Source organism: Pedobacter sp. BG31 (assembly GCF_042464845.1).
In the GTDB taxonomy this organism is placed as follows: Bacteria; Bacteroidota; Bacteroidia; order Sphingobacteriales; family Sphingobacteriaceae; genus Pedobacter; species Pedobacter suwonensis.
The window spans coordinates 1-57,671 of sequence record NZ_JBHNZK010000014.1; the positions used below are offsets into that span (position 1 = coordinate 1).

44 protein-coding genes, 1 tRNA gene and 1 pseudogene are annotated in these 57,671 nt (G+C 40.3%); 28 read left to right on the plus strand and 18 right to left on the minus strand.

The window, feature by feature from the left end; all coding sequences use genetic code 11:
* The 3 genes from ACFE6N_RS16075 to ACFE6N_RS16085 all read right to left on the minus strand — a co-directional run.
* Positions 1 to 1,738, minus strand: a 1,738-nt coding sequence (locus tag ACFE6N_RS16075; RefSeq protein WP_378938088.1) for a TonB-dependent receptor plug domain-containing protein, incomplete at its 3' end; no start/stop codon positions are given.
* Positions 1,735 to 3,105: a TlpA family protein disulfide reductase gene (locus ACFE6N_RS16080; RefSeq protein WP_378938090.1), complete on the minus strand. Its 1,371-nt coding sequence runs from the start codon at positions 3,103 to 3,105 to the stop codon at positions 1,735 to 1,737. The genes ACFE6N_RS16075 and ACFE6N_RS16080, both read right to left, overlap by 4 nt.
* A 327-nt stretch (positions 3,106 to 3,432) precedes the next feature.
* On the minus strand, positions 3,433 to 3,732 hold the full coding sequence (locus ACFE6N_RS16085) for a hypothetical protein (protein ID WP_378938092.1): 300 nt from the start codon (positions 3,730 to 3,732) through the stop codon (positions 3,433 to 3,435).
* Positions 3,733 to 4,522: 790 nt separating this feature from the next.
* On the opposite strand from ACFE6N_RS16085, the gene ACFE6N_RS16090 reads away from it, so the two are divergent.
* The 4 genes from ACFE6N_RS16090 to ACFE6N_RS16105 all read left to right on the plus strand — a co-directional run bounded on the left by ACFE6N_RS16090 (position 4,523) and on the right by ACFE6N_RS16105 (position 9,026).
* Positions 4,523 to 4,756 carry a helix-turn-helix domain-containing protein gene (locus ACFE6N_RS16090; protein ID WP_378938094.1) on the plus strand — a complete coding sequence of 78 codons (234 nt, stop codon included), beginning with the start codon at positions 4,523 to 4,525 and terminating at the stop codon, positions 4,754 to 4,756.
* Positions 4,757 to 5,100: 344 nt separating this feature from the next.
* Positions 5,101 to 7,005 (plus strand): OST-HTH/LOTUS domain-containing protein, encoded by a 1,905-nt coding sequence (locus ACFE6N_RS16095; protein WP_378938096.1) that lies wholly within the window; start codon positions 5,101 to 5,103, stop codon positions 7,003 to 7,005.
* 231 nt (positions 7,006 to 7,236) lie between these two features.
* Positions 7,237 to 8,682, plus strand: coding sequence for an AAA family ATPase (locus tag ACFE6N_RS16100; RefSeq protein WP_378938098.1), 1,446 nt, complete (start codon positions 7,237 to 7,239; stop codon positions 8,680 to 8,682).
* Between the two features lie 143 nt (positions 8,683 to 8,825).
* A complete protein-coding gene (locus ACFE6N_RS16105; RefSeq protein ID WP_378938100.1) occupies positions 8,826 to 9,026 on the plus strand; it encodes a hypothetical protein in 201 nt (66 codons plus the stop codon).
* 193 nt (positions 9,027 to 9,219) lie between these two features.
* On the opposite strand, the gene ACFE6N_RS16110 is transcribed toward ACFE6N_RS16105, so the two are convergent.
* From ACFE6N_RS16110 to ACFE6N_RS16120, 3 genes are all read right to left on the minus strand, one after another.
* On the minus strand, positions 9,220 to 10,071 hold the full coding sequence (locus ACFE6N_RS16110) for a hypothetical protein (RefSeq protein WP_378938102.1): 852 nt from the start codon (positions 10,069 to 10,071) through the stop codon (positions 9,220 to 9,222).
* 837 nt (positions 10,072 to 10,908) lie between these two features.
* Positions 10,909 to 11,514: a hypothetical protein gene (locus tag ACFE6N_RS16115; RefSeq protein WP_378938104.1), complete on the minus strand. Its 606-nt coding sequence runs from the start codon at positions 11,512 to 11,514 to the stop codon at positions 10,909 to 10,911.
* A 172-nt stretch (positions 11,515 to 11,686) separates the two neighbouring features.
* Positions 11,687 to 11,947, minus strand: a complete 261-nt coding sequence (locus tag ACFE6N_RS16120; RefSeq protein ID WP_378938106.1) for an AAA family ATPase — start codon at positions 11,945 to 11,947, stop codon at positions 11,687 to 11,689.
* Between the two features lie 179 nt (positions 11,948 to 12,126).
* Between ACFE6N_RS16120 and ACFE6N_RS16125 the strand changes: the two genes are divergently transcribed.
* From ACFE6N_RS16125 to ACFE6N_RS16155, 7 genes are all read left to right on the plus strand, one after another.
* Positions 12,127 to 12,366, plus strand: coding sequence for a PmeII family type II restriction endonuclease (locus ACFE6N_RS16125; protein WP_378938108.1), 240 nt, complete (start codon positions 12,127 to 12,129; stop codon positions 12,364 to 12,366).
* Between the two features lie 145 nt (positions 12,367 to 12,511).
* Positions 12,512 to 12,871 carry a hypothetical protein gene (locus tag ACFE6N_RS16130; RefSeq protein WP_378938110.1) on the plus strand — a complete coding sequence of 120 codons (360 nt, stop codon included), beginning with the start codon at positions 12,512 to 12,514 and terminating at the stop codon, positions 12,869 to 12,871.
* On the plus strand, positions 12,868 to 13,470 hold the full coding sequence (locus ACFE6N_RS16135; protein ID WP_378938112.1) for a hypothetical protein: 603 nt from the start codon (positions 12,868 to 12,870) through the stop codon (positions 13,468 to 13,470). Before ACFE6N_RS16130 ends, ACFE6N_RS16135 begins: the two co-directional genes overlap by 4 nt.
* Before the next feature lie 164 nt (positions 13,471 to 13,634).
* A complete protein-coding gene (locus ACFE6N_RS16140) occupies positions 13,635 to 14,786 on the plus strand; it encodes an AbiH family protein (protein WP_378938114.1) in 1,152 nt (383 codons plus the stop codon).
* A 787-nt stretch (positions 14,787 to 15,573) separates the two neighbouring features.
* Positions 15,574 to 16,587: a beta family protein gene (locus tag ACFE6N_RS16145; RefSeq protein ID WP_378938116.1), complete on the plus strand. Its 1,014-nt coding sequence runs from the start codon at positions 15,574 to 15,576 to the stop codon at positions 16,585 to 16,587.
* A gap of 86 nt (positions 16,588 to 16,673) precedes the next feature.
* Complete coding sequence (locus tag ACFE6N_RS16150; RefSeq protein WP_378938118.1) at positions 16,674 to 17,228, plus strand: sce7726 family protein; 555 nt, start codon at positions 16,674 to 16,676, stop codon at positions 17,226 to 17,228.
* Between the two features lie 172 nt (positions 17,229 to 17,400).
* Positions 17,401 to 18,471, plus strand: coding sequence for an HNH endonuclease domain-containing protein (locus ACFE6N_RS16155; protein WP_378938120.1), 1,071 nt, complete (start codon positions 17,401 to 17,403; stop codon positions 18,469 to 18,471).
* 216 nt (positions 18,472 to 18,687) lie between these two features.
* Here ACFE6N_RS16155 and ACFE6N_RS16160 read toward each other — a convergent pair whose 3' ends face one another.
* Both ACFE6N_RS16160 and ACFE6N_RS16165 read right to left on the minus strand, forming a co-directional pair.
* Entirely contained in the window at positions 18,688 to 19,425 is a 738-nt protein-coding gene (locus tag ACFE6N_RS16160) for an immunity 49 family protein (RefSeq protein ID WP_378938122.1), read from the minus strand.
* Positions 19,426 to 19,484: 59 nt separating this feature from the next.
* Positions 19,485 to 20,240: an Imm49 family immunity protein gene (locus ACFE6N_RS16165; protein WP_378938124.1), complete on the minus strand. Its 756-nt coding sequence runs from the start codon at positions 20,238 to 20,240 to the stop codon at positions 19,485 to 19,487.
* Positions 20,241 to 21,474: 1,234 nt separating this feature from the next.
* Here ACFE6N_RS16165 and ACFE6N_RS16170 point away from each other — a divergent pair.
* Positions 21,475 to 22,365 (plus strand): IS110 family transposase, encoded by an 891-nt coding sequence (locus ACFE6N_RS16170; protein WP_378938126.1) that lies wholly within the window; start codon positions 21,475 to 21,477, stop codon positions 22,363 to 22,365.
* Between the two features lie 34 nt (positions 22,366 to 22,399).
* Here the strand turns inward: ACFE6N_RS16170 and ACFE6N_RS16175 are convergent.
* Positions 22,400 to 22,777 (minus strand): annotated as a pseudogene (locus tag ACFE6N_RS16175) (group II intron reverse transcriptase/maturase); the annotation flags it as partial.
* Positions 22,778 to 23,367: 590 nt separating this feature from the next.
* Positions 23,368 to 24,714: a hypothetical protein gene (locus ACFE6N_RS16180; RefSeq protein WP_378938128.1), complete on the minus strand. Its 1,347-nt coding sequence runs from the start codon at positions 24,712 to 24,714 to the stop codon at positions 23,368 to 23,370.
* Positions 24,715 to 25,136: 422 nt separating this feature from the next.
* Here ACFE6N_RS16180 and ACFE6N_RS16185 point away from each other — a divergent pair, with 422 nt between their 5' ends.
* Positions 25,137 to 25,292 carry a GNAT family N-acetyltransferase gene (locus tag ACFE6N_RS16185; RefSeq protein ID WP_378938314.1) on the plus strand — a complete coding sequence of 52 codons (156 nt, stop codon included), beginning with the start codon at positions 25,137 to 25,139 and terminating at the stop codon, positions 25,290 to 25,292.
* A gap of 228 nt (positions 25,293 to 25,520) precedes the next feature.
* Positions 25,521 to 26,747 carry a glycoside hydrolase family 76 protein gene (locus ACFE6N_RS16190; RefSeq protein WP_378938130.1) on the plus strand — a complete coding sequence of 409 codons (1,227 nt, stop codon included), beginning with the start codon at positions 25,521 to 25,523 and terminating at the stop codon, positions 26,745 to 26,747.
* Positions 26,748 to 26,931: 184 nt separating this feature from the next.
* Here the strand turns inward: ACFE6N_RS16190 and ACFE6N_RS16195 are convergent, their stop codons facing one another.
* Positions 26,932 to 27,378, minus strand: a complete 447-nt coding sequence (locus ACFE6N_RS16195) for a hypothetical protein (RefSeq protein ID WP_378938132.1) — start codon at positions 27,376 to 27,378, stop codon at positions 26,932 to 26,934.
* A 1,144-nt stretch (positions 27,379 to 28,522) separates the two neighbouring features.
* Between ACFE6N_RS16195 and uvrA the strand changes: the two genes are divergently transcribed.
* The 9 genes from uvrA to ACFE6N_RS16240 all read left to right on the plus strand — a co-directional run bounded on the left by uvrA (position 28,523) and on the right by ACFE6N_RS16240 (position 38,065).
* Positions 28,523 to 31,027, plus strand: coding sequence for an excinuclease ABC subunit UvrA (uvrA, locus tag ACFE6N_RS16200; protein WP_378938134.1), 2,505 nt, complete (start codon positions 28,523 to 28,525; stop codon positions 31,025 to 31,027).
* Positions 31,028 to 31,107: 80 nt separating this feature from the next.
* Complete coding sequence (locus ACFE6N_RS16205) at positions 31,108 to 31,287, plus strand: hypothetical protein (protein WP_378938136.1); 180 nt, start codon at positions 31,108 to 31,110, stop codon at positions 31,285 to 31,287.
* Between the two features lie 205 nt (positions 31,288 to 31,492).
* Positions 31,493 to 32,926: a DNA/RNA non-specific endonuclease gene (locus tag ACFE6N_RS16210; RefSeq protein WP_378938138.1), complete on the plus strand. Its 1,434-nt coding sequence runs from the start codon at positions 31,493 to 31,495 to the stop codon at positions 32,924 to 32,926.
* A gap of 371 nt (positions 32,927 to 33,297) precedes the next feature.
* Positions 33,298 to 33,810: a (2Fe-2S)-binding protein gene (locus tag ACFE6N_RS16215; protein ID WP_378938140.1), complete on the plus strand. Its 513-nt coding sequence runs from the start codon at positions 33,298 to 33,300 to the stop codon at positions 33,808 to 33,810.
* Complete coding sequence (locus tag ACFE6N_RS16220; RefSeq protein WP_378938142.1) at positions 33,800 to 34,822, plus strand: FAD binding domain-containing protein; 1,023 nt, start codon at positions 33,800 to 33,802, stop codon at positions 34,820 to 34,822. Before ACFE6N_RS16215 ends, ACFE6N_RS16220 begins: the two co-directional genes overlap by 11 nt.
* A gap of 22 nt (positions 34,823 to 34,844) precedes the next feature.
* Positions 34,845 to 37,082 carry a xanthine dehydrogenase family protein molybdopterin-binding subunit gene (locus tag ACFE6N_RS16225; RefSeq protein WP_378938144.1) on the plus strand — a complete coding sequence of 746 codons (2,238 nt, stop codon included), beginning with the start codon at positions 34,845 to 34,847 and terminating at the stop codon, positions 37,080 to 37,082.
* 169 nt (positions 37,083 to 37,251) lie between these two features.
* Entirely contained in the window at positions 37,252 to 37,494 is a 243-nt protein-coding gene (locus ACFE6N_RS16230; RefSeq protein ID WP_378938146.1) for a hypothetical protein, read from the plus strand.
* A 75-nt stretch (positions 37,495 to 37,569) separates the two neighbouring features.
* On the plus strand, positions 37,570 to 37,710 hold the full coding sequence (locus tag ACFE6N_RS16235) for a hypothetical protein (RefSeq protein WP_378938148.1): 141 nt from the start codon (positions 37,570 to 37,572) through the stop codon (positions 37,708 to 37,710).
* 61 nt (positions 37,711 to 37,771) lie between these two features.
* Positions 37,772 to 38,065: a hypothetical protein gene (locus tag ACFE6N_RS16240; RefSeq protein WP_378938150.1), complete on the plus strand. Its 294-nt coding sequence runs from the start codon at positions 37,772 to 37,774 to the stop codon at positions 38,063 to 38,065.
* Positions 38,066 to 38,360: 295 nt separating this feature from the next.
* On the opposite strand, the gene ACFE6N_RS16245 is transcribed toward ACFE6N_RS16240, so the two are convergent.
* A tRNA-Pro gene (locus tag ACFE6N_RS16245) sits at positions 38,361 to 38,434 on the minus strand.
* Positions 38,435 to 39,156: 722 nt separating this feature from the next.
* Positions 39,157 to 39,513 (minus strand): hypothetical protein, encoded by a 357-nt coding sequence (locus ACFE6N_RS16250; RefSeq protein ID WP_378938152.1) that lies wholly within the window; start codon positions 39,511 to 39,513, stop codon positions 39,157 to 39,159.
* Positions 39,514 to 39,944: 431 nt separating this feature from the next.
* Between ACFE6N_RS16250 and ACFE6N_RS16255 the strand changes: the two genes are divergently transcribed.
* Positions 39,945 to 40,553 carry a hypothetical protein gene (locus ACFE6N_RS16255; RefSeq protein ID WP_378938154.1) on the plus strand — a complete coding sequence of 203 codons (609 nt, stop codon included), beginning with the start codon at positions 39,945 to 39,947 and terminating at the stop codon, positions 40,551 to 40,553.
* Here ACFE6N_RS16255 and ACFE6N_RS16260 read toward each other — a convergent pair.
* The 3 genes from ACFE6N_RS16260 to ACFE6N_RS16270 all read right to left on the minus strand — a co-directional run bounded on the left by ACFE6N_RS16260 (position 40,550) and on the right by ACFE6N_RS16270 (position 48,229).
* Entirely contained in the window at positions 40,550 to 41,413 is an 864-nt protein-coding gene (locus ACFE6N_RS16260; protein ID WP_378938156.1) for a hypothetical protein, read from the minus strand. The two genes, ACFE6N_RS16255 and ACFE6N_RS16260, sit on opposite strands and share 4 nt — an antisense overlap.
* Positions 41,414 to 41,509: 96 nt before the next feature.
* Positions 41,510 to 44,911 (minus strand): DUF6443 domain-containing protein, encoded by a 3,402-nt coding sequence (locus ACFE6N_RS16265; protein ID WP_378938158.1) that lies wholly within the window; start codon positions 44,909 to 44,911, stop codon positions 41,510 to 41,512.
* A gap of 6 nt (positions 44,912 to 44,917) precedes the next feature.
* A complete protein-coding gene (locus ACFE6N_RS16270) occupies positions 44,918 to 48,229 on the minus strand; it encodes a hypothetical protein (protein ID WP_378938160.1) in 3,312 nt (1,103 codons plus the stop codon).
* 1,115 nt (positions 48,230 to 49,344) lie between these two features.
* On the opposite strand from ACFE6N_RS16270, the gene ACFE6N_RS16275 reads away from it, so the two are divergent.
* Positions 49,345 to 49,491 carry an SDR family NAD(P)-dependent oxidoreductase gene (locus tag ACFE6N_RS16275; protein ID WP_378938162.1) on the plus strand — a complete coding sequence of 49 codons (147 nt, stop codon included), beginning with the start codon at positions 49,345 to 49,347 and terminating at the stop codon, positions 49,489 to 49,491.
* A gap of 656 nt (positions 49,492 to 50,147) precedes the next feature.
* Complete coding sequence (locus ACFE6N_RS16280) at positions 50,148 to 51,302, plus strand: hypothetical protein (RefSeq protein WP_378938164.1); 1,155 nt, start codon at positions 50,148 to 50,150, stop codon at positions 51,300 to 51,302.
* Positions 51,303 to 51,672: 370 nt separating this feature from the next.
* Here the strand turns inward: ACFE6N_RS16280 and ACFE6N_RS16285 are convergent, their stop codons facing one another.
* Positions 51,673 to 52,722 carry a glycoside hydrolase family 130 protein gene (locus tag ACFE6N_RS16285; protein ID WP_378938166.1) on the minus strand — a complete coding sequence of 350 codons (1,050 nt, stop codon included), beginning with the start codon at positions 52,720 to 52,722 and terminating at the stop codon, positions 51,673 to 51,675.
* 68 nt (positions 52,723 to 52,790) lie between these two features.
* Positions 52,791 to 52,976 carry a CsbD family protein gene (locus ACFE6N_RS16290; protein ID WP_090501239.1) on the minus strand — a complete coding sequence of 62 codons (186 nt, stop codon included), beginning with the start codon at positions 52,974 to 52,976 and terminating at the stop codon, positions 52,791 to 52,793.
* Positions 52,977 to 53,175: 199 nt separating this feature from the next.
* Between ACFE6N_RS16290 and ACFE6N_RS16295 the strand changes: the two genes are divergently transcribed.
* Both ACFE6N_RS16295 and ACFE6N_RS16300 read left to right on the plus strand, forming a co-directional pair.
* Entirely contained in the window at positions 53,176 to 56,265 is a 3,090-nt protein-coding gene (locus ACFE6N_RS16295; protein WP_378938169.1) for a SusC/RagA family TonB-linked outer membrane protein, read from the plus strand.
* A gap of 15 nt (positions 56,266 to 56,280) precedes the next feature.
* A complete protein-coding gene (locus ACFE6N_RS16300) occupies positions 56,281 to 57,660 on the plus strand; it encodes a RagB/SusD family nutrient uptake outer membrane protein (RefSeq protein ID WP_378938171.1) in 1,380 nt (459 codons plus the stop codon).
* The last annotated feature ends 11 nt before the right edge of the window (positions 57,661 to 57,671 follow it).

A 57,671-nucleotide genomic window follows, 5' to 3' on the forward strand; every position in this document is an offset into this window, starting at 1 on the left:
ATGCACCTGTTGATCGGGCCTTCCTCCATTCTACCCCCACCAAAGCATCTATCCGGTGCGCAGCCCAAACCCGGTGATAATCAAGCTGTGCCCGGTACTGCTCCGAAAGTAACCGCCCCTCGTTCCTGTCCATAATGGCACCTACGGGGATTGGATAAGTAACAGCCCCACCCGTGCCCACCTGCGCAAAACTGTTAATCAGGTTGCGGGTATAATAACTCCCTAAGCCCTGTAAAATCTCCCTGTTGGTACGCTGCTCTTCGATATTGTATTTAAGCGATAGCTTAAAGCCCAGCGGCAGTTTATAACCCAAATCGAAACTGGCCATCAGGTCGGTCAACCGGGTTACATTATCGGTGTACTGATTATCCAGCAGCGGGTAATACGACCAGTCTAACAGTTGGGTTACCGCTGGCGAAGCCAGATAAGCCGCCCTGTAGTTCTTGATAATGGGCAATGGGTTTCCATTGGCATCGGCAAAGGCCGCATATGGGTAAAGTGAGGTGGTACTGGTAATGCCACCAATGCCGGGCTGCCCTGCTGTAACTTTGCCGCCCGTATAACTGAACAGGGTATTTAAATTCAGGTTGCGCAGCAGCGTAAAATTATTGCTCAGCCTCTGGTTCTGCCTCGCATTGGCCCCATCCAGGTTATCTATATTTTTGTTATAACCTGAAGAAATGAGCCAGGCATGTTTTTCACCCCCGCCCGATAGCGAGAGTGCATACTGTTGGTTTACCCCGGTTTTGTATACATAACTTTCAAAATCATCATACACATCATGTGCGGCGAAACCTGCCTTGGCCTGTTCCAAATCAGCAGTTGAAAGTTTGCCCGCCGCATTCAAAATCAACAGCTCTACAAACGGCGTTAAAGCCGGTTTCTGGCTGGAGTTGATCTGGCTGGTATAATAACCCTTGCCAAATAAAAACTGCTCTACATCAAGCGCATCGGCTGATGAAATGCGTTGCTCGTAATGCAGGTTAGGCTTTTGTGCAAAACCGATGCTACCAGAAAAATTTACCGACAGGGGCGTATTCTTTTTGCCTTTTTTGGTGGTAATTACAATCACGCCGTTCCCGGCGCGGGTACCCCAAATAGAAGCTGCCGCGGCATCCTTTAAAACGGTAATGCTTTCTACATCTTCAGGGTTGATATTGACCAGATCGCCCGCATAAGGAAAATCATCTACCACAACCAGCGGATCGCGCGGGCCACGGATGGTACTGGTACCCCGGATAGAAAACTTGCCCGAGGCCGAGGTAGTCCGATCGAAGGTGAGCCCGTTACCAATGGCCTCTAACCTATCGAGTATGTTTTTGCCCACCTGCTGGTCTAACCTGGCCTTATCCAGTTTGTCGAAAGATCCGGTGGCCCGCGTCCTATCCAGCAACTGGTAACCCGTGCTTACCGTAACCTCGTTTAGCTGGTTATCTGCAGGCTGTAAACTCACCTCAAATGGCCCGGTTAACGGCACCGTTACACTAACCGCATAGGTTTTAAAACCCACCGCGGTGGCCACAAAACGGTAAGTACCCGCAGGCAGCTTTACAACAAAGATTCCTTTTGCATCTGTTTGGGTTTTATGCATCAGCCCATCGGCTCCTGTAAGTTCGATGTTCGATAGCACTGCCGTACTATCGGCAGCACTTAAAATTTTGCCGCTAAAGCTTTCCTGCCCAAAGGCGATGAGCGGGCCAAAGCAGATCAATAAGATTAGTATATGTATATTCCTCATTTTAATGGTTTAGTGGTTTGGTTTGGCTGGTCGCTGATCAGCATCATGGTTATTTTTTGCTTCGCCGGCCGCAGGCGCAGACCATATGGTAAAAGCCCGGCATTCACCTCCTGCAGGTTGCCCGTTAAGGGGATGCTGATGGACAGGCGTTGGCTGATCCCCGTTTTGTTAATCACAGGCAGCCTGTTCCAGCCCAGGTTTTCTATATGATCTACAAGTGCCACAAACGGAACATTTTTTAAGTTCAAGGCCCCCTGCCGGCCAGTGCCCTGATCTAAAATTCTGCCACCACCATTGTTCATAGCAGTACGTGCGGTACCGTACCGTTCCAGCACCAGGCAATCGATTTTTTCGGTTTTTAATGTGCCTACGTAAGGCGAATAGGTATTCAGGTCGGCCAGCATCATGGGGTATAATCGGGCCGATAAACGCTCTGGCACTACAAACTCATAGTTGTAGCTATCGCGTAAAAAACCTGCTGAATCGGCACCTGTATACCGGAGCTGTTGATCTGAAAAGCGCTGGCCCGCTGCGCGTTGCAATACCCTGCCGATGCTACTGTACAGGCTAAAAAAGTTGGTATTGGTAAAGGCACGTCCTAACAACAGGCCCGATTTAGCTTTCCTCAACTGGGTACCGCTGGCCAGGCCAGATACCCGCCCTTTGGTTAACAGGCTGTACTTTTGCAAACCCTTGGTAGGGAAATCGGCCGAGCTGAATAAAGGCAAAGCCGGATCGATATTTTTTTTATTAACAAAGCTATTCCCCACTCCCGCCATGGCCTGCAACAGTTTCAGTTCCTCCAGTTCTTCCTCTCCTGTTATGGCCAATACTTTACCATCTTTACCAATCCATACATAGTGGGGTATGGTACGGTGCGGGAAGGTGTTGTTCAGCAGGGTATCGGCCACAATAGCGGTAAAGGCTTCGTTATGCTCGTCTTTTCTTTTTTGCAGAAACGCAGTTGCTCTGGCTAGCGGTTCGTTATTCACCAGAATGATCTGCAGATCGTTTTGGTATTTTTGTTGCAGCACCTGCATTTTGGGGAAACTGGTGATGCAGGGCACACAATAGGTGGCCCAAAAATCGAGCAAAATCAGTTTGCCGCGGTAGCGGTTTAAAGTAACTGAAGTATTTTTGCCTTCATCGGGTTTGTCGCCCGAAAAAGCAAAATGGCTGCTCTGCCAGATGGCTTCAGGAACGGCCCCGCCAACGGCAATCCCGCTGGCCGGCCTGGCTCCCTGCGCTGCAGCCCTATTTGCGGTTAGGGCCATAAACAGCAAAAAATGCAAGAATATTTTTAGCAGGCGCAGGTAATAACTGGGGCATATTTTCCCCAATACCATAGCCAAAGTGGTTCGGTTCATAAAATTTTGGTTAGTTGATAGCGCTTAATGCTGACCTTTAGATCAATAAAAAAAAGCAAATGCAGGGGACCGGATTACTACATCATTAAAAAACCTCAAGCCTGAATTCTATTGATAATGTGCTTTACTTTGGATTCAATTGGCACCTTGCATGAACGGTCGTCACCCTGATCCGATAGCTATCGGATTTGTTTCAGGGCCTTTAAGGCTAGCCAATTTGTCTTACTAAAGTATATTAATTGAATTCAGGGTAAAGCCCCCTGCACCGCCAAAACCTATACGGGATTTTTTGGCTTTAAGGCATAAAGCCGATCGAAAGGATAACAGCTACTGATCTCCATGGCCCACTCCTTCCTGCTCCGTTAAATAATAAGACACCAAAAAATTGAGGTTACAATTAAAACCCCAGGCCTTATTTCCATAAAAAGTACAGAAACAGGTAAAATCATCAGGTACTGGCTTCGCGCCTTGTGGGTGCTGAGACACCTTTGCAACCTGGCTTTTCTCCGCCACAACCTGTTGATGCCCGCCAGCACTTGCCAGCCAGATGCTCCATACGGCAAACGGGCTGTACAAAAAGGCCCAGCAGAGGAAAAAAAGCGGCAGGTAACGGTTATTGGTGGTCATGGTGATATGGTTGGTTAGGTAGATTGGATAGGCATTAACAGCAGAGCGCTCCCTTTATTTCATTAAAAAAAAGGCAAAAACCAGCCCCTCCGCCTAAAAACAGGCAGATACGGACACACCGTATTGCAAATGAGGAAAAAGATACTTACCTTGGGAATGCGAATAACCACAGTAATGCACCCTTGCCTAACAAGCAATAAAGGGCTGGCACCAGGCTAAATTAACCCACCGGGAATAAGTGCGCGCTCTCACACCAACCCCCTTTTTTTATCGGGCTATTTTACACCTGTAATTCCGGCACTGGCATTACGATGGAGAACAGATCACGTTCTTTAATAATAGTTGTAGGGAATAATCTTTTATCACTTCCTTGAAGTGATAACGATTGATGGCGGTTAATTTGTTCGTTTTCATAAACGGTAGTTTTATGTAAAACGATGTAAACTCAACAAAAGCAGAGGGAAACCAGATTGGAAAAACCAATAGGGCGAACTCCAATGCTTTTGATAGAGGTACCGTCAAGAACCAGCTCAAGCCGAGGCCTGAGTTTCACAAAAGACTGACATGAAGTCCGCCCTATTGAATATAAGATATCACGAAGATAGCAAAATCCAATAGATACGGCGAACTCACGGTCGGCTCATGTGAAATTTTGACGGTTTTCTATCATGAGTGACATCGTAAAAAGCAGATTAAAAACCCACTCCTATTTGTCGCTATAAATAACTGATAGCAAATATAATAATAAAAAATAAATGTTGCAATAGTCCAACAAAATATTTTAATAAAATTGGAAAAGCACGAGAAAATATTCAGCCTTGTTGGCTCAAATATTAAAGCATATAGAAAGAAAGCAGGTTTAACACAACAAGAGTTAGCAGATAAGTTTGCTGGTGACCGTTCAAAAATAAGCCTTATAGAAAATGGGAAAGAAAATTTTATGTTTTCAACCCTATTGGATATTGCTGATGGTTTAAATGTGGATGTAAAAAAATTCTTTATGCCAATAAAGAAAACTGAATAAATCTTTACACGGCGATGGAAGCAAGATAACAAGCCCGCCTAATGAAAGATATTAGTTATTTTATAATAAAAACGGTAAATACTTCTACATAATTCTGATAACCGACCACTGTCAGCTTCTTGTTATCCAAGAGAAAATTATTTTTTATTGATTTATCATTCTTAGGTTTTAAAACTGAACTTATTCCCTAAAACCGTTTTCTGTAATTCATTTCATACACGATAGAGAATGAAAATCTTGCGAAATTCTTAGCAGTCAATGGTATTAATAAACAGTTTAACATTTTATTTTTTTATTGAAAATTTTTGAGCATTTTAGAAAACTAAATTTAAAAAAACGAACTCATGAAATCATTTTTAGATCTCAACCTAGGATTTGCTGATGCCGAAAATTATAAGCAGGGTAATCATAAGGAACTTCTTAACAAATTCTTTATAAAAACAGAAGAACTTTATTTGGTATTGAATGACAGCAAATATTTTATTATTGGTGATAAAGGAACGGGCAAAACTGCATATTCACTTTTCTTAAGCAATAATGACTTTCAAAACACATCATCTTATTTAAGTTTTATTAGAGAAACGGAATACGTTAAGTTTATACAGCTAAAAAAATCAAATCAACTCACCTTAACAGAGTATACTAATATCTGGAAAGTTTTAGTTTATTTACTGCTTGCTCAACAGATCGAACGAAGTGAAAAAGAAAGCACTATTTTTTCTTCGTTTTCAAAATTTAAACCGCTTAAGGAGGCGATTGATGAATTCTACAAATCTGCATTTTCACCTGAAATCATATATGCTTTAAGTGTGATCGAAGAAAGTAAAGAGGTTGCTGAGCTATTACACAAATTCTTTAAATTAGCAGGTGAGGAAAAGCATACTGAATCTTACACGGAAAGTAAATTTCAAATAAACCTTCTTTATATACAGAAGAAATTTGAAACAGCTTTATCAAGCTTAAAATTGGAAAAGAATCATGTTCTTTTCATCGACGGAATTGACATTAGACCTAGAAACATTGAATTCGAAGATTATCTTGAATGTGTAAAGGGTTTAGCAAACGCAGTTTGGACATTAAATAATGACTTCTTTTCCAAAATTAAAGATTCAAAAGGCAGAATCAAAGTGATGATCTTGGTTAGACCAGATATATTTTCTCAGCTAGGACTACAGAATTTGAATACAAAAGTCAGGGATAATTCTGTATTGCTCGATTGGCGTACCACCTATCCTCAATATAAACAATCTGGACTGTTTAAGTTAGCAGATAATATTTTGAACTGTCAGCAGCAAGAATTTAATGAACTCGGGCATAGTTGGAACTATTACTTTTCGTTTAGACCAAAAGTCCATCAAAAGGAAGAAGACTCGTTTATCTCATTTCTTAGATTTTCAATGTTCAGACCGCGTGATATAGTCACAATGATGTCTTTGCTGCAAGAAAACTTAAAAGAAGATTCGAATCGAAAACTCCAAATTATTGATCAACTTGACTTTGAAAATTCATCTTTTCGATCAAAATACTCAGACTATCTACTCGGCGAGATAAAGGATTACCTTTCATTTTATCACTCAGATAAAGACTATGAATTATTTCTGAAATTTTTTGAATTCATGAGTGGTAAACCTCAATTCGATTATAACGAGTTCATGGATTGTTATGAAAAATTCGCTGTTTATATAGAAAGAAGTGATATAGACATCCCTTATTTTTTTGAGTCTAATGACAAATTCTTGCAATTTTTATACGACTTAAACATCATATGCTATATAGAAGAAACTGAGGATTCCGAGCCTTTTATTAGATGGTCTTACAGAGAGAGAACATATTCTAACATTAATCCCAAGGTTAAGGAAGGCGTAAAGTACATGATCCACTATGGATTACTAAAGGCCTTTAATTATGGGAAAGCCTACAGGGAAAGGGTTATTGGTTTTAAAAAACGTACTATTAAGTCAGGATTAACAGTAAAAGTTTCACAACAAATTGAAAAAACTAAAAAGTTGGACCTGGCAAATAGTAAAAATGCTTACGATCAAATACTTTTACTAGCTATACAAAATAATGCTGACAAAGATGGCTGGTGTTACCTATCGGCCATCGGCACTTATATTAAGAAAAATTCACATCTTGATGTTAAAGACTTAGGATTTTATAATTTATCAGCATTCATTAAAACAAAACAAGATATAGAGTTCAGGTATGTTGATAAACACAAGCTTATCCGGTTAAAGACAATTAAATAGGATTGGAAGTTGAGCTTTTTGTTTCTCTTTCTGTTTTGATAACTAATGAAAGTTATGTCAGATACTTTATAAGTCAAAGCAATCGAAACAGTACCGATATTTATGTTTGAAGATGCGTACCTTTTATGAATTATCTACAGCATATCTCATAAATCAATTACACGCCTCTATTTATATGATAATTGCTTAGATTTTTATTTAAATGGTTTTAAAATTGGTCTAACTTAATATATGGATTTTTTAAAAGGGGGAGCAATTTTCGGCATCATTGTAGGATTGTGGGATAAGATTAAGGAATTTATTTGGAGGTTTATCTCTTTGGTTGTCCAAAAAGTTGAGCTTTCTACTGAAGAATTACATGATGCAGTAATTTCTTATCTGATCACAAATGCGGATCGTTCAAAAATTTATGATAAAATTTACGGGGCAAATTTTGAATCCTTTACAAATGGGAATACTGGTGCTGTTCCTTATGAGGTTTTTGGAAAACATTCAACTATTTTTTTTCATAAAAAAGGATCTAAAAGATTCATAAAACTTTTCCTTTCCTTTAACAGACATACAGATACACCTGCCGGAAATCAAGAACAGTACCATGGTAACATTGAGGCAGATAAAGTTTATTCTACATTATTGTGCATTCGTGGAACTGTAGATTTTGATATGCTGATTGCGGAGGCTGTAATGCGGCGTAATGAAAAGTTATGGCAGGTTACTCAGCAAGATAAAGAAGAGGAAGAAAGTTCACGGTTTAATATCTATTATTTTCCTGACAATGATTCAGAACATGAGCATTTTCACCGTCACTCCCACTCAAATATCCCATGGTACCAACAAGATCATTATCGTCTGTTAAATTTTAGTAGAGATGAAATTGGTAGGGCTAAACTTGGCAAGGGTAGTGCATTAACAAACCTCGTGTTTCCTGACGAAATAAAAAAGTTAATTTCAAGTATGCAACTTTGGGTAAAAAGCAGAAAGTGGTATGAAGAAAAAGGTATACCGTGGAAGAGAGGCTGGTTGCTTTATGGTGTTCCTGGAGTTGGAAAAACGGCATTGGCAAGGGCTTTTGCAGAGGACCTTAATATGCCTATCTATGTTTTTTCGCTATCACAGCTTAATAATAAATCGTTGACAAATGCCTGGAAACGAATGCAATCTAATATTCCCTGTATAGCTTTATTTGAAGATATTGACAATGTATTTCACGGAAGAAAGAATATTTCTCAACGTTTTCCTTCACCCTTCATGAAAACCGAAGACGATAAGCAAGATGAACGTGGTGAAGATAATGATACCGCTTTCGTGCCGTTAACGTTTGATTGTTTTTTAAACTGTTTAGACGGAGTGGATAAAAGTGATGGTATTTTTACTATCATCACAACCAATGATATTACAAAAATTGACGAAGCGATAGGAAAGCCTGTCGAAACCGAGGATGGCAAGCTTAACTTTGTTTCGACTAGACCTGGACGCATCGATAAAGCGATTAAGCTCGGTTACATGCGCCCTGAAGATAAGGAAGTATTGGCTAAAAGAATATTGAAGGACTCAAATGACCAATTGCAATCGATTTTAAAAGATATTGATAAACGAGGTGATGAGACTCCCGCACAATTTCAAGATATCTGTGTACAACTGGCTGTTGACGAATATTGGAATAAAAATTTAGAATAAGTTAATTATCATGGCGATACTACTACCATTGAAAATACTAAGTTTGGTAAAGCGCTATTTGATAAAATGGATTTACTCAAGCAACATTTTATGAAAACTTACGGCGCTTCACATATGACAAAGGTTATCAAAAACAAGAAAAGATGCAGAACGGGGAGGCATTTTATGCGTACCTATGGAAAGTTGGAAAAAAGGAAATATCAGTTGGTGTAGCGCTTGAAGAAATTGATAGAGGGAATATCTATTATGTGTTAGGGCATATAGATAGAAATTCTCAGATTGAATGTGAACCAAAGCAATTTGAGGAGCAGAGATTAGAGAGATGTCAAAGAGAATTAATTTAAGATAAATTATATTAAAAACAAATAGAAAGTTTGTTTAGCTTGCTAAGCAATTGGCTTGGCAAAAACAAGCTCCCCCCTAAATAATCTTATTACCCCCTGATGGCTATTTTACTAAAACACAGGTGAGCAGAATTCTGCAGTATTTTATTTACAGCGATATGTGGTCAAGTTATACTGGTATTTAACAAATTTATTATCTATCTGATAGCGTTGTTCCATCCTCCTGCCTAGGTACATCCTGTGTATTTGTAAAGATCAGTATTTTGCTCAAAAACTTAATTATCCCAAATAACGCCGTACCAAGAAATGAAAAAACTCCGATAAAATTGGCGTACTTATCCCACCAGTGTGTTGGATCTGAGCTAAGTGAAAACCCTGGAAATAAACTTGATAATTCGAAAGGCGACAACATTAACAACAACCAAATCACGCTGTAAACAACGCATACAAATTTGATAGTTTTGGCAAGCCTAATACTAGCTGTATTATTCTCCTGCGGCTTTATTTGAAAAAATATAAGTTGGGCAAGTAGCATCAGACAGAAAAGCGCGGTAGATAAAATTGCATTCCAATTCACAAATCCCAGAAAGTCTTCACTATCGACAAGATGTTCATCCAACTCTCTGAACAATGCATTTACTCGCTGTTGATCTGTTCCCTTGATAGCTAGTCTTCTGCTATAAGATGCTAAATTGAGATTGATCGAACTAATAGGCTGCTGTTGATTCAGATAGAGGATGTCTAATTTTGAGTATTTTCTGCCATCAAGCTCAATTTGTTCTATTTGCTTGAAACCTGTTAGCGTTTGCGATTCATCTTCCTTACCAACCTCAAGGCTGATTGCATGTTTGCGGTATATATCCAAACTTATGCTATCTGGTAGATTTTCATTATGATAATAATCGATTGCTTTAATAAGCTTTATTAACCTTTCTCTGCTCATCGTCATCCGATCATACATTTTTTCCCTTGAGAATTCGACCTTTTCTTGAGCAAGAGAAGAAATACTGATTGTTAAGAGTATAGCTATTAGTATATATTTCATTTGAGTTAATAGAATCTATACTAAGTTAGCATTAAAAATGTGGCAGTTACTAAAATAGCCTTTATCATCGCCGCTTGACGAACGTTTCTTTTCATTAAACCTCTTGTTGTTAATAATTTTACACCAGATCACAGTAGTAAAAAAAATGCCTTCCAAGATTGATATAACTGTAGATTATTCCAAAACTGCCTGCTGCTTCTGAAACTAATTTAGATGAATTTGAAATAGATAACGATGTATGACTTCAAGTGATATCTATGATAATCAGTTTCGTGTATGACATATTATGGAATCAGTTGAAAATTGTTCGGAATACAAATATGTCAAAATTCATTTTTATATGTATTAAGGATTGCGTTAGCCTGTATGTCAAAAATTCCACTGTTTTTGATAAAGTGCAGTGTAGCAAAAAACCTTTTTATAGCATACTTTGGGATTGACTATGATTAGATAGCTGTGATTTAAAATCTACGTGTTCAAATATAAAACCTGAGAATTATAAATAATTATCTTAAAAAAGCTCAGTAATTATAAACTATAAAAACCTAGTAATTAGCGCGTGTCAGAACTAATCTAGAGTTTAGCTCCTAAAGTTTATTTCTATTACCAGATATAAAGAGAGAGAGTATACATGTGATGGATAAAGTAATATCTATCATATTTGTTATTATAATTAATCTCTGGACGGAGTCCTAAATAGACAAAATTAATGAAAAATGGCCAATGTTATATATTCACTGGCGCATTTGAATTCTTCCAGGTTAACTATAAAGGTTGTAAGCAATTAATTTTACAAAATACATCAATTTATAAATTTGATTGTAAAGATTAGATATATCACTCCTCTTCAATTACTGGGAAAACGTTTGTCGAAATTCTAATCTTTGTCGGCGAAGCACTATCGTATACAAAAGTTCCTGGATATTGAATAAAACCACTACCATCTATACCATATCTTTCAGCAATTGTTTTGAAATTAGGCATAACTGGTTTTGTACCTTTCATGTAGTCATTAAATTCTGATTTGAAAGTTGAAATTGGTCCAGTTAAAACTGGGTATTGACCTATGACTGTATTTCTAATCAAAACAAATGAGGCACCATTTTGCGTGAAAGAAATAATGCCACCTCCGTCAGGATAAACCACTAAATCACCAGGTGAATAACGCTTCCCTTCCTCATAAGCAGGAACGGATGTAGGATGTGGAAAATATGTTCCAAAATTCATGCCGCCAGCATATGCGCTGCCATAATTTCCATCTGCATCTTGAACCACATAGGAGGAATAACCAGTTCCCGCGCCACCGCCACCCCCATAATCAATAACTGCAGATTTTTGAGGTTTCGTAATTTTTTCCTCGGTTTTAGAAACATCAGTGTCTTTTTTACATCCTGCAAAAAATAAGGAGATTGCTGTTGCTAGCGTCAAAATAGTTTTTTTCATATTTAGATTTAATTATTGAAACACTAATATATATATTAAAATATTGCAATACCAATTTTTATTATTTAATATCGTCAGCAAATAATTTAGAATTTTACTTTGAAAATCAAATTGATTCAATAATTAGCTAGTGATACCTTTCTAACCAATATTCTTAATTTACAAGCTTTTCTCACCAAGCATTTCGAGACATTCTAAAAGAATAAAATTTTGCTTCCATTGTAACTTCACTTTCCTGATGGCCAGTTTCATCAATCCTGAAAAAATCCTCAATCGATAGTTTAGGGGTTTCAGAAAAAAAAATTTCCATAGCTTTTAACACACTGCTTTTACCGATGTTATTCTCACCAATTATAAAAGTTGCGTCACCACAAACAATCCAATCCTCTTTTATGCGTCGTAAACCCTTCAAGTGAAAGTATTCAAGTCTCATAATTTCATTTTTTATGAAAATTACGATTATAACTAAGGGTTAAAATACGGAAAACCGTAAATACTGATTTATAAGTAATCCTGAAAGCTAATAAATTTGCTACTGTAGCCGCACATACAAACAATTAAACATAGTATTAAGAGTTCTAATTGGAATTTGATTCTAAACTCCCTAAGAAAATGAATAAACTAAACCTTGCAGACGTAACCAAATATATTGAAGACAACATTCCCGACTCCCACCAGAAACGCCTTGCGACAATAGATAAGATTAAACTTAGCGAAGTATTGAAAAAGAAGAACCCTTATCTTTTCAAAGCAAAAAACGTTAACACCGCAAGTGAAATAATTGAAGGTATACTATCTACTTTCCTTTCATCAAGGGAAGAGGGGATTTTTGGGAATTGGTTAAGATTTTGATAAGCTAATAAATTTAGGCAGTGACAAAGTAATGAAACGGCTTCAATAAACCAATATGAAACTATAATGTTAGCTTTGCTAGAGTAATGCTAAAGCTCTTTATAAATAGAGACTCGGGTTAGTAAAAATTTAATATAAAAAAATTGTGGCTAATTATTCTTTTACATTCAAAAATCCAAATCCGGTTGAACTTTGGAAACAATTTCAGTATGGGCTTAATAGCGATGTTATTGTTAAAAGTATAAATGAAAAGATACATTATACGGTACAAGAGATTAATGACAACTATATTTCGTTTTCGGCTCCGTCTAGGAACAAAGGAGAAATTGAGTTGATTAGCCAAGAAGACTTTGTTAAAACAGTTTCTAAATTATCAGCGTTTAAAACATTTAATACGAGCAACGCCAAAAAGGCATTTAAAGGTGGCGGGCTATATAGAAAGCGTTCTCCCCTATTTGCTATACTTAAGAGTGCAAAAATAATTAAAGAAGTGGCCTTAAAATGAAGAGCATTATTGAAAAGTGGTACATATCACTTATAGCCGTACCCATATTATTAACCTATTTAACAAGTTATTACACTCTGCCAAAATTGTTCGCTGATTGGAAAATAACTATTATATTGTGTCTAACTATATTTTGCACTATATTATTAATAGAGTTACGAATCAAAAGGCAGGACATTAAATTACTGAAATCTGCGCCTAAACCAACTGATATCAGAGCCATAAATAGGCTTTTAAAAAAATTAGATGTAAAGGCTTTTGAAGAAGATATTTGCCATAATGATGCCTGGAATGGTTATCGCCAGGATACTGTAAGTGGCATTATAGATTATCAATATGCAAGTAGGCTATCAAAAAATGAAATTCTCGATATCGATATTAATTTAGCATTGGGTAGATTTAATTTACAACTAGAAAGGTTTACCGACTTTATGGGTTATCATGTTTCTGGTCATCCTGCTGGCTTCCTTGTACCTTTCAAAGATTACGATCAAGAAAAAGCCAAAATAGATTCCGACAGAATGAATGATCTTTCCGGTAAAGCTTACTCTGACTTTAAAGCATTGATGAAATTATTAAAGGAAAAAGGTATAGTTTAGGCTAATGACTGACTTTAACATTTGGTTGATGTCACTACTAACCAAATTTTACCGTCTACAAAAAAGTTGGGCACCAACTGCCAGAATAGTTTTATGTGAGACGCCAATGCAAAAGAACAGAATTGGTCAAATAAGTTTCTAAATAACGCACGATATAGTACAGTATGAATAGATTGATCTTAGTCGGGAACGGATTTGATTTGGCTCATGGGCTGAAAACAAGTTATAATGATTTCATTCTTTGGTATATAACCAACTGCTTCGAAAACAGCTCACAAGGTTATGAGGATGAGCTGTTAAGTATTTACGCAAACAGTTACGTATATGTGAATAATGAACTTGACGGTAGAAGCATCAACGAATACATTTTAGAGCATTACCAAAACGGCAGCCTATCTACCTTAATGGGTACAAAGAAAGAATATTTCATTGATATGGTTTCCTCGGGTGATGACGACATACCACCAGCACCGTGGATATCTGCATTTAAGATAAAATGCAAGTCCAAATTTCTCTGTGAGTTAATTGATAACTGTGCAATTGACAAATGGGTAGATATAGAAAATCTGTTCTATAGCTCGTTAAAAAAGGCGTTAAGAGAGGGGAATCAGCGAAAAGCGGAGGATGTAAAAGACCTAAACAAGTCTTTGACTTTTATCATAGAGCAACTCACTGTCTATCTCAAAGAGATCAGCCACTCTAAAGAAAATATAGATAAGTACAGCATTATTTTGCAGGACACTGTCATTCCGGATGAGATTGTTGAACGCCCTCCCCTCACAAAAGATGATCTACAATACCAATTGCCATCGGAAACTCTGATTTTAAACTTCAACTATACTGATACCATTGAGCAATATTTCCCAGAGAACTTGAATGTAAAAATTAACTATATCCATGGAAAACTCGATGATGTAAGCAACCCGATTATTTTTGGATTTGGTGATGAACTCGATTCGGATTATAGCAAGTTCGAATTAGATACCACAAAACAGCTATTCAAATACATCAAATCGTTCTGGTATTTTAAAACCTCAAACTACCATAACCTGATGAGATTTATTCAGGGGGAGCCTTTCCAGGTGTATATCTTTGGCCATTCTTGTGGCTTATCAGACCGGACTATGCTCAACATGATATTTGAGCATGAAAACTGCGTTTCTATTAAGATATTTTACTATGAAAATCCAAGTACGGGAAATAACAACTACACGGATTTAACAGAAGAGATTTCAAGGCATTTCAGAGATAAAAGGCTGATGAGGCTTAAAATAGTTCCTTTTGACAAGTCATCGCCTATGCCACAAAAATCTTAGCTTTAGCACATTCTTTTTTTTAAATAAAAAGTAATGCTATTTTTTTATACTGTGATTTTTACTTTACTCATGCCATCATCTTAAAAATTCTTTAAGTCTTTCTTTTGCTGAAGAACTGATCCTCATTCTAATGCACGTTCTGTTTACGGGAAACCGTAAACTAATTGATCTAGATTAGATTAGCTTTGAACAGGACTAATATTGGTCCGAAAACTAATTATTAATTGAAATTTATTATGGAAGCAATCAAACCTGGGCCTAAGCCCAAAACAGAAGAGGGGAATGATGATAAGCGAAGGAGGGTTCTCCCGGAAACCAAACCGAAACACCCTGACCTGAAACCTCACATCCACAAACCAAAGGATTGAGCTTAATAGCATGAGGTTTTGCCACCTCATGCTAAGTATAGGCAATTTTATGGTACAAAATTGAAACTTGCTTCCTATACCTAAATAGCGATTTTAGATAAAATATTGCTCACTCCATTTTCCAAAGCAATAGATAACAATACATAAATATTTTGATAGTTATATAATCCCGATCGAAATTGGTTATCTAATCAAATAGAACACATTATAAGCATTACTAAGAAGATCTCAAACTTAGTATCGAAATTTTTGGTGTGGCTTGGTTGTTTAATCCACATCTGGAGAAGAAGCCATAAAAGAACGTGCTTTTGATGACATTAATTGATTATGATATAAGTCAATAAAAGGAAAACGAATCAATATTTTGATCATAAATTATTGATAATTTAGTAAGAATAACTTAACCTCAATTAACCCTCATGAAATATTACCCTATTTTGCTTTCGAAGGCTGGCGAATTAATTGCCTTAGAAAAACTTGCGCAGAATGTTAAAAATACTTCCGCACCTATTATACAAATTGTTGAAGATAACTTTACTTCTATATCAGATCATCTAAAAAACAATTGGTCATTCACAAATAACGAAGTACTATTAGATTTTTCTTTGATTAATAGTTTGTCGAGTAAAATTTCAGATGTAACGCTAATAATAACGGACGCAATCGCAAATGGAATTAATATTACTCCTGTTATTGATTCGAACTCCCCAACTGCATATATTACTACTACTAGATCTTTAGTAAATCAGTTTAATCTTAAAGTTTGTTTTAGAGAAACAAATCCATATAATCTGACTTCGCTTAATTCGCAAATTGCGAGTATTTTAAGTACTTTCTCAATATTTGAATCACAAATGATTCTATTGCTAGATCTCGGTTATGTTCAAGCGAGTAATTTCTCTATAAAAGCGAATAATATCGCTGCGCTGATAGCCGGCCTAATAAACGTTTCCGATTTCGACGCAATAGTTGTTGCGAGCGGGTCTTTCCCCGAAAATTTAACACCATTTACTGCAAATCATCTTCATACAATAAGACGTTATGAAAACGATATCTGGGAATATTTGACAATGCAGAATCTCCCACAAAATTTGAGGTATGGCGATTATGGCACCAAATATCCAACTTATACGAATGTGACATTTACTGGAACGTGCAGTATAAAGTATACGACTGCTAAAACCTTTGTTATCTATCGAGGTGAACTTTCACAAAACCATCCACTTGGAAACGCTCAATATATACAGTTTGCAAAACAACTAGTCTTGGCACCTCACTATTCAGGCTCATCCTTTAGTTGGGGAGACCAAAAAATTGAGACAATTTCTCTTCAATCACTATCACCGCCGCCACGTTTGAAACCTGGTAATGCTAAGACATGGGTCGAGATAAGCCAGAATCATCACTTAACATTATTAGAAAGTCTTTTATAGATTTATATTTAAGGTGACATGGTTTATTAGCAATAGATTCCATGTTTTTAATAAAAATGAGCTAAGTTTGGCGAAAACATTGATTTATGACTGATGTTGATATCAGAATCATTCTGAAAAACACTTTGTTAAAAAATTATTATGAATGTTCAAACAGTAAGGTTGTTGAAGAGCTTGAACTTCCTGTTGCAAAAGCAAGAATAGATATGGCGGTAATCAACGGTTACATGCATGGCTTTGAAATAAAAAGCGCAAGCGATACGTTGAAAAGAATTCCATCTCAAGTTGAGGCATATACTAAGGTATTTGACTACTTATCAATCGTTACAGAGGAAAAATATTGCAATAAGTTACTTACAATGACGCCGAAGTGGGTAGGAATAATTATTTGTAGCAAGGATGGTGAAACAACTTTAATTAGAAAAGCATTAATAAACAAGAAAAAGCAATCATTTTTCCTTGCGAAGCTTTTATGGAAAGATGAATTGCAAATACTTTTGGCTAATAGTGGGGTAAAATTTAATAAATCAGATCGAAGTTGGTTGCTATGTGAGGCACTTGCAAAAAAATTCACAGTAAAAGAGGTATCCGAACTTGTCCGAGAACAACTTCGACTAAGAGCAAACTGGAAAGATTGTTAGTCAATTAGCCGAACTGAGCTGATGATATCTACTTTTTAAGATTTCGTAAAATGACATTTTAACTTCGGCTGTGGATACCCTTAATAATTCGACCTGCTAAATATTTTCATCAGTACAAAAAGATGTATCTGACCCTAGTAGAACCTGTGTACAAGCTTTCGCTCATTAAATAATGAACTTCCCCCTACCTCAACGCCCCGGACTTTCTATCCCCTCACTTGCTGCGAGTTTCAATAATACCTCTGCAACCTATAAATATTACTGGCTGTTATCCATCTTATCTGAACTGGAAGGAGGAAACACCGTGATACCTAAGCACCGGATTTTTGCAGGCATGGTTTCGTTAGCCTGGTACACCGTAAATTATTTCCATATCTCATTCGGCAAGCAAGACCAATTACAGCGGGCCATTAAGCAGATAAGTGAATTGGAAAGTATCACCATTGATGAAAAACAGGAAGTGGTTAAACAGAAAATTATCAACAGCTTGAACCCGTTAACGGCCAAAGCCATACAATATTTTGATCAGGAGGTACCGCACCGCTACCTGAGCCCCTGGTTTCCGGAATGGAAAGGAAACCGTGCCGAAATATACCGCCTTTCGGCAAATTTTGAAAATGATTGCCCCTATGCCCTTGATGAGCAAAACCTCACCATCAACCCACTATGGCATGGTTACCTGCTTGAACATGCTGGTATTTTAAGAGCATTTTGTTACTGGCACCTGAGCCTTTACCTGCAGAAACACAACCCGAACGTTCCTGATATCCCGAATAAACTGATAAAACCTGCCCGCCGGAACAACCTGCTCAACCAGCGTAAATTCTGGAACAGGGTTTTAGACCATACCGGCCCGCTGGAATGTATATACACGCATAAAAAACTGGTACATGGCAGCTTCGCCGTTGAACATTTTATCCCCTATGCCTTTGTATCTCACGATCTGATCTGGAACCTCATCCCGGCCGATCCATCATTCAACAGCCGGAAGAATGATAAACTACCCAGGATGGAAGATTACTTTGACAGGTATTACCGGCTGCAAAAAACAGCTATTGAAGTGATGACTGAAAATTACCCGAACGAGTCCATAATGGAAGATTACCTGAGCCTGTTCCCTAATGCGGATGGGCATCAGTTGCCTGAAACGGATTTACGGGAAAGGTTTTTAGAGAATATACAGCCTTTGCTTACCATTGCGAACAACAATGGTTTTGAATATATTAGAACTCCGATTTCTTAATAGAAGTTTCCGCGCCTTCTTTTTATTTCTTTCTGTATATGAATACTAAACCGTCATCCATTTCCAAATAAATCGCAAGCTGAAAGGCGGTATCGCTATGATATTGCTGACGTGTAGGTGCCTCTTTTGAAACAGTCGGTTGCACGAAACATGAATAAAAAAGTGGCCACCTTGATCAAAAACAGGTGACCACATCTGCTAAAGCTGGCGCTACAGTTAATTATTTAAAAAATCATACTTACCATCATATTCATCAAGTGGATGATATGGTAGGAGTTCTTTTGGAATTAAGGGATGGTCAATCTGTATTTCAAAGCCTTTCAACCAGGCAAGCTTGACGTAGGTTAAGGCGGGTATTGACACATACTGTTCACTAATACCCATGTACCGATTCCGCTTTTTATGATCTTTAAGCAATTGTTTTATTGCCAAACACATTTTAGATTCATCTTTGTCAATCATTCCTTCAAAAAAAAGTATATCAGACAAAATTCCTTTTTGGAGTTTTGGATTTTTAGTATTCATAATTTCAATGCTCCATTTTACCCTTTCCCAATCACCCTTCATGATCTGTTGAATGCAATACAAAAGTGTGCTATAGCCGTGCTCAACCATCCAACTATAATTTGAGTGTCCAAGATCAGCAAAACGATCAATTAGTCGTTTATTGTCGCTTAACAACACATAAGTAAGGTTTTTAATGCCAGAATCCAGAATTCTTGAGTCGTAACGGGTAATTAAAAATTCATCTATGCAACCACACCGATACGCGTTTAATTTAGCATCATGATAATCTTTATTGTGTAAATGGTATAAGAAAAACGTCTCATTGTAGTACCAAAGACCATTAATCTGACCGTCTAAGTTATTTTTTAAACTGATTTGTTCGAGTGTTTCTCTTTCTCTAGCAGAATCTGTTTGATATAGTGATTGGATCGAAATGTAATTTGACATATATATTAACCTTGAAGTACTTTCCTATAAGCCTGTTTAATCCTCATCTATAATTTAGCCTAGAAGAAAGTATCTTTTGCTAAAAAGTCATACTTGTCATCATACTTTTCAAGCGGACAATATGGCAATAATTCTTTTGGAATTAATGGATGATCAATCTGGAGCTCAAAACCTTTTAGCCAAGCTAATTTGGTGTAAGTAAGAGCAGGTATAGAAATATACTGCTCTGAAATACCTAAATACTTGTTTCGTTTTTTATGATCTTTTAGCAATTGATTTATGCACTCAAACATTTTAGACTCGTTCTTTTCTAATAAGGCTTCAAAAAACGATATATCTGAAAGAATCCCTTTCCTTAATTTTGCATTCTTGGTATTCATAATTTCGATACTCCGTTTCACCCCCTCCCAATTATCCTTCATGATTTGCTGAATGCAATATAAAAGTGTGCTATAGCCATGTTCGACCATCCATTTATAAACGCTATGACTAAGATCCGCGTAACGGGCGATCAACTCAGTATTATCACTCAAGAGAGCATAAGTAATATGATTGATTCCCGAATCCAATATTCGAGAATCATAATTATTTATCAGATATTCATCAATGCGAGCGCATCTGTAAAAATGTTGTTTACATGAGATCACATTACCATTGATAAAAAACTCACCCAAAGCCATGTTTTCATTGTAATACCAGAGCATCCCCTCATCACTTTTTACTTGTATTTCCGGCGTTCCAGGAAAATTTATCCTATCCAATGCTACTTTTTCATCCGCTATACTATTGCGATATATTTCCGACAATGGCAACATATTAATAATTTTTAAGTTTGACTATAATTATTTCTCCCGAGGATCTATCTACCCCAGTTACCGTTTTAGTTATACTAGTTTCGCATCGAAGTACTTCTTTGCTTCGTCAACCGAAATTGAGTTTTTTAAGACATTAGAGTTAGGTTGAAGTAGATCCTTTCGGCAGCCCGTGACAACACATAGGCATACGGTAAACAGGTAGGCGATCACCCACCATTGAAAGAGCGTTGTTTTTTCATAATAGTAATTTATATTTTATAGTTTTCCAGTGGTTAAAATATAAAAAATCTATTATTTAAAGAATACGCCATCTGGAAAGACGGTTCAGTCTTAAAAGTCGATTTTCTGGTTTAGATTTGGACAAGTTCAGACTTGAAAACAATATTACCGGATCAATATACTGTTCCGTTAACTTGTTGTATTTATAAAACCATTGATTATTCGCCCTGAATCGATCATCCTCACCTAGTATTTGGTAGATTTTCGTTGCGGCTTCTTTCCCATATCGATTCCGATATACAAGGATAGCCTAAGCCAGTTCATGGTAAATTATGCTCCATTTTATAGCCACAGAGAGCGCTTGATAAATTAGATTTAGATCATTAACAATTGCTAATATAGCGAACTTCAAAACATCATAGAGAAGTTAACTAATCATAATTGGATTTACGCCTATCGTCCCTAAACCAGCCTAAGCAAGTTAAGGTTTGCCATCTGTTCCATATCGGTAAAAGCGTTGATCAGATCCGGCTTGAATTTTAATTATGCAATCGCGGTCATCTACGCGATGCGTTAATCCCCTGGTGGTGTATTCACATTTTCCATTGACGCCTTATCCAAAGAGAATCATCTTACAGCCGTTACGGTCCCCAATCGGAATACAACACCAGGCTCCCCTAGCGTTCCACGCCTGAACCGATGATATTTAAAAAAACTAAATTGATTAAATCACCTTTGATGGCTAAATTTGTTTAAACCTACGGGGAAACTTCCCATGTTGAATAAACCGGATTTGAGATAATGTCCCATCAAAATTTAATTGAATGATCATGATTATCGGGAAAAGACTTAAATGTTAACCAAGGAAAGACCAAAGCGTGAGCAAAAGGCCCGGTAAGTTAATGGTCAGCACCAATTAAAAGAACGGTCAGGTGAGTCAGAGCTATGCTAAAGGTAAGACCTATATTGTAGAAAAACGCCTGACCGTACAGGATGGGAAATAAAACCCTCACCTATGGATGCATTAAATAAGACAAAAAGGTATGTCTATTTTATCGGGATCGACATATCAAAAGAAACCCTGGATATCGCTGTGATGGTTCAGGGATCTGTTTTGGTGCACAATACCATCCCCAATGAACCAAAAGCGATCAAAGACCATATGCTACACCTGAAAGCTTCATTGAAGTTTACCACCAGAAATACCGTTGTTGGAATGGAAAACACTGGAATTTATGGCAACCACGTGATCAACAAGCTGAAGACACTTAAAATCGATACTGTCGTTGACCCGCCTCTTCGCATTAAAAATTCTTCGGGTTTAATCAGGGCCAAAACCGATAAAAAAGATGCTGAAAGAATCGCCCTCTACCTCTATAAATCGAGGGATATATTAAGATTAAGAATACCAAGGCGGCCAATCATCGAACAGCTGGCCGGTCTATCCACTTTGAGAAAGCGGTTGCAATCCCTTCATATCGCTATGCGGGTACCCTTAAAAGAGCACACAGGTTTTGTAAAGAAAGGCCTGATTGAACAGAACAACAGACTTTGCTCCAGGAGTTTCGATGCGCTTAGACTGGATATAAAGGATGTTGAAGATTCAATCGAGGCGACATGGAAAGCGGATGAAGAAACAAACCGCCTGATGACCCTGATGCAGTCGGTGCCCTGTGTCGGGCCCGTTGTTGCATTGGAAATCCTCATCTGCACCAACGAATTCAAAAACATAAGAACCATCAGACAGTTCGCGTCCTACGCAGGAATAGCACCCTTCCCATATAAATCAGGAACCACCATCCGTAAGAAAACCCGGGTATCAAAGATTGCCAATAAAAAAATGAAAGCGCTGCTACATAACTCTGCCGTTCTGGCCACTCTACAATCCAGGTGTAACCTGAATTAAGATATTCCTGAGCCTTTAGCACTGCCTGATGGGCATTGCGGTTTGGCCGGAAACCATAGCTGTTCGGAGAAAAATCCACTTCGTACTTTGGGCTAAGCCATAGGGAAATGGCCTGTTGGATCAACCGGTCAATGACCGTGGGGATGCCAAGCATCCTGGTACCACCGCTGCTCTTGGGTATCTCTACTTTTCTTACAGCGTCTGGCCGGTAATCGCCTGTTAAAATATCAGCCCGTAACGTTTGCCAGTTAGCATTCAGGTAGTCGCGAAGTTCATCGGTCTGCATACCATCAATACCCCCGGCACCCTTATTGGCAGTAACCTGCCTAAAGGCGCTTTGTACATTTCGGATGTCTAATATTTCTTCAAGCATAATACTAAAAAAAAACTCCTTCCCAGGCATTGTGCACATTGGTTGCACGGCTCGGCTCAGCTCCTCTTATATTTTACTCTCGGATTCCGTCCTACCCTCATATAAGCAGTTCTCTAATGTGGTTCCGCTGTAAACGCCCTGCCATAAACTTCCTGTTTCCTTTGCCATCCTAACATTTGGTCCTTCCTGCATCAAAAAAAAATGCAGTACTATGACCGCTGCTGACTTCTGATTGAGCCATTTAGCATCTCTGCTAAATGTTTCTTCTCCTGTAATCGCGCTTACTCTTGACAGAACACATTCAGATCTCCCGGGGTAAGACAATCTACTTCCTATGGATGTGGCCTCTGTATATACGTAATAGTCCCCGTGCAGTATTGGGCTTCTGTTTGTTTGGCAACATCACCCAGACTAGATCCGCCTCCTATACAGTTTCTGTTCGTAAGCCCCCATATTTGCCGCCGACTTCCTTCAGATTCGCAGTCACCCACGACACCCTTGTCTTTAGCTAACACTTCCTACTGCTAAGCGTGTTCGGGACTTTAACCCTATAGTCGATTGCCATGCCCGGCGCACCAAAAAAAGGGATGATCTTTAGACCACCCCTTAACCAAACAAACTAAGAATTATTAATTTCCAGGGACCAATGTCGGCTCAAAGGGATTATAGGGATCCCATGGCACTAATGGTGCATTTGGATCATTTGCCGCAGTATTTATTGCAATAACAACACCGTTTGATACTTGATAATATTTGTTAGTGGGTAAATCTTCTTGCAAAATATAATAACCATCAGGCAACTTTTGAGTTAATGACGAATCGAAATAGTAAAAATTATTGCCTGCATATATTCTAGTTGTAATAAACGGTGGTCTATAATTAGATCCAATATGGGTGTATTGATTTGTGTAATACACAAAATCTGTAGTTAATGGTATCGGAAAACTATATGTTGGTGTTACACCGCCTCCTGGCAGTGTACCTCCATCTATGCTGTTAAACATATCATCGTTCAAAACTACCATGTTCGTTTTAACAAGCCTAAGCGTGCTTGCTGAAATTGCAGCTTGCAAACCTCTGGAAATTCTATCATATTGGCCACTTGAGTCTAAAGTTCCGGCCATGTATTGATTATACACTTGCCAACCCCAAGATAATAAATAGGCAACTAGATCTACTTGTACAATCGGTGTTTCAGGATCGTCAGGAGTAAATGGAGGCAGTAACAAATTACCAGTTTTATCGATAGACATTAGTTTTTGTTGAGCAACTTTGGATGCAATAGGAAGTACTTGAGCAGTATTAGAATGCCAATATTGGTTTGAGCTTATTGCTATCTGCAGGGCTCCTAAAAAAGCCTCCCCTTCATTTATATCCCAAACTATGTTAATGTATTTATTCTTAAGTTGGTTAAGTTTGTTTGAAAAATAAGGTCCGGCGACAGATTGATTCATATTCAGCGAATATCCGTCCATAAAGATATCCTGAATTTCCTTGATCATACCTGCCTCTCTTAAGCTTAAGATATTGTTTTGTCTCAAGCTTGAAACCGTGGAATCAACTTTTGAATCTATCTGTTGTGAGGTTTGAGCATATACAATGGAGATGACCTTCGGAACAACTTCAGTGATTATACCCCGGCCTGATCCACTAAATTCCGGTTGGGCAAGGACATAATCGTAAATTGCATTGTTCAAATTTTTGACATCAGAGGATTGATAATACGAAAGTGTGGGCGTCGGATTACTAGGTGTTGTTGGGAATAAAGATTGTTGAAGATTAGGTCTAAAACTGTTTCCTTTAACCTTAAGTGCTACAGTCACGCCGTCATTGTGCATTTGCCCAACAACATTTGTAAGTCTTTTGAGATTTCTGTTGTATTGGACCAGATCGGGGCTAGATGTTTTGTCTGTTTCCTTTTTGCAGGAAATAATGGTCATGGCAACGCCAAGCAGCATCAATAGATGTTTTTTCATAATAAAGTTTAAGGATTAATATTTAATAATACAATATATATTTAATTAAAATGTCTTTTTTGTAGTATTTCTGTTACGGACGAATTTTTTAGAACCGCAGGTCACTTCTAAACATTACGAGTAGGCCTATTTATGTCAGCAGGCCGAGAACAAGTAAATTCAGGACGGTACACCGTCACCCCATTCCGCTTTAAAGTGACCACCTGTTCCTAGTAAACTGCCGTTCTGATCTTTCGATCAACTTTTTTAAGGCTTACTTTTGAGAATAACCTTTCAGTTTCTGCATAAAATAATGGCTCCAGGGTGTATGTCAGCAATTCAGGATGGACTACGGTCGCTTCGCTATATTGAAGGGATTACAGCGTTTTTTAAGCATTTTAATTCCTCAAATTCTTCATGCCGGATAATCATAGTGTTATTTACTGGAACTAGAAGGCTTGGTAATTGGTTATGCAGGTTTGATCACAAATGATTTTATATGTAGAATGGATTTATATCCCTGGCTTTGTGCCATATATATGGGTGAAGCGTATCGCGGGAATGGATATGGAAAACTTTTAATAGAGAAATTATTTTAATCCAGTAGTGGTGTATTTCTATTTTTTATTGGCAAGTCTATCGTTTGTTCCACCTAAACCAGCGATTCAATGTTTCATTGTGATTACGATTGCGTATTTTGTAAAATATTCGTTGCGCCTGTCATTATTGTATTTTGTTCATTACAAGTGTGTATATTCATATCATTAAACATTAAATCGTTTTACCACTAACCAAATACATCACATCTATCAACATTAGTGTTAACTATGAAAAAGAAAATTACCATTAAGACATGGGGGTTAAATACCTACGGACTGAAATTGAGCAATAAAAAACTTTTGGCAACTATATTCGCCTTCAGCTGTTTGTTTACTGCCTGTAAAAAAGATCAGTCAGATAGCGCACTGTTATCACCTGAAAAAAGCGCTCTCCATGCAACATCTAATGCGGTGGCAACCCTTTCCATACCTGCTAAAAGTGAAGCCTTACTGGCCATGCAGGTTTATAACAACCATTTTTATCATCAATACGGTACATACGGGCCTTCATATAAGGCATATTACTGGAAAGATGATAACCATACCGGTCGGATGGATTTCTGGACCCAGCAGGAAGCGATTGAAATGCTGATAGATGCCTATAATATCAATCCCGGCACCGATTTAAAAAATAAGATATCTTATTTATACAATGGCGTAAGGGATGGTTATGGTTTACTGTGGACCGACAATAAATTTAATGATGATATTGTTTGGGGGGCACTAATGTGTGTAAGGGCTTTTAAAATAACCAATGACGGCGGCATGCTGGATATGGCAAAAAACAACTTTAACATGATGTGGAACCGCGCCTGGGATACCCAATCGTTAGGTGGTGGCTTATGGTGGACTACCGATAACCAGACTAAAAATACCTGTGTAAACGCGCCGGCAGTGATATGTGCGATGCTGTTGTACCAGGCAACAGGCGATGTAAGTTATAAAAACAAGGCTAAGCTCATTATGGATTGGATGGTGAACAGGCTTTACGATTCATCAAGCGGTGAAGTAAAAGGGGCAATAAACAAGGCCGGTAATATTACCGAGGGTGCGCTTTCTTATACGCAGGGAACTTTTATTGGCGCATGTGATTTATTACGTGCTGATTTCCCTGCAATAAACTACCTGGCAATGGGTACCAAAGCGATGGATTATGCACGCAATAGCCTTTGTAACACCCCCGGAGGAATTTTAAAAGATGAGAATGGCATTGCTGATACACAGGGCATGAAAAGTATTTTTGCACGCTGGGCCTGCCTTTTTGTAAAAAATACCGGTACAGCTAGTAATTACGGGCCCTGGCTTGATGCCAATGCAACACAGGCATGGTCTATCCGCAATAACCAGGGCCTGATGTGGAATATATGGGGAACCCGCACTCCGGAAAGCACAAGGAATGCTTTTGAAACTACCTGCGGCGTTGCGATGGTTAACGGCATTTACTATTATCGTTAATGATTAAGGTGTAATAAAAATGCAAGGGCTACGGTGCCCGCTGTAATCGTCCAGCGGGCTAGCGATGCGATTATTTAAGTTAAAGGAAATCTATGGAAGTTTGGATTAATTGTCGCCTGACAAGGATGGCGCTTTAAAGCTGATACGCTTGAGGAAATCTAACAGCACTTTTTCACCCTGTTCCCTATTCTCTGCTTCCTGATATTCCCTTCAATCCTTTTTTGTCGGAAATAAAGGAACTGTAATATTCATCACCGTTCTTTAACGACATGATAAGGAACCTGGTATTGTTAATCTTGATGATCTCCGCCCTGTTGATATTGGATTTTAATCCAAGCTCGTTCATGCCTCCAAGCCATTCGTCCCTGCGGTCCTCGAGTGCCTTTAAATTGTTTTTTGTTTCGTTGTAATCTGAAAATGCCAGAAGCACTTTGCCAACCTCATATAGGTGTTTGTACTGCGATATGGCCATAGTGGATTTAAACCTGCTTTTTGTATCTGCAGATAGGTTATTATTGTTGATCCTTTGGGATTTTTGGGGAAGCTCAACATTGGCTACCTTGCTTAACGGCTCTTCCTGCTGTAAGATGGAAAGGCAGCTCAATAATGCTGCAATTAGTATTGTTTTCATGTCTGTTCTCTTTTTTGTTTATTATTCTACCGATCCCGGGTTACAATTAAATTCAGTAACATTTCCATCCGAACCCAGAACCATGGGCTTCATCACATTGTTGCTGTCGGATTTATAAAGATTGATCCGCATTGCCCAATAGGCCAAGGATTGCCTTAGTGCTTCCTCCTGGCTGGCTCATCAGCAGGACATAGTTTTCATTATAGGCCGTGATATCATTCTTATAGGTTGCATAAGCCGCGCTTAGCTGGGTCCAGTCCTTAACAGTTACTACATAGTTACCACCAGAAGTAAGTACCGTAATAGAAACATTCTGTTTGTAAAATGTAATATCAGCCGCCCCTGCATTCTGAAGAGCCGTATTGTATTATTGATAAATATTTCCTTCAAATAAAAAAAACTTACCGTAAATAATGATAGTATCTAAGTTTATACTAGCGAATCTTATGACATTAATTCGAAAAATATAGGGCAAATTTAAACAAGTTATTCTGATTCAGAGTTCAAGGAAGTTTTCTCAAGCAAGTAAGAGAGTTTTTTAGTGATTTCTTAAAAAACAACAAGGTCATCCAGACGGCAGCTGGTCCAAATATAACTTCGTGTTGTGAGACATTTTATTTTTGTTTTAAACAAACGTTAGTCATATTAAGGATAGCAAATCTTAGATAAAGTTAAACTTGAATAGGAAATTATCTGGGCCGATTCGCACCAGACTTATTCAGATTGAAGGTTAAGCACTTATAACAGCAAGTTACGGGTTAAATTACAATATTAAATTCTTTGTTATACTTCCTGCAGGGATATTGCTTTTAAAACATGTGCAAAAATTAATTAGCCACGGAAACACAGAAATCACGGAGTATTAAAATTTTTCCGTGTTTTTCGTGCTTCCGTGGCAAACATAAATGCTTAGGCATGCGCAGAAAGAGCTAGAACTAACAGAGAAAAGTTAAAAGCGATTTCCCTGATACTTCCTGGACCTTCGGTCGGCGTGAACTTTCTTAAGTTAAGTATTTTCTGTATTTCACTTCCAAACTAAATTTCATTCCGCATACACGATTAACTTGGTGTATGTAAGCGATTTCAGGTTTCGCCAAACCTACTGCGTTAATTGCTGTTGCTAATGGTATACAATGGCTAAGTAATGGAGAAAAAGAACAAGACCAACACGATACGGGTAAAGGGTGCGCGGGAACATAACCTAAAAGATATTTCTGTTGAGATCCCCCGTGATAAACTGGTGGTATTTACCGGTGTTTCAGGATCAGGAAAATCATCGCTTGCATTTGGCACACTTTATGCCGAGGCGCAGCGGCGTTACCTGGAATCTGTTTCGCCTTATGCCCGCAGGCTTTTTAACCAGATGGGTGTACCCGAAGTAGACGCCATAGAGGGCTTACCCCCTGCAGTTGCCTTACAACAGCAGCGTTCAGGAGCCTCTACCAGATCGTCAGTTGGTAGCGTAACCACTTTATCGAACCTCCTCAGGATGCTTTTCTCGCGGGCGGGAGACTATCCTTCCGGTCAATCCATCATTTATGCCGAGGGCTTTTCTCCCAATACACCTGAAGGTGCCTGCAGCGAGTGCCATGGTATGGGCAGTGTATTTGAAGTGAATGAGCAAACTATGGTACCTAACGATACGCTGAGCATCAGGGAAGGTGCCATCGCCTCCTGGCCACGGGCATGGCAGGGCCAAAACCAGCGCGACATCCTGGTATCGATGGGTTTCGATGTGGATACGCCATGGAAAAAATTGCCAAAAAAGCAAAGGGATTGGATACTGTTTACAGAAGAAACGCCTACAGCGCCGGTTTATCCTGGCCTTTCGCCAAAAGAAACTGCTGTAGCGGTTGCCAGAAAGCAATCGCCGGATTATATGGGTACCTTTATTGGTGCCCGCGCCTACGTATTAAAAACCTTTGCATCAAGCCAGTCTGAACTGATGAAAAAAAGGGTTTCGAAATATATGATCAGCAAGGCATGCCCCGTTTGCGGGGGCAAGCGGCTCAAAAAAGAAGCACTGTCTGTAAAATTTAAGGGCAAAGATATTGCTGAAACTGCCCGATTAACATTAGCCGAACTTTCCAGGCTCTTTAGTGAACCTGCCGCGAATAAAAAGGAGGTAAAACCAGAAGAAAAGCAGCTGGTGATACAAAGAATTGCGGTAGACATACGCGCCAGGATCAGTGTGATGCTGGAGCTGGGCTTGGGTTACCTTACCCTCGACAGAAGTACCCCTACCCTTTCTCCGGGCGAGTTACAGCGCCTGCGTTTATCAACCCAGGTACACTCCAATCTTTTCGGTGTGGTTTATGTGCTTGATGAGCCCTCGGCCGGATTACACCCGGCAGATACCGAAGCTTTATTAAGTATACTGGAGAAATTAAAAAGCGCAGGGAACAGCATATTTGTAGTGGAACATGAAATAGAGGTGATTAGGCGCGCAGACTGGATTATTGATGTAGGGCCTGGTGCAGGCGCGCAGGGCGGACAGATTATGTACAGCGGCACCGTTGCCGGGCTGAAAAAAAATACCGCCTCTGTTACCGCAAAGTTTCTTAAGGGCACCAGCAGCCTTACCGAACACCAGCCCAGAACACCCAAAGGGCAACTCTGCTTGCGGGGTGCTAAAAGACACAATTTGAAGGATGTGGACATTGACTTTCCGCTGGGCGTGATGACCACGGTGACGGGAATTTCGGGTTCGGGGAAAAGCAGTTTGGTGAGCCAGGTACTGGTGGAGTTACTTGCCAGGCAATTGGGCATGCCGGCTGAACCCGATAGCGAACCTACAGATGAAGGTGTGTTAGCAGACAGCACAAAGCCGGCGGGAGGAAAAATAACCGGCGGCGGCGGGCAGCTAAGCAGATTGGTAGTAGTAGATCAGCGCCCCATCGGCAGAACCCCCAGATCAAACCTGGCTACCTATACCGGAATTTTTGACCATATACGCAAACGCTTTGCCGACACACCTGCGGCCAGAAAAAAACGCTACGATGCCGGGCGCTTTTCTTTTAACCTGGCCAAGGGCCGTTGTGCCAATTGCCAGGGCGAAGGTTTTGTGATGGTAGAACTGCTGTTTTTACCGAGTGTATATACCCCCTGCCCGGCCTGCGGAGGCACCCGGTACAACCCCGAAACTTTACAGGTAACCTATAGCGATAAAAATATTGCGCAGGTTTTGGAAATGACGGTTGAAGAAGCATGCTACTTTTTTGATGAAGACCTGCAGATTTACCAGGGCCTTAATGTGGTACGGGAGGTTGGCCTTGGTTACCTGAGGCTCGGCCAATCGGCCACTGAACTATCTGGTGGGGAGGCACAGCGCATTAAATTAGCAACTGAACTGCAAAAAAATAACAAAGGCTCTGCACTTTACATCCTTGATGAGCCCACAACGGGCCTCCACCCGGCTGATGTGGAACTGCTGCTGTTACAGCTGAACAGGCTTGTAGATACCGGAAACACCGTAATTGTGGTGGAGCATGATATGCAGCTGATTGCACAAAGCGACTGGGTAATTGATATTGGCCCCGGAGCCGGAAACGAAGGTGGAAAGGTGGTGTTTGCGGGCCTTCCTGAAGCACTATGCAAAAGCCCCGATAGTAAAACTGCCAGGTACCTGAAGGCGTACAAAAACCAGTAATCAGTTTTATGAAAATTGCTTTTAGAAAGTATAGCGGATAGAACTGTTGAGTCTGTTTGGCGCAATACCTGCATTGCGTATTGCACAAAACAAAACCAGGCCTGAACGGGCCATCATCATTTTACGCAAGCTGCCAGCCGTTACTTGCTCCTGAATACCATGTTCCTTTAATTGTATTAAGCAGTAATGATGCCTGTATAATCGCTTTAGGCAATGAGGCGAAAGCCGGTGGCATTGTCATGGGGCCGCTATTCCTTTAAGATTCATTTTTGCTGCTACCTTCTGGCAGTTGCCAACCCAAAACAAGCATAAAGAGAAGCCGCCCTATAAAAGACATCCGACACTTAGCCTTCGGAGCATTTTGTTAATATTAATTTAACATTACCGCTGTTTTTTATTGATACCTTCGCCCCCGCATTTTAAAATGATCTGATTAGCGCCAACTCGTTAGACATTTAAAAAACAATGAAATTTAAAAACATCCTTATCTATTCAGGATTTATCGGAGTCCTGTCCCTGTCTGCCTGTTCGAAAAAAATAGCCGTTGAAGGAGAAACACCCGTAACCCCACCAAAAGCGCCAACTGCTTACACCATTACCGAAACTTTTGAAGCCGGAACCAAAGCCAGTTATGCATTAGACAGTGTACAGCTGTTAACCGGTAAATGGACTTTGAGCGATGCCCTTTTGGGCAACCTTGCCGCTGATGCCAGGAATGGCACAAAATCAATCCGTTTAAGAACAGGTTATTTAGCGATGAACTTTGATGTGGTAGGTGCTAAAATGCTTTATGTATCGCATGCCAAATACGGCACTGATGCCAATTCTACCTGGCAGCTTTTAGCTTCTACAGATGGCGGAAAAACCTATGCCCAGCTGGGTACCGATATTAGCGAAACCAGTACCACGCTCGTAACAGATTCATTTAAGGTGAGCACGACCGGAAAAATCCGTTTCCAGATTAAAAAAGCGGGTACCACCAGAATCAATATTGATGATATTATTTTTAAAGGTACAGGTGACCCGGGTATAACGGTAGGTGCCCCGGATACCGACCCAACAGACAATGGCAATACCGGCACTGCTGCACCAGGCAGAGGTACGCCTGATGCCGGTGCAGATGCACCACCGGCAGGTGGCGACAATTCTAACCTGTTGTTTGGTAATCCCTCAGGCGCGCAGGCCAATATTATCTCAGCAGAAAATTACCTGATTGATCAAAAATATTATGTAGAGAGCTATAGCATGACCCGCGGTATACCAAATTGGGTAAGCTGGCATTTAGATCCAAACAATTTTAACGGGGCCGTAACCAGAAAAGACGATTTTGCTTCTTTTACCGGACTGCCAACCAACTGGTACCAGGTACAGAGCAATAGCTATTCGGGTTCGGGTTTTGACAGGGGCCATAATTGCCCAAGCGGCGACCGCACCAGTTCCAGCGGCGCCAACTCCGCTACATTTCTGATGACCAACATGATCCCCCAGGCACCAAACAATAACCAGAAAACCTGGGAATCGTTTGAAAGTTACCTCCGTGCCCATGCCTTAAACGGTTATGAAGTTTATGTAATGATGGGCAGCTACGGCACCGGCGGAATCGGCTCTGCAAGTGCATCGGTAATTAATACCATTAACAACGGGAAAGTAACCGTTCCGGCCAATGTATGGAAAGTGGCCGTACTGTTAAAAACAGGTGATAATGATTTAAGCCGCGTAACGGCATCGACAAGGGTAATTGCCATAAATACCCCTAACGTAAATACCATTGGTGCCAACTGGAAAGATTATATTGTAACGGTAAGGGATATTGAAAGCGCAACGGGCTATAACCTGCTTTCTAACCTGCCACAAAATATCCAGGATGTGGTGGAGAAAGTGAAAGACCCGGGTAACTAATTTAAATAAGATAAACACCCCAGGCCTAAGCGCATTTAAGACCATAACAGCCGTATCCCTAAAAAAGATACGGCTGTTGTGATGTTGGCCAGGTAAAAACAGCCCGCATGGTTTTATTATTTGCAAACCGTGTATCGAACCTGACCCGCCTTTAGCACACGGAGCCTGGTAGTGATTGCACTTACAGAGATATGTTGCCTGTTTATCGGCTGTTTAGGCCCCGCGCTGCCGGTAGCAGGGATAACACCAAATTTAACGCCTGAAGATTCCGCACCTGCAATACACCAGATTCCCCAATTCCCGCACACCAGATTAAAAAAACCTATCCCGTATTTTATTGTTAACCATAAAGCTTAGTTAACAAAACCACTATGGAAACAGATCCGCAGCACCCGCATCCCCAAGGGATGGAAACCCATTTAATTACCCTGAAGATAAATGGAAAACACCATAGCACCAATATCCGCCCCTGGGTGAGCCTGTTAGACTGTTTACGTGATCATCTGGATCTGACCGGAACCAAAAAGGGCTGTGACCACGGGCAGTGCGGCGCCTGCACCGTAATATGTGATGGAAAGCGCATTTTAAGCTGCCTGAGCCTGGCGGTAATGAAAGACGGGGCAGAAATTACCACGGTAGAAGGAATTGCAACTGAAAACGGCCTTCACCCCCTGCAGCAGGCTTTTATAGACCATGATGCTTTCCAGTGCGGCTATTGTACGCCAGGGCAGCTTTGCAGTGCTTTAGGCCTTTTATCAGAAGGCAGGGCTTCCTCGCGTGAGGAAGTAAAAGAACTGATGAGTGGCAACCTTTGCCGTTGCGGCGCCAATGTGGGCATTATAGATGCGATTATGCAGGTAAAAGACGGAGGAAATGATGAATAATTTCAAGTTTCTCACCGCGCCCGATGTACCTGCTGCCATTCAGCTTACCGATGATCAGCCCCTTGCTGCTTTCATAGCCGGCGGCACCAACCTGCTCGACTTATGGAAGTACAATCTGGTTAACCCTACAGCGCTGATCGACATCAGCCAGCTGGCCGCACTCTCAGCATTGCGTGAACTCGAAAATGGAGGGTTTAGGCTGGGTGCTGCTGCAAAAAACGCCGAAACCGCCTACCACCCTATCATCGAATCCCGATATCCCCTGTTATCAAAGGCCATACTGGCAGGTGCTTCGGCGCAGATCCGCAACATGGCCAGTAACGGGGGCAACCTGCTGCAGCGTACGCGATGTTATTATTTTTATGACCATCAGGTACCCTGCAACAAAAGGGTACCGGGCTCGGGCTGTCCGGCCAGGGAGGGTTATAACCGGATGCATGCCATACTCGGTGCCAGTGAAGCCTGTATTGCCGTGTTCCCATCGGATATGTGCATAGCATTGGCCGCACTGGAGGCTCGGATAAATGTAACGGGTGTAGATGGCGAACGCAGCCTGGCATTTTCAGATTTCCACCGCCTGCCCGGCGAAAGGCCCGAGCTTGACAACAACCTGAAACCAGGTGAACTGATTACCTCGATAGATCTGCCTGAAAAAGGCTTTCCCCTGAATTATTCCTACCTGAAACTCCGCGACCGCCACTCTTATGCTTTTGCGCTGGTTTCGGTAGCTACCGCACTGGAAATGGACGGCCATACCATCAAAGAGGCCAGGATTGCCCTTGGCGGGGTGGCCCACAAACCCTGGCGTTCCCTGGAAGCGGAAGAATTTCTCCGCGAAAAAACGGCATGCCGGGAAAACTTTGCTGCGGCTGCAGATATTATCCTTGGGGGAGCGGTGGGATTTGAATATAACCGTTTTAAGATTAAACTGGCAAAGAATGCCATTATACGCAACGGCATGATGGCACTCGATCCGGATGCACAGCTACCAGGCGCACAACCCTCCTTGTAATCAAATACCTAACAAGATCAACATGAATACAGATAAAAACGTAGGCCGGCCGATTAGCCGTTTGGAGGGAAGGGAAAAAGTTACCGGAGCAGCCAGGTATGCTGCCGAATATCCACTGGAGGGCCTGCTGCACGGCTATGTGGTGAGCAGCCCGATTACCAAAGGAAAGATTGTGGAAATTGATACCTCGGAAGCTATGGCCATACCGGGCGTGGTGGATATCCTCTCGCACCTCAACCGCCCCAAACTGGCCTGGTTCGATTTGCAGTATACTGATATGGATGCCCCTCCGGGAACTGTGTTTAAACCCCTCTATGATGAAAACATCCTTTATAATGGCCAGCCTGTTGCGCTGGTGGTTGCCCGTGACTTTGAGACGGCCAGGTATGCATCCACCAGAATAGTTTTCCGTTACCAGCAGGAACCGCACCAAAGTTGTCTGGAAAAACACCTGAATAAGGCCAGAGCGCCTAAAAAAGGATTGGCTACCGCACTTAAACCACCACCCCCGCCCCCGACAGGGGATTTTGAAAACGCGTTCGAAAACGCTGCAGTAAAGGTAAGCGCAACATACCAACACGGCACCGAACACCATAACCCCATTGAACTCTTTGCCACCACAACCCTTTACCAGGGGGATGGAAAGCTGACCATTTACGATAAAACCCAGGGCACCATCAATAACCAGCTTTTTATTGCCAATGTGTTCGGGCTCCATTATAAGGACGTAAGGGTACTTGCCCCGTTTGTAGGGGGTGCATTCGGTTCGGGGCTCAGGCCACAGTACCAGTTGTTCCTGTGTGTAATGGCAGCCCTGCATTTAAAAAGCCATGTACGTGTGGTACTGGACAGAAAGCAGATGTTCTCGTTTAGCCACAGGCCGCCGGCGGTACAACAGATGCGTTTTGCCACCGACATTAATGGAAAACTTACCGCGCTTGGCCACAGCACACTTGCCGAAACCTCGAATTTTGAAGACTATACCGAGCCCACCTCCAACTGGAGCCATAAACTCTACCCTGCCCCGAACACGCTTTTTGAACATAAAGTTGTGCCATTGGATGTTTATACCCCGATGGATATGCGCGCACCCGGTGGTAGTACGGCACTCCATGCCATTGAATGCACCATGGATGAACTGGCCTATAAGCTTAAGATAGATCCACTGGAACTCCGCCTGCTCAACTATTCGGATGTTGATCCATCGGCAGGAAAACCATATACCAGCAAAGCGCTAAGGGAATGCTACCTGGAGGCGGCAGCAAAATTCGGATGGGACAAACGTATTGCGGAACCGCGTAGCATGCAACGCGGCAATAAACTTGTTGGTTACGGCATGGCGACCGGGATCTGGGATGCCTTCCAGTTTCCTTCGAGGGTGCAGATCATGATCAACAGCGAAGGGAAAATGGTGGTTGACAATGCCACTACCGATATTGGTACGGGAACCCTGACGGTGATGACCCAGATAGCAGCAGATGAACTGGGACTGGAGATGGCTGATGTGGAATTCAGGTACGGGGACAGCAAAAAACCCTTTTCGATGTTCCAGGGCGGATCAGCAATCACCTCTTCAACAGGGGTTGCCATTGTGGTTGCCGCCAGATCGATGCGTAAAAAACTGTTAAAAAAAGCAGCGGAGATGAATGGTTCCCCTTTCAGGAAGGCAAAGGAAGAAGAAGTCGTTTTTTTTTCGGGCCATATCCATCTTAAAAATGATCCCACCTTAAAAATAAGCCTGAAGGACATCGTTGCCTTTAATAAAGGTGTGGCCATTAAAACCACAAAAATGGGCAGGCCCCACATGCTTAAACTGCGGAAATACAGCCTGGCCACCCACAGCGCTTCGTTTGTGGAAGTGGAGGTAGATCGCGACCTTGGAACCATCACCCTCACCCGGGCAGTAACCGCTGTTGCGGCCGGAAAAATCATCAACCCCAAAACAGCTAAAAGCCAGATCCTCGGCTCAATGGTATGGGGTATTAGTAAGGCACTCCATGAGGAATCGATTATGGATCCGCAGCTTGGCAAATACATCAATGCCAACCTGGGAGAATACCATATCCCCGTACATGCCGACATTGGTGAACTGGAAGTGATATTTGCCGATGAAAAGGACAGCCTGATCAATGAGCTGGGCACCAAGGGTGTTGGTGAAATCGGATTGGTAGGCATGCCGGCCGCAATCTCCAATGCCATTTACCATGCCACCGGTAAACGTATTTACAAGCTTCCGATCCATTTTGATGAACTGATCTGACCGCTGGCAAAAACGCCACGGGAAACGATAGCAAAAGTAGCGGGATATGGATAGCAAGAAACGGAAAGATTAAATGGAAAGAAATGATATCAAGGCCGGGCGTTTGCACCAACCCTTAATAAACGACCGCTGTTAAAGACCTTTTCATTTTTTAAACTAAATGAACAAAATGAGTATACAGAACATAGATTACCTGGGTTCCCTTTTAAATGCAGATGAGCTGAACTCACTTAAAAAAGCGGCAGAACGACATTCGCAGCAGTCGAATATAGATTTCAAAATCGTTTCAGTTGATGATAAGATGGTAGAAATAGAGACAACTCAAGGGGAGACCGCCTCAGGCAAATATGCTACCCAGCAGGTGCTACTGAAAAGAACAGCAGAACTGTTAAAAAAAAGGCTACCAGGATAAAAGCTGCAGATCACGGCAAATGCTGTTCTACCCGCTCCGGCCGATGTAGTTGATGTTTCCTGGATTGATCAGAAAATGCAGGAAAAGGGACTGCGGATCAAGCAGATTGCCTTTGAAACCGGTATTGACTGCGAAAGTATTTCAGACTGGGTAACAGGTAAAAAAGCTATGGGCAAAACCGTTAAGGCGATGTTTTATTTTTACCTGTCGGGATAATTTGCAGATCAGCCAATCCAAACGGAGAAATTAAACCAAAAAACCTATACAATTGATCAAAATGAAAGAACAAGGCAAAAGCATCCAGCCGTTTGAAATGGATATCGATCAGGATGGTGATCGTAAAATAATCAGTATACAGGAGGAAAACGGTGTATTTGAGATTATTCATGATGGAAGGTTGATCGGTGCACTCAAGCCACCAGGGGAAGAATGGCAGCTACTTGATTATAGGGAAATTACCGGGAAGATTGCATTGTTTGAACCTGACCTTGAAGCCGAAAAAAAAGGGATCGAACTGCACGCACCCCTGGTCAATCAGATCGTTGGTGAAATTGAGAATCACCTGAAGTAGCCGCTAAGTTATCGTGATGGTGACCAGCTTGGCCGGAATACAGTTTGGAGGCTTTGATTAATAAAAGAATATCGGAGCTACAGGAGATCAACCTGGAATTTAACCGGCCGGAACGATTATATAAAAAGAGTTTAGCACCGAAAAACGTGCATCATATTGCTATGGCAAATTAGAAATTCCGGAAAGACATTAAAAAAGGTGATGATAAATACTCTGCAACAATCAACACATTTTGAAATGGATATTGGCCGTGCTACCTTTACTCGCCAAAGAGAGATTTCAGCTTAAAAATTAGTCGGGATGAGAAGATTCGAACTTCCGACCTCCAGCACCCCATGCTGGCGCGATACCTGACTACGCTACATCCCGTTTAACAATTCAAGCGACCGCAAATTAAAATAAATACATCAATATCTCTTAAAATTCCGAAAAAAATGTTGGATCAACCAAACCTCAATAAGTCCATTGAATCCATCGAATCAAACGCCATGGATAATCATGAAATGGTCTGCCAAACACTTCATACCTGTAAAGATTTAGTAATTCGGTAACAGGATTAGCTTTGTAAACGGCTAATTATACCTGATGCGAATAAACATGAATGACCTTCCCTTAAAACGCAATTATTTAAGCTGCGTAACGGCTTCGACAAGGATAATTGCCATTAATACCTCTAAAAGCAAACCCTATCGATACTGATTGGTAAGATTATATCGTAGCGGTAACCTGCTTTTTAACTTACCACGAAGTATTCAGGATATATGGAGCAAGCTAAAGACCTTGATAACTCATTTAAACCATATAGAGACCCAGGCATAAGCAGAAAATCATAACAGTAGCATTACCACATCTTTCAGGCCTCCGCCTTTTATTGTTCGCAGCAGTCTTAGCGAGATGCTAAGACCAAAACGGAGGGAAGAAAAATATTATCCATGAATATTAACGTAATTATATTACTGATTGACTTCTTGTCGGCAACCTAAAAAAATCAGAAAATATCACAAAAAAAATTACTGTATAGTTCACTATTCATAGCTGGTAATCGTAAATCTTAGAATTGGAGCAATTGTGTCAACACAATTGAAATTTCCTTACTTTTCTACTTCACTATCATATTGTTCAAACATAGTAGGTAATTCCTCATAATAATTAGGTTTTAGCTTATCAAAATCATCGCCAGTTAACGCAACACTATATTCGAATAAATCGAAATTAAAAGTGAAGGGTATCTCATTGTCAAAAAATTCTTTGTGTTTATTGTACAGGTTGGGTTCAATAAAGTAACTCATTGCGTCATCAAATAAAAATCTTTCATTCGTTATTTGATCGATAAAAAGTTCCTTGAACTTTTTATAAGAAATATGAGAGATATTAATAAAGCCAAAAACAAAATCTGATCCATTTAAAACGACCTCTAAATGAATTTGGTAATAATATTTTTTTTTCACAATCTTATATTTTTGACTTGCGCCCTCATTAAATGTAAATTTAGGTTGTTAGTTTATTTTATTCAAATTAAACATCAATGTACCCTACTTACCTTAATTCCAATTTATATCACTGTAGAAGCATCGGCACCAAGGCCAGTTTAAAGTATATTTTTAAGTAAAAATCATCTACCCATATTACCAGTCTGGCCTTAGCCAAAGCCTAAGAACTAGTGATAGTAATCATTTTTCATTTATTAATTTTTGTTCTCTATCTTTGAAACTTCAGTTAAGTATTAACATCCTTTAAAATATCTTAACTTAACTGCCTTATTTATAGCAAAAAAATGTCAGAATTCAAAACATGGTTAAAGACAAACTCCTCAAGCTGGCAAATTCAATGACGCAGAATGTCAACCCAGTAAAACCATGATAGGATAAATCAATATAGAATGAACAAAGAACAATTATTTTGGGATTGGTTTAAAGCAAATGAAGCCCAGTTTTTTTTTCTTAATCAGATTAATGATACTAATGAGAAGGAGAGGATTTTAGAAGAATTTCTTCATCATCTACACAAATATTGCGACCAATTGTTTTTTGAAATTGGTGGTCATCCAAATGACAAGCAAGACCTCATTATTACTGCAGAAGGTAACAGTGCTCTTTTCGACAAAGTTGAAACACTTGTAAATGAAGCACCTTTGTTAGAATACTGGAATTTAATTGCGCTTAAACCAGCTATTGGAAATGGTACCATTGAATACAACGAGATTAAACTTGATCCACATACAATATACTTTATCCCGCTAAGCAGTAATGCTTCAAAAAAAATCGGCATAAGAATTTATATAGAGGATTATGACCCAGCTAACCTAAAGAATTTTTTAACCGCGGCTTACTTACTATTAGACAACATTTTAGGAGAACGGTCAAACGCATTAGATATTGGCCATTTAGAGATTGAAAGTCTCAATGTGCATACGAAAAGAGAAGAATTAATAGAACTCGTCAAACTTCCTAAGTATATTAAATGGAAGAAGGCTCAGGCAGATACCTAACAACGTGACAGATTTTTTATTTCTTCCATGGTATGAGAAAAATGTTTTTTATCAGAGAATCCAGCATATCCGAGACCGATGCATGGTGCTACATCGCCATCAACGACATCAGTACCTATAAACCTAAATGAGTTTAATGAATTCATTTTTTGTATAAACCCTATAGAAGGCATTATTCCACAATTATTATATGCCAATGTAGTTAAATGGTAAAATTTCGCTACATAAGAATAATTTGCAATAGACTTACAATGATTAAAAAGTAAAGATACTAAAGACTCTATACTTTCTTCAAGACAGCATAACTTCTCTAATTTACTACAATAATCAAATTCCATTTCCTCTAGTTGATAAAATTTATCTAATCCATTTAAAGTATGTATTGGCGATTGTACGATCTTTAATTTTTTAATATGATTAAGTTTAGCAATACTTAAACAATCTTTACTTTTTGGATTATACTTAGATATACTCAAATCACTCAAAGCCAAACATTTGTCCATATTAGTAAAATATGAACTCCATTCAATGACTAATTTCTTTAGTAAAGGCAAATAAGAAAAATCAATACTTCTTTTATTACCTGAAACGATTAAACTTTCTAAGTTTGATAGTTTATGAATCGCTCTAATATCATCAATTCCTTCAGATATAGAAAGGTTTTTAATATCTGGGTATCTAGAAAGAAAGTCTACGTTTTGAAGTCTATAATCATGAGAAATCGTGACAGCCACCCCATCTAGTTGATTATCGTTATAAACTTCCATACATTCATCAATGTAGTCAGAATTTATGATAATTGACTTTGTTCCATTCAAATTCAAATAAACTTTAAACCCATCAATCTCAATTATTGCCATCTTATATCATTTTAATTCAGAAAAAATTTGTTACGCCGTCCTCAGCCAGACGGCGTAACAAATTAATAATTTACACACTTCTACTAACAAGAATAATTAAAGAGCTAAAAGAGGAACCCACCAGTAATTAGCAACCAAATAAATAATTCCTGCTACAGTAACTCCAGCTGCAGCTCCAACCGCTACTTTTTTTGCTACAGGTTTAATGTTAGAACTAGAGATTTGCTTCGATGTGCTTTTTGCATCTGGCTCTTCTGACTTCTTTTTATCCTGCTCTTTATATTTTTTACCAGGTGATGCCCGTTTATTATAATTGTTATCACTATTATGTCCACCTTCATCCGTATTAATCCTGTCGTCTTCATCCTTGTAAGCTTGACGATCACTATCAGCAGGTTTCCAATCTGTATCTACAAGTGGATCGTCATGCTCTTTGGATACTCTAACACCAGATACTTGGGCTCTTTCTTCAGATCCTTTACCATGATATTTTTTGCCTGATTTATGTGTATTTGTATAAGAACCAGTTTGCGCTTTTTCATTTTTCTTTTTAGGTGGATCTTGTTTGCTTAAATCAGATGTTTGCAAAAAATTTACAGAATAACTTATATCATCCTCCTTAAAAACCTCTGTAAACGGCACTTCCTCACCTTTTTCATTCTCATATCGCTGCATTCCATCATTCCATTGAGCAGCCATCCCGTCAGGATCGATCATTACAATAGGATTGTTGTTGCCATAGTTATAAGGAGTTAATCTTCTGGCCAACTCAGCAAGCGGGTCTACTGAATTCCATCTCCCCACAATTGGATCATAATATCTTGCTCCGTAGTCATATTGTTCGTCCAGTTCGTCCTGTAACTCTTTACCATTGTAGAGGTATTTATTATCATTTGAGCCTGCAAGTATAGTTTGTTTTTTACCCAAGGCATAATAGTCGTCTTTCTGTAGTGGTACGATGGTATTTCCTGAAACATTGAAAGTTAACCGGACATTGCCTAGATGATCATTTAGATTATAGTTATAAGTATACCCGTTGGTTCCATTACTTTGTGCCACCCCCTCTTCAGTATGGATCAACTCGATTAAGTTATCTCTATATTCGATACCGCCTATGTAATCACGGCTTTTAGCAACACCATTGCGCACTGAAGTCTTATTGAGTTTCTGCCCCGCAGCATCGTAAGTATAAACTACACTTGTGCCGTTTCCAGTTGCTGTAGCAGGAAGATTCAGGTAATTATAAGTGAGCTCCATGCCATTACGTCCATCAACTTTTGCATTACCGTTATCATCGTAAACGTAAAACTTCTGGGTTAAATTATCTATCGAACTTAAACGGTTGCCGGTATAGTTGTATTGGTTCATAGGCGATCCATCCCGGCTCATTTTCCAGATATTTCCCATCACATCGTAGTTCAGGTTCTCGCTCATGGCACCTGTTGTTTTACCCGAACTGGTTAAACGGTTCAGCCTATCGTAAACGTAACTAAAAATATTGGTCGACGGGTTAGGGCTGTTAGCCCAGTCCCAGCGCTGGCTGGTGATGTTGCCATTGTAGCCCTCAATACCATCCTGATATCTTAGTTCCATGCTAAATTGATCGCTGGTACTGGTTTTTAGCCAGCCACGCTCGTTATAGGCTAAGGAGCTATGTTGGATATCATTGTGCAGATGTTTCGCTTTCAGCTGCCCTATTTCGTTATATTCCAAATGGCTTAAGGCTACTTCATCCTGGGCATTGATTTTCTCAAAAGTGGCAATCTTCCGGCCCATATGGTCGTATTCATAGCGCATGGCAATGGTAGTGGCGGCACCGTTTGCAGAGCCTGTATGGGTACGGATAGTTGTGGTTAGTTCGCCGATAAAGTTATAGCTATTGTCTACAATATCTTTGCCACCACGGTGGTTCTCACTTTTGGTTTGCACCACCTGGCCTTCCAAATCATAATAGTTAACTGTAAGTAGCATCGCCCCGTTGCCCAGGTTTTTTATCTTGGTACCCGTTAGTAGGCTTTTAACCCTTTCCTGAGGTGCCTGGCCTGGTGCAGGCTGGCCAAAGGTATTACCCGGAAAATCATAATCGTCATAATAGTTCAGCACATAATAATCCCCTATGCTGCCCTGAGGAATGGCATTGTTGCTGTAGCCAATCTCCATATTTGACCCATCACGTTTTTCGTAAGCAGCAGTTCCGTTTGCAATATCCTGAAAAGCGACCCTAAAATTGGTTCCCGACTGTCCGTTGTGAAGATTATCGATGTAACGGCCACTAATTAGCACCCTGCCAAAGGCATCATATTTGGTAAAGTTCCATTCCTGCGGGGATTTGTTCCGCTGGTTGGCATCCTGGCTCATCACCACCTGATCCAATTTGTTATAAACCATAAATTCCCAGCCCTTGCCCGGGATTTTCTTTTCCACTACCCTATTCCGTGCATCATGGTGATAACCATAGATAAAATCTAAGAATACGGTTTGGCTCTCATCAAAGTGATATAGTTCGGTCGATCGGTCGCTATTCTCATTTACCGCCGGCGGCAGCACATAACGTAAGTTACCGAAGTCATCATAAATATAATAGGTACTCAACTGCTGCAGGCTTTGGTCCGCTTTTTTATTAAACATTCTCTTGAGCACCACATTCCCCTCCAAATCTTTAAACTCCTCTGTGGTTCCAACCTGTCCGTCCACAGTTTTCCAGTTCTCGTCTTTTAATATGGTCTTGTATAATTTACCAGGATCATAACTTTTGATTGATTCTGCTCCATCTGGTGTTAAAACCCATTGCTTAACCTCATTTGCGATATTGGTTGAATGGTCAGTCTTTAACGTATGATCATCTCCGCTAGAGTCCGGTTGCCAGTCGACACCGGGGAAACCTTGCTTTTCTACCCGATTCAGCGGGCTCGCCTCAAACACTGAAATGCTGAATGGATAATCAGATTTGTTCACAGACCCGTCCCAGCTTGATGCACCATAGTATCTTCCTTGCTGGATAGCAGCACTTACCCGATAACTTCCGCTGGCATTGTCATTTTCAGCATAGGGCAGGAATTGTTTCGTCTCCCTACCAAAAATATCATATTCAAAAGGCTGTACAATATCTTTAAAGCCCGGACTTCCCTGTACCTGTAGGGTTTGCAACGCACGCCCAAGCCCATCAAAGTATTGGATGGTTTGGTTAACCTCGCAGGTGCTACGCTGATCGTTTAGGTTCTGTTCGGTTACATTTGGTTTTTTAAATACCCGCGTGCTGATATAGTTCTGGTTATTGCTAGGTAAAGAAGCAAAGGGATTACATTGCTGATAACTTTTTCCGGTAAACACCCTAAGGTTGCTCCCGGCGGGGGCATAAAAGCCGGCAGTAAGCGTTACACTGACCGGATCGCTGATCTGGCTTTCGTTCTGGTAAACCGACACCGTCTTTTGTGCCAAAGTACTCCCATAGAGCAATAGCATTGCACCAATGGTTATTAGATATTTTAAACTGTTCATGAGGCGTTAGTTTTTATAATTATAATCGCTGACTTTTAAAATGTGGCCGTTCTGATCTTTAACCGTTTTTAAGCGGCCGAAGTTATCATAAATGAAAGTAGTTTTTTCACCTTTTATGTCGATCTGGCTGGTTACACCGAATAACGTGTTATAGGTAAAACTTTCTATTTGCGCCTCAGGAAGGTTATTCCTTAAACTGTTTGTGAGCGCTTCTACACTGGCATCGCTTGGAGCCTTGTCGTTTCTGAAATTTTCGATAGCGCTGAGCCCCCCAAGTATGTTTTTAACCGCAGCATAATTGGCATTTGTGATTTTGGCTACCAGATAGTCGCCTCCATATCCCCAAACATAACAGATTGGCACGCCGCTGACCTGTTGAACGGCCACCACCGCCCCATGGGCATCATAGTCTGTAAACTGGATACGGGCTTCTTCGGTGGTATTTAATTTTTGGGTATACACCGTAGAGGGGGCAAAAAGATCTGCCGCCCAGGCATTATAATCCTTGCGCTGGTACATCAATTGCGTGTTGCCAATATATTGCTTCTCCCCGACAACATTTTTAATCATATTCTTTGCATACATGCCCGAAAATACGCCTGCGTTAGGGCCGGTAACTGCCCTGTCTTTAGGGTATTCAGTTATGATTTTACGCTCTTCATTTTTGCTGTTGGTCATCTTGCGCTCTTTCAGGTAATATTCTTGCTGATCGTAAACCTGATCAATAGTGGTGACCAGATCGGGTAATCCTGTCCGAGGTTCAGTGATGACGCTCTTAATCAACTCGGAACGCCCGGCTACAGGCGTAAAACTTGACATTAAAAAGTAATGCGGTTCTGCATTTGGAACAATATGCGGGGTAGACAACGGACCATCCCAAAGCATTTTGACCGGCGCAATGCTTATAGATCTGAAATTTTCGACCCGGACCGGGTTAGCTGCATAGCTGTCTGCATACGAGGCGTAGGTATTAACCGTTCTTCTCAATAACACATCGGCACTATTGTAAATTTCTTCTTTTTCCAAAAGCCCCAAACTCCAGGGGGTATACTGGGTAGGTATAGCTGGAAATACATCCTGAATAATTGGAGGTGAATCTTTAAAATTGGTAAAATAACGTACTGTTTTTCCTAAACTGGTCCCATTAGCAATTGTTTTTTCTATCACACGCTTGTAGGTAACCGGACTGCTATTGGCATAGGCAATATCGTTAACTGTTGAAGTTGTTCGTATGGCATAGTTGTAGTCAAAATTCCCATGATATGAAGGTTCCTGATATAAAGACGGACAACATTTATAATCATAGTGTACCAGGTAAGTATAAACAGGCCGAAAACCTAAAGATCCCGAAGAGGTTACCCCATCTTCATTGAGGTATTCATATTCCCTTGTTTGTGCAGGAACCTGGCCATTCGCAGTATAGTCGGAGATTTTCTTCGTCCTCAGGCCGCCAACGTATGGCTGAACATGACTTAGGGTGACCGTAGAACTGCTTCCCTGATTCGTTTCCCGCCATTTCACCTGCATATAGTCATAATAACCCATTAAGTTTACAGTATAGGCCCTAATGTAATATGTTTGGTTCTTTACAAGGTAATTGAGGGTAAACTGTTTGGTAATTTGGTAAGGATCTGGTGAAGGATCGGTGAAATTAATCTGTTGGGTTGCCAACAATACATTAGAGCTGTCGTAGAACTCGAGTTTTATCGCGCAACCTGAACTGCAGTTTCCACTTAAGGGATTGATGGTTACTTCAAAAGGTGTATTGGTATTGGTTTCTCCCTGAAAGGTAAAAGGAATATTGGCAGCAGGATAATTATCGCTGTTCAGCCCTTCGTTCATGCTTCTATCAGTGTACGGCGGGTTGGTAACTGTTACGGTTTCATTCTGTTCCAACCAATTATCCTTTGCCGTATTGGCTTCCATATCATACTGGGTATAGCCACCGGTTGGATAGGTCATTTTGAATAATGAACCGGCTTTTACCATCTCCGGATCCGTGTCGCGGTTGCCTCCGCCGAATTCACGCCATGGATTATATTGCCCACCTGGCGCCCGAACGTATTCATGCGGAAAAAAACCTCCGGTATTGGCGTTTGCATAACCCCAGTGATCTTGCCTGGGGCTAAATTTAGGCGGAAGAACAGGATAGGAAAGATACTCAAATGTATAGGGCCTGTCCATAACCTCATTTGTTCCCCCAAAAGGAGTAACACTAAGTAGTGTTGCACGCCCAGACAAGGAGTAATCTTGAGCAAGCAAAAAGCCGAAGCTTGTGCTTCCTCTGCTCATTTTAATTTTCTGCAATAAAAAATCTGAAGCTAAATCCTGCCTTTGCGTGGAACTATATAGGAAATCGACATTGTTACCATCAGGAAACACAATTTTCTTTAATCTTTTGCCATAAATATCTTGTACAGAGCCTCCGTTCATATCAGCTGGAGTACCCAACCCATCCCCAAATAGAGGCATAGCATATGTTGCGCTCACTCCAGACTCCTGTCTGAACCAATAGCTCTCGTAATTAAATTCCACCCAGTCATTATTGGTCGGATTATATACACGGGTTAAATACCAGGATGAAGTATAAGAACTGTTCCATCCTCCAGTACCTACCCTGGTAGTGATTTCATAATCCTCAAACACATATTTATAACCATATTCATCCGTTATGATAAATTTGGAAAACATAGGTTTCCCGTTAATAATGTCGATAAAACGCTCTACCTTTATTTTGGTCTGTTCTAAGAATAGGATATCGCCATTTTTTCCTAAAACAAATTTTCCGCTATGTCCGTTAAAATTATAGTTAAAAATGTCGTTTTGGGTATCAACCAAACCAGCACCCATTTTACTAAACAAACGTTCGTTATTTGGAACTCCATAAGTATTTCCATCATAAGTAGTTGCAGGCATAGCCTTATAAAGGAAACCATCATCAGGTAGTTCATCATATACTCCACGCATTGTTCTGGAGATTACCCCACCGGCATTCAATGCCCAACCCAACCCAATATTGGAAGCCGTTTCGTCAACCTTAATTCCGCCATTGTGGTAGTCCAGAGAGATAGCGAAAGATTTTCCGAAGTTTTTCCCATTCCAGCTGTAAATAGGCACACTGATACTGGGAATACCAGTCGACTGCCCAACAGGAATATTTCCGAATTTATTAATGGCGCTCACATTTGGTGAGGGGGGTACCACATTTTCAATGCTCGGTGTTAAGGTAGTGGTTTGGGCATGCATGGACAGTCCCACAAAGAGAAAAAATAGCAGCGAAACCAGGCTACGTTGTTTCTTTAATAAGGTAGATAACATAAGGTAATTGCGTTTTTATTTGAGATATAATAATATTTCCGAATGGTAGATTTGCTTTCGTACCTGTTTATAGATCCATAAGAAAAATAAAAAGATACCGGTTTAAGCGTGTATTCTTGCAGGCTTCTGGTAAACCTTTTTTTTGGCCACTATTAACTAAGCTTCACTTTTTAAAATTTATAAATCGTTTTAGTAATTTATGCTTAATGAATTCTCCAGCATAAGAGGTAAGTATCATTCGCACTATCCTTCAGATTCTGGTAAACGTTTGCTTTTTTTGATATACTGACATCCAGGTAAATTGTATGACTGGATCATGTCATAATCCAAACGATATGAAAATTGGGACAGATCAAGATCAATGGTAGCCTAATGGTATTCCGGTCGTCAAAATATTAAGAATGTTTGTAGCATTTAATACAGCTAACATGAAACTGCATGAATACAAAAAAGTTCTGCTGCCGGTACATTGACTGCGAGATAGAGGGCCGTTAACAATAGATTTGAATTTCATAATTTAAGTTTTAGTGATTTATTTTAACATCTAAGCGGAGTTTATTCAACTCAGTACCAGTATTTTTTGTATGACATAATATACAAATTAACACTAACCATATTAAAACTAAAACGATTTTCCAAAACTAATAAAATTTACATAGCTTTTTGATTCTCCTTAAAAATTATTCTGTCTGTATAATAACTACTTTTAATTTATGATTATTATCCAATAATCGCTTTGTATAGATTACCATACCGGATAGGTATTGCTTATTGAACATTATGATCCCACAAGGATTTTATAATTGAAAGCGAATGAGCTGGCTGAGCAAATTCCCATAACGAAAGGCATTTAGCTAATCCTTTAGCCTGCCTTAAATCGTGATTGCAATTATCGTGGATAAATGGTTGCTCCGTTAGTGCAATTTTAATCCTGTCTGGTGAAAATTATTCAACGATTTAGTTGTGGTGTTCCGTTATCAATGAGATAAAAAGATATCCAAAAGAAACCAATATAGTTAATGAGGCAGGTTTTGGCTACGAACAGATCGGTTTTGGCTACATTCAGGTTTAATGGCAGACATACCTTTGCTACATCTTAATTCTAAAAACAGAGTATGTTAGCTCAAAACAAAATTGCGGTATTTACCGGGGGAAGCCGCGGTATCGGAAAAAATATGGTCCTTAATCTTACTAAAAATGGATTGGATATCGTTTTCTCCTACAATAACCAGAAAGAAGCTGCAGAAGAAGTGGTAAAATAAATTGGAAAACTTGAACAAAAGGGAATTGCATGAAGCTTAATGTTTCCGGTTCTTCAGGTTTGATGATTTTAAGAAAACCTTAATCAGCATTACAGTCATAACTTAACGCAGACGGATTTGATTTTCTCATCAATAATGCAGGTTTTATCCATTATGCAGCATTTGAAAATTTAACGGAAGCGCAGTTCGCAGAAATGGAAAATGTACATCTTAAACGGCCATTTTTCCTAACGCAAAAGCTTTTACAAAAAATCAATCCGTTTGGCGCGGCATTGTGAATGTTTCTTCGGGCCTTCCGCGCTTTGCCACCCCGCGCTTTGCAGCCTATGCAGCATTACAACGTGCGATGGATCTGCTTTAGATAAACCAGGTTGAGGTTTTTTGTTACCGAAGAGCAATCGAACATCGGGCGTAAAACCAACAGTATAAGCGTTAAGATGATGTTAAAAAAGTAAATTCAGTACTATTGGTTTTGCAGTCAATATCATCAATATAGTTCCAACCTGGCCATTGCTATTCCAGCCGGGAGGTTTGGCCACAGCATGATAAGTTTGCCAGGCTACTAACATGCTGGTCTTAGCAGCGATTTGTTGACCGAAGATGAAGATGATAAAATATTTCCCAGTTCATCTTTTGGTGCTAAAATAATCAGGAAAATGTTCCTTTATTGTTCCTTAAACCAAAAAAATGATAATTTGCAGCATCAGATGCCAGCTCCGGCGGTTTTCTGGAAAAAACTGTTAATTAAAATCATGAAAAACTGGATGTGGATAGTGATAGGACTGGTGATTGTAGTAGCCGTATTTTACCTGATCAGATGGAAAAATGCTGGTGTGCTGGAACGCAATAAGGTGCCATTGGATCAGGCGTACCTGGATTTTCAGGAGATTAACGAACACTACCGGTCAAACCTGTTCAAAATCGAAAGACTTTGTACCGTAGCGATGCGCAGTGCCTCATCACCTGAGCCCATACGTGTATTCCCGACTGTAAATCAGCAACTGATTATTGATGCGGATCCTGAGGTAGACGAAGAAACCAAACATGATTACCGCTATTATAAACTGGATCAGCAAGGAAAGCTGGTAGATTCTATTTATATCAGATATGAAGGTTACTGGCCAAAATTTATAGACCGTTTTATGGTTTTCAGTAACGACCAAAAAGCCTATTACACCACCTGGCCGCTGGATGGGGATACGACCCGGCATCATTTTGTTAGCTTAAACGCCGACTTTAGCTGGCCAAAAGATAAGATTGATCAAAAAATCAGGGCGGTTAAAAAAAGTGGTAATTATTACTTCTTCAGTGCTTTCAGGAATCATGGAAAAGACTTTAGATGGATGGCGTTTTACGAACAGCAGCAATGGTATATGCTTTGGGAAAAGATGCCAGGTTATACGCAGGTTGCTGATGAGGATTCGGGCTATCGTTATCGTTCAGATGTATTTCATACGGGAACACCCGATCCGGTGATACCTGAAGACGTGAGGCTGATACATTTCTATCCCGAAGAAAAAATGGAATATAAACACGTAATTGGAGGAGGAACGCTACCATCTTCAGCTACGAACTGGCGTGGCAAAGGATTTTTTTCAACTGATATTGCCGGCAGGAATTTTTCTTTCAAGGTAGATCAGCTGGTGGTGGAGAAAGAAAAATATGACAGGTTTAAAACGCGTTTGTATACCTTGACGGAACCGGGCGGGGCGGCCCGGATTTACGAGCCCGCTTTTTACCGTTCGGAACATGGTTTTGCGCTTTATTCCGGTAATTGGGATGAACTTTATATCATCAAACCTCAACAATAACTTATCTACGCTGTGCCAACAATAGGGATTGGAGGATTTTTCTGTGGATTGATAAATGCCTGCAATCAACTGTAAATCTCAAATAAGTCTTTACCCGAGCTTTTTATAACTTAAACACCTTTCGAATGGGTTTTGGCTGGAGTCAACTTACGAACCAGTGGATAACGCCAATTCCTGAGCCTGAAGAACTGTTGATATATTGCTCCATGGTATAACCCATAATAGAGTATGACATCGTTTTAGCTGAGCCGTCACCATCAGACAGTATTAAATTGAACAATTATACAACACGAACAAAAGCGTGTAAGCTGTGGTTAAGCCTTCCAAAGAGCAGGCTAACTTAAGATTTAGCGGGAACAGTATACCAGCACTAAAAATAGGTCAACTTACTCAAAATCTCCTCCACCGAAAACTTAGCCCCACACACAAACTCATCGGCCGCACCATAATAAATGGTCAGTTCATCGCCATTAATCAGGTGGCCATTGGTAAATACCACCTCGCCAAAAAAACCATGCAATTCATAATCTTCCTTTGGGATCATAATCGGGCTTTCGGTTCTGGCCAGTACTTTAGCAGGATCATTTAAATCCATTAAAAAAGCACCTAAAGCATACTGGTGTTTCTCATTGGCACCATGGTAAATTTCGAGCCAGCCGGCTGCGGTTTTGATGGGTGCGGCCCCGGCACCTACGCGGGCACTATCCCAAAGGTTGGCCCTGGTTTTAATAATACACTGGTGTTTGCCCCAATGGATGCCATCGGGCGATTCGGCCAGCCAGATATAATTGCCACCCAACGCTACGCTGCTGGGGCGGTGCAGCGCATAAAATTTACCATTAATCCGTTCTTCAAACAGGGCACAATCCTTATTGTGCGGAGGGATGATCATACCATGGTATTCGAATTTTTTCCAGTCTGTTGTGGTTCGCAGCCCTACACCCACGCCATGGGCCGAAACGGCTGTGTAGGTTAAATAATAGGTGTGTCCGATTAAGGTTACACGGCAATCTTCAATACCAAAGGTCTCATCTTTGCCTTCGCCCTGTAACAGCGGGTAACCTTCGGGTTCATAAAAATGAATACCATCATCACTGCACACCAGCCTTAAATGTGATAGGGTAGTTAAATAATCGGCGCCTTTATAATTAATTATCCTGGGGTCGGTGGCATTTAGTTGGGGATCGTTTTCTTCAACGGCCAGAATTTCAATGCCACCTTGAGTTAAAATCGGGAAAGAAATGATACCCTGACTTTGTTCCGGCCTTTCGGCTACCCGGATGAGTAACCATATTTTCCCCGCAAAAGTGAAAACACCAGGATTGAGTAAACAGGCAATTTCCAGCCCTGCCCTGCTGGGTGGTAAATTTTGAGGGGTAAGTATGGGATTTTGTGTAAACCGTTGAGCGATATCGGCCATAAAAAAAGATTTTAAAAAAATACAGGCGACCAAAAAATTGATCGCCTGTTTTTGCTATTGATTCGAGATTATAAAGAGTTGATCCATTTTACCAGTTCATCTCTTCCTTTACCTGTTTTTTGCTGGAGCCTGCCTAATAACTCATCATCCTGCCCCTCTTCATGTTTTAAATCATCGTCTGTTAAATCAGCATAAGCTTGTTTAACTTTTCCTTTTATTTCGTTCCACTTTCCTTTTAATTCTAACTTATCCATGCCTTTATTTTTTTGGTGAATATTCTGTTTTGATACATTAATTAACAATTCTACCTCCGCTTTGTTTGGTTTTTTACTGCACTATACAAATGATTGATCTATTTTATCTTATTCGCCAAGGTTTTATGTATGTTTTTAATTATATTAAGGGTATTATTTCTGTCCATTACCAACATTACTAACTAAAACCAACAATTTGATGAAAAAATTACTGTTTAGTATGATTTTATCTCTTGGATTAATTTCGTTTGCTTTCGCGCAGGGCAAAGTCATTACCGGGAAGGTAACGTCGGCCTCGGGACCAGTTCCGGGTGTTAGCGTATTTGTAAAAGGCTCGCCAGCCAACGGCACACAGAGTGATGCCACCGGGGCCTTTAAATTAACCGTTGCAAACGATGCTAAAACGCTTGTTTTTAGTTTTATCGGCTACAAAATCAAAGAAGTGCCCATTACGGGTTCAATCCTCAATGTAAACCTTGAAGAAGAGAACAATACCCTATCAGATGTGGTTGTGGTGGGTTACGGTACGCAGAACAAACGGGATGTAACGGGATCGGTAGCTTCGGTTAAAGCTAAAGACCTGGAAAACTTACCGGTAACCAGTTTTGAACAAGCCCTACAGGGTAAAGCAGCAGGTGTACAGATAGCCGCACAGAACGGAAAACTGGGCCAGGGCATTACGGTAAGGGTAAGGGGAGCGGCATCTGTAACAGCGGGTAGCGAACCGCTTTACATTGTAGACGGCATACCGATCACTTCTGGCGACTTCTCAAGCACTACCGCGCCAACAAGTGCCCTTGCCGATCTGAACACAAACGATATTGAATCTATCGAAGTGTTGAAAGATGCCTCGGCATCTGCAATTTATGGCGCAAGAGCATCAAATGGCGTTGTACTCATTACAACCAAGCAAGGAAAAGCGGGGAAAACGCTGATTCAATTTAATGCTTTGGGCGGTATAAGTAGCCCTTCAAACCACCGTGAGTTTTTAAATGCCGAACAGTATGTTAAAATATTAAGGAGAGCAGGGCAAGGTGCGGCTAACCAAGACTTTCTGAATGGCGATTATGCAACTTTACAGGAAGCCCTTGATGATTATAGCGCTAGTGTTGAAGCCCGTTTGAACAGATATTCGGCCGGCAATAATGATTATCAAACTTATAAGGTAAATTCTAATTGGGAGGCGGCCTCGTTCCAGGATAACCCGGTTACACAACAATACGACCTGAACTTAACCGGCGGAAATGAAAAGACTAAATTTTATATGGGTGGCCAGGCATTGGATCAGCAGGGAATTGTAATCGGGAACAGTTATAAACGCTATAGTGGCCGGCTAAACCTGACCAATAAAGTGACTGATTTTTTGGAAGTGGGCATTAACCTCAATTTTTCAAACAGCATTAACAACAGGTTATCAAACGACAATGCCTTTTCGAGTCCTTTACAATCGGTGGCACTATCGCCCATTACGCCTTTTATCGATCCAAGGTCGGGTTTGATCAGCGGAACTTTGCCTGGTGCAGCATCAAACTACCCTGTATACTATAATCCATTCATCAGTGTAGATAATGCATTTTACAAGGCAACAGTGTACAGAACGATAGGTAAAGCCTTCGCCAATATTAACCTTGCAAAGGGATTAAAATTCAGCACCGACTTTTCTATAGATAATTTGAATCAAAATGAAGAAAGTTATTACGGTTCGTTAACTTTTAGGAATACGGGTACAGCAAATGGCGACGGGCAGAATATATCTACCTTTGTAATCAACACCAATACCAATAATTTTTTCAGCTATAATACAACAGCTGGCAAAAGTGCCTTTGATTTTGTTCTGGGTACCAGTTATCAAAAATCGACCACCAAATATAGTACTTTAGAGGGACAGGATTTCCCGAGTGATTCTTACATTAAACTGGGGTCTGCAGCAACGAAAGTAATTGCCACCAGTAACGAAAGTGCCTTTAGCTTTTTATCTTATTTTTTCAGGGCCAATTACAAATATAACGACCGGTACTTAGTTGGTTTTAGTGTAAGGGCAGACGGTTCTTCGCGTTTCGGGGCGAATAACAGGTATGGTTATTTTCCGGCAGGGTCATTGGCCTGGATTGCCTCTGAAGAAGATTTCTTAAAACAGAGCGAAACCATCAGTTTGTTAAAGTTGAGGGCAAGTTATGGTTTAACCGGAAATGCTGAAATTGGAAATTATTCTGCACGGGGCTTATATAGCGGTACAGGTGCCTATGGTGGCTTACCTGGCCAAAGCCCATCAAGAATTGCGAACCCTGATTTAACCTGGGAAAAAACCAAACAGCTTGATATTGGTTTCGACTTTGGTATTTTAAAGAACAGGATTACAGGCGTTTTTGATTTCTATCAAAAAAATACAACAGACCTGCTGTTAGATGTGCCAATTCCGCAAACTACAGGGTTTTCTACCAAAACACAAAACCTGGGATCGTTAAAAAACACGGGGTTTGAACTGGGTATTAATACAGAAAATTTTGTAGGTGCCTTTAAATGGTCAACCGCAATAACCGGTGCAATTAACAACAATAAGATTACCAACTTGGGCGGACAGGTTTTAAACAGCAACGAAATAAATGCGGCTATTTCAGGCCAGCCGATAGGTGTATTTTATCTTCCTGAATATGCCGGGGTAAATCCGGCCAATGGTGATGCTTTGTATTATAAAAACACTATTGACGATTCGGGCAATTTAGACCGTTCTACCACAACTGATATTAATAAAGCGCAAAGAATATTTGCGGGTAACCCAAATCCTAAATATACTTTCGGGATAAACAATAATTTCTCTTATAAGAATTTCGATTTGGGCATATTTTTTCAGGGTGTAAAAGGCAATAAAATTTTTAATGCAGGGGGGCAGTATATGAGTGCCAATGCATCAAATGGTTATGACAACCAAACAGCTGACCAAATGGCATATTGGGATAAACCCGGTGATATTACAGTAGTTCCAGAACCCCGCCTGTTTGCAGGAAACGGTGTGGGCAACTCTACCAGGTATATATCAGATGGCTCATATCTCCGTTTAAAAACATTAACGCTTGGTTATACCTTCCCAGCTTCTGTTTTGACCAAAATTAAACTGAGTAAATTAAGATTATACGCCACAGCTCAAAATTTAGCCACCATTACAGGTTATAAAGGCTGGGATCCGGAGGTAAATGCCGATTACCAATCAACCAACATTAATCAGGGCGTTGATTTTTATTCTGCACCTCAGCCACGCGTAATTTCATTTGGCATAAACATCGGCCTGTAATTAAAAACTATCAAAATGAAAAAGACATATATAAATCGTATCCTGTTTGCTTTTGTATTGCTGACGATACTATCATCGTGCAAAAAAGCATTGGAGATAAACCCTGTTGATACCATTGAGCAAAAAAATGCATTGCTTACCTCAAAAGATGTAGAGGGCGCCTTGGTAGGCGCATATGCTGACCTGGGCAACCGTAATTTCGTTGGTGGACGGCCATTTTTAATGGCAGATTTTCTGGCCAATACCAATGCTATAGAATGGTTTGGTACGTACGAGGAGTTGACCCAGGCCATTAACAAGTCGCTTTTAAAAACAAATACCTTTGTTGATAACGTTTGGGCATCAGGCTATACAGCCATTAACGATGCCAATAATGTGATTGCTGCAATTGATAAGGTTGATGCCGCAAAAAAAAATCGGGTTGAGGGAGAAGCCAAATTTATTAGGGGAGCAGCATATTTCGAACTGGTAAGGTTGTTTGGCAAAGCTTATAACGATGGCTCGCCAAGCGCAAACCCTGGAGTGCCTATTGTGTTAACGCCTACTAGCACGGTAAGTGAATCAAGCTATGTAACCAGGGCATCTGTAGCAGCAGTTTACAATCAGGCCATAACTGATTTAACTGATGCAGAAGCTAAACTGCCAGCTACAAACGGCTTTTTCGCAACCAAATCTGCTGCTGCCGCCATGTTAGCCAGATTATACCTGCAAATGGGTAACTATAGTGCTGCTGGCGCTGCTGCAAACCGGGTAATTACGTCTGGAAACTACCGTTTAACCAATTCTTTTTTAGATGCATTCCCTAAAATGCCTGAAAGTGGAAAACCAGCAAAACCGGGTGAAAACACTACAGAAGATATTTTTGCCATGCAGGTGACTACGTTAACAGGATTTAATGGCTTTAATGAATTTTACGGCTCGTCAACCTTCGGGGGACGTGGAGATGCGGTGATATCAAAAGATTGGATTGATGAAACTTATTCTGCAGATGACGACAGGATTAATGCTTTTTATGATGATGATGACTTATTTACCGCTAAATACGGCAATCAATATGGAAATGTACCGGTAATCAGACTTGCTGAAATGTATTTGATCAGGGCAGAGAGTAATGTACGTTTGGCACCAGCAGCTCCAATTGGCGGGGTAACACCACTCCAGGATTTGGCAACCGTTAGAAGTAGGGCAGGCTTAACAACAACTACTGCTACACTTACAGATATTATCAATGAAAGAAAACTTGAATTTGCATTTGAAGGATTTTCGCTACATGATGCAAAAAGAACACAGACCAATATTGGTAATTTACCATGGAATTCGACAAACCTGGTTTTCCCAATTCCACAACGGGAGATTGATGCCAACAAAAACCTTGTTCAAAATCCAGGTTACTAGAAATAGGACTA

Coding starts and splice junctions, on each gene's coding strand:
- ACFE6N_RS16080 (WP_378938090.1), bottom strand. CDS start 3,105: ATGAACCGAACCACTTTGGCTATGGTATTGGGGAAAATATGCCCCAGT.
- ACFE6N_RS16085 (WP_378938092.1), bottom strand. CDS start 3,732: ATGACCACCAATAACCGTTACCTGCCGCTTTTTTTCCTCTGCTGGGCC.
- ACFE6N_RS16095 (WP_378938096.1), top strand. CDS start 5,101: ATGAAATCATTTTTAGATCTCAACCTAGGATTTGCTGATGCCGAAAAT.
- ACFE6N_RS16100 (WP_378938098.1), top strand. CDS start 7,237: ATGGATTTTTTAAAAGGGGGAGCAATTTTCGGCATCATTGTAGGATTG.
- ACFE6N_RS16105 (WP_378938100.1), top strand. CDS start 8,826: ATGCAGAACGGGGAGGCATTTTATGCGTACCTATGGAAAGTTGGAAAA.
- ACFE6N_RS16110 (WP_378938102.1), bottom strand. CDS start 10,071: ATGAAATATATACTAATAGCTATACTCTTAACAATCAGTATTTCTTCT.
- ACFE6N_RS16115 (WP_378938104.1), bottom strand. CDS start 11,514: ATGAAAAAAACTATTTTGACGCTAGCAACAGCAATCTCCTTATTTTTT.
- ACFE6N_RS16120 (WP_378938106.1), bottom strand. CDS start 11,947: ATGAGACTTGAATACTTTCACTTGAAGGGTTTACGACGCATAAAAGAG.
- ACFE6N_RS16125 (WP_378938108.1), top strand. CDS start 12,127: ATGAATAAACTAAACCTTGCAGACGTAACCAAATATATTGAAGACAAC.
- ACFE6N_RS16135 (WP_378938112.1), top strand. CDS start 12,868: ATGAAGAGCATTATTGAAAAGTGGTACATATCACTTATAGCCGTACCC.
- ACFE6N_RS16140 (WP_378938114.1), top strand. CDS start 13,635: ATGAATAGATTGATCTTAGTCGGGAACGGATTTGATTTGGCTCATGGG.
- ACFE6N_RS16145 (WP_378938116.1), top strand. CDS start 15,574: ATGAAATATTACCCTATTTTGCTTTCGAAGGCTGGCGAATTAATTGCC.
- ACFE6N_RS16150 (WP_378938118.1), top strand. CDS start 16,674: ATGACTGATGTTGATATCAGAATCATTCTGAAAAACACTTTGTTAAAA.
- ACFE6N_RS16155 (WP_378938120.1), top strand. CDS start 17,401: ATGAACTTCCCCCTACCTCAACGCCCCGGACTTTCTATCCCCTCACTT.
- ACFE6N_RS16160 (WP_378938122.1), bottom strand. CDS start 19,425: ATGTCAAATTACATTTCGATCCAATCACTATATCAAACAGATTCTGCT.
- ACFE6N_RS16165 (WP_378938124.1), bottom strand. CDS start 20,240: ATGTTGCCATTGTCGGAAATATATCGCAATAGTATAGCGGATGAAAAA.
- ACFE6N_RS16170 (WP_378938126.1), top strand. CDS start 21,475: ATGGATGCATTAAATAAGACAAAAAGGTATGTCTATTTTATCGGGATC.
- ACFE6N_RS16180 (WP_378938128.1), bottom strand. CDS start 24,714: ATGAAAAAACATCTATTGATGCTGCTTGGCGTTGCCATGACCATTATT.
- ACFE6N_RS16190 (WP_378938130.1), top strand. CDS start 25,521: ATGAAAAAGAAAATTACCATTAAGACATGGGGGTTAAATACCTACGGA.
- ACFE6N_RS16195 (WP_378938132.1), bottom strand. CDS start 27,378: ATGAAAACAATACTAATTGCAGCATTATTGAGCTGCCTTTCCATCTTA.
- uvrA (WP_378938134.1), top strand. CDS start 28,523: ATGGAGAAAAAGAACAAGACCAACACGATACGGGTAAAGGGTGCGCGG.
- ACFE6N_RS16210 (WP_378938138.1), top strand. CDS start 31,493: ATGAAATTTAAAAACATCCTTATCTATTCAGGATTTATCGGAGTCCTG.
- ACFE6N_RS16215 (WP_378938140.1), top strand. CDS start 33,298: ATGGAAACAGATCCGCAGCACCCGCATCCCCAAGGGATGGAAACCCAT.
- ACFE6N_RS16220 (WP_378938142.1), top strand. CDS start 33,800: ATGATGAATAATTTCAAGTTTCTCACCGCGCCCGATGTACCTGCTGCC.
- ACFE6N_RS16225 (WP_378938144.1), top strand. CDS start 34,845: ATGAATACAGATAAAAACGTAGGCCGGCCGATTAGCCGTTTGGAGGGA.
- ACFE6N_RS16230 (WP_378938146.1), top strand. CDS start 37,252: ATGAGTATACAGAACATAGATTACCTGGGTTCCCTTTTAAATGCAGAT.
- ACFE6N_RS16235 (WP_378938148.1), top strand. CDS start 37,570: ATGCAGGAAAAGGGACTGCGGATCAAGCAGATTGCCTTTGAAACCGGT.
- ACFE6N_RS16240 (WP_378938150.1), top strand. CDS start 37,772: ATGAAAGAACAAGGCAAAAGCATCCAGCCGTTTGAAATGGATATCGAT.
- ACFE6N_RS16255 (WP_378938154.1), top strand. CDS start 39,945: ATGAACAAAGAACAATTATTTTGGGATTGGTTTAAAGCAAATGAAGCC.
- ACFE6N_RS16260 (WP_378938156.1), bottom strand. CDS start 41,413: ATGGCAATAATTGAGATTGATGGGTTTAAAGTTTATTTGAATTTGAAT.
- ACFE6N_RS16265 (WP_378938158.1), bottom strand. CDS start 44,911: ATGAACAGTTTAAAATATCTAATAACCATTGGTGCAATGCTATTGCTC.
- ACFE6N_RS16270 (WP_378938160.1), bottom strand. CDS start 48,229: ATGTTATCTACCTTATTAAAGAAACAACGTAGCCTGGTTTCGCTGCTA.
- ACFE6N_RS16275 (WP_378938162.1), top strand. CDS start 49,345: ATGTTAGCTCAAAACAAAATTGCGGTATTTACCGGGGGAAGCCGCGGT.
- ACFE6N_RS16280 (WP_378938164.1), top strand. CDS start 50,148: ATGTTCCTTTATTGTTCCTTAAACCAAAAAAATGATAATTTGCAGCAT.
- ACFE6N_RS16285 (WP_378938166.1), bottom strand. CDS start 52,722: ATGGCCGATATCGCTCAACGGTTTACACAAAATCCCATACTTACCCCT.
- ACFE6N_RS16290 (WP_090501239.1), bottom strand. CDS start 52,976: ATGGATAAGTTAGAATTAAAAGGAAAGTGGAACGAAATAAAAGGAAAA.
- ACFE6N_RS16295 (WP_378938169.1), top strand. CDS start 53,176: ATGAAAAAATTACTGTTTAGTATGATTTTATCTCTTGGATTAATTTCG.
- ACFE6N_RS16300 (WP_378938171.1), top strand. CDS start 56,281: ATGAAAAAGACATATATAAATCGTATCCTGTTTGCTTTTGTATTGCTG.